The 56,828-nt window shown below is 68.9% G+C and carries 52 protein-coding genes, 2 tRNA genes and 4 pseudogenes; 28 read left to right on the top strand and 30 right to left on the bottom strand.

The window, feature by feature from the left end:
- Positions 1-78: 78 nt before the first annotated feature.
- Complete coding sequence (locus AB0958_RS28420; RefSeq protein WP_366893323.1) at positions 79-378, bottom strand: antibiotic biosynthesis monooxygenase; 300 nt, start codon at positions 376-378, stop codon at positions 79-81.
- A gap of 145 nt (positions 379-523) precedes the next feature.
- Complete coding sequence (locus AB0958_RS28415; RefSeq protein WP_366893322.1) at positions 524-907, bottom strand: ester cyclase; 384 nt, start codon at positions 905-907, stop codon at positions 524-526.
- A 168-nt stretch (positions 908-1,075) separates the two neighbouring features.
- Between AB0958_RS28415 and AB0958_RS28410 the strand changes: the two are divergent.
- The 3 genes and pseudogenes from AB0958_RS28410 to AB0958_RS28400 form a co-directional block, all read left to right on the top strand.
- Positions 1,076-1,663, top strand: a pseudogene (locus AB0958_RS28410) (site-specific integrase); the annotation flags it as partial.
- A 981-nt stretch (positions 1,664-2,644) separates the two neighbouring features.
- Complete coding sequence (locus tag AB0958_RS28405) at positions 2,645-3,043, top strand: hypothetical protein (protein ID WP_366893321.1); 399 nt, start codon at positions 2,645-2,647, stop codon at positions 3,041-3,043.
- A gap of 191 nt (positions 3,044-3,234) precedes the next feature.
- On the top strand, positions 3,235-5,910 hold the full coding sequence (locus AB0958_RS28400; RefSeq protein ID WP_366893319.1) for a glycosyl hydrolase: 2,676 nt from the start codon (positions 3,235-3,237) through the stop codon (positions 5,908-5,910).
- A 72-nt stretch (positions 5,911-5,982) separates the two neighbouring features.
- Here the strand turns inward: AB0958_RS28400 and AB0958_RS28395 are convergent, their stop codons facing one another.
- A complete protein-coding gene (locus AB0958_RS28395; RefSeq protein WP_366893318.1) occupies positions 5,983-6,198 on the bottom strand; it encodes a hypothetical protein in 216 nt (71 codons plus the stop codon).
- A gap of 718 nt (positions 6,199-6,916) precedes the next feature.
- Between AB0958_RS28395 and AB0958_RS28390 the strand changes: the two genes are divergently transcribed.
- The 3 genes and pseudogenes from AB0958_RS28390 to AB0958_RS28380 form a co-directional block, all read left to right on the top strand.
- The gene (locus tag AB0958_RS28390) at positions 6,917-7,237 is read left to right on the top strand and encodes a hypothetical protein (protein ID WP_358973911.1); all 321 of its coding nucleotides are present in this window, start codon (positions 6,917-6,919) and stop codon (positions 7,235-7,237) included.
- A 326-nt stretch (positions 7,238-7,563) separates the two neighbouring features.
- Positions 7,564-7,758 carry a hypothetical protein gene (locus AB0958_RS28385; protein ID WP_366893317.1) on the top strand — a complete coding sequence of 65 codons (195 nt, stop codon included), beginning with the start codon at positions 7,564-7,566 and terminating at the stop codon, positions 7,756-7,758.
- Positions 7,730-8,259, top strand: a pseudogene (locus AB0958_RS28380) (tyrosine-type recombinase/integrase); the annotation flags it as partial. The gene AB0958_RS28385 and the pseudogene AB0958_RS28380, both read left to right, overlap by 29 nt.
- Before the next feature lie 68 nt (positions 8,260-8,327).
- Here AB0958_RS28380 and AB0958_RS28375 read toward each other — a convergent pair.
- A tRNA-OTHER gene (locus AB0958_RS28375) sits at positions 8,328-8,405 on the bottom strand.
- A 269-nt stretch (positions 8,406-8,674) separates the two neighbouring features.
- On the opposite strand from AB0958_RS28375, the gene AB0958_RS28370 reads away from it, so the two are divergent.
- A complete protein-coding gene (locus AB0958_RS28370) occupies positions 8,675-9,961 on the top strand; it encodes a helix-turn-helix domain-containing protein (protein WP_366893316.1) in 1,287 nt (428 codons plus the stop codon).
- A gap of 65 nt (positions 9,962-10,026) precedes the next feature.
- Positions 10,027-10,164: pseudogene (locus AB0958_RS28365) on the top strand (IS630 family transposase); the annotation flags it as partial.
- Positions 10,165-10,310: 146 nt separating this feature from the next.
- Here the strand turns inward: AB0958_RS28365 and AB0958_RS28360 are convergent.
- Positions 10,311-10,883, bottom strand: coding sequence for an AI-2E family transporter (locus AB0958_RS28360; protein ID WP_366893315.1), 573 nt, complete (start codon positions 10,881-10,883; stop codon positions 10,311-10,313).
- 467 nt (positions 10,884-11,350) lie between these two features.
- On the bottom strand, positions 11,351-11,902 hold the full coding sequence (locus AB0958_RS28355; RefSeq protein WP_366893314.1) for a DUF308 domain-containing protein: 552 nt from the start codon (positions 11,900-11,902) through the stop codon (positions 11,351-11,353).
- Between the two features lie 266 nt (positions 11,903-12,168).
- Between AB0958_RS28355 and AB0958_RS28350 the strand changes: the two genes are divergently transcribed.
- The 7 genes from AB0958_RS28350 (at position 12,169) to AB0958_RS28320 (ending at position 19,485) form a co-directional block, all read left to right on the top strand.
- The gene (locus tag AB0958_RS28350) at positions 12,169-12,669 is read left to right on the top strand and encodes a hypothetical protein (protein WP_360248466.1); all 501 of its coding nucleotides are present in this window, start codon (positions 12,169-12,171) and stop codon (positions 12,667-12,669) included.
- A 301-nt stretch (positions 12,670-12,970) separates the two neighbouring features.
- On the top strand, positions 12,971-14,164 hold the full coding sequence (locus AB0958_RS28345) for a helix-turn-helix domain-containing protein (RefSeq protein ID WP_366893313.1): 1,194 nt from the start codon (positions 12,971-12,973) through the stop codon (positions 14,162-14,164).
- A 265-nt stretch (positions 14,165-14,429) separates the two neighbouring features.
- Positions 14,430-15,275 (top strand): alpha/beta fold hydrolase, encoded by an 846-nt coding sequence (locus tag AB0958_RS28340; RefSeq protein WP_360248470.1) that lies wholly within the window; start codon positions 14,430-14,432, stop codon positions 15,273-15,275.
- 108 nt (positions 15,276-15,383) lie between these two features.
- On the top strand, positions 15,384-17,117 hold the full coding sequence (locus AB0958_RS28335; protein ID WP_366893312.1) for a thiamine pyrophosphate-dependent enzyme: 1,734 nt from the start codon (positions 15,384-15,386) through the stop codon (positions 17,115-17,117).
- A 32-nt stretch (positions 17,118-17,149) separates the two neighbouring features.
- Positions 17,150-18,211 carry a hypothetical protein gene (locus AB0958_RS28330; protein WP_366893311.1) on the top strand — a complete coding sequence of 354 codons (1,062 nt, stop codon included), beginning with the start codon at positions 17,150-17,152 and terminating at the stop codon, positions 18,209-18,211.
- A gap of 576 nt (positions 18,212-18,787) precedes the next feature.
- Complete coding sequence (locus tag AB0958_RS28325; protein ID WP_366893310.1) at positions 18,788-19,060, top strand: hypothetical protein; 273 nt, start codon at positions 18,788-18,790, stop codon at positions 19,058-19,060.
- Positions 19,057-19,485 (top strand): type II toxin-antitoxin system VapC family toxin, encoded by a 429-nt coding sequence (locus AB0958_RS28320; RefSeq protein ID WP_366893309.1) that lies wholly within the window; start codon positions 19,057-19,059, stop codon positions 19,483-19,485. Before AB0958_RS28325 ends, AB0958_RS28320 begins: the two co-directional genes overlap by 4 nt.
- A 334-nt stretch (positions 19,486-19,819) precedes the next feature.
- Here AB0958_RS28320 and AB0958_RS28315 read toward each other — a convergent pair whose 3' ends face one another.
- Complete coding sequence (locus AB0958_RS28315) at positions 19,820-23,995, bottom strand: hypothetical protein (protein WP_366893308.1); 4,176 nt, start codon at positions 23,993-23,995, stop codon at positions 19,820-19,822.
- Between the two features lie 529 nt (positions 23,996-24,524).
- Here AB0958_RS28315 and AB0958_RS28310 point away from each other — a divergent pair.
- The 4 genes from AB0958_RS28310 (at position 24,525) to AB0958_RS28295 (ending at position 32,848) form a co-directional block, all read left to right on the top strand.
- Positions 24,525-31,322 (top strand): HYD1 signature containing ADP-ribosyltransferase family protein, encoded by a 6,798-nt coding sequence (locus AB0958_RS28310; protein ID WP_366893307.1) that lies wholly within the window; start codon positions 24,525-24,527, stop codon positions 31,320-31,322.
- Positions 31,323-31,327: 5 nt separating this feature from the next.
- A complete protein-coding gene (locus AB0958_RS28305; RefSeq protein ID WP_366893306.1) occupies positions 31,328-31,597 on the top strand; it encodes a hypothetical protein in 270 nt (89 codons plus the stop codon).
- Positions 31,598-32,120: 523 nt separating this feature from the next.
- On the top strand, positions 32,121-32,516 hold the full coding sequence (locus AB0958_RS28300; protein ID WP_366893305.1) for a hypothetical protein: 396 nt from the start codon (positions 32,121-32,123) through the stop codon (positions 32,514-32,516).
- 83 nt (positions 32,517-32,599) lie between these two features.
- Positions 32,600-32,848 (top strand): hypothetical protein, encoded by a 249-nt coding sequence (locus AB0958_RS28295; protein WP_366893329.1) that lies wholly within the window; start codon positions 32,600-32,602, stop codon positions 32,846-32,848.
- Here AB0958_RS28295 and AB0958_RS28290 read toward each other — a convergent pair.
- From AB0958_RS28290 to AB0958_RS28280, 3 genes and pseudogenes are all read right to left on the bottom strand, one after another.
- Positions 32,820-32,969, bottom strand: a pseudogene (locus tag AB0958_RS28290) (GNAT family N-acetyltransferase); the annotation flags it as partial. The gene AB0958_RS28295 and the pseudogene AB0958_RS28290 overlap by 29 nt on opposite strands.
- 80 nt (positions 32,970-33,049) lie before the next feature.
- Positions 33,050-33,580 (bottom strand): GNAT family N-acetyltransferase, encoded by a 531-nt coding sequence (locus AB0958_RS28285; RefSeq protein ID WP_366893304.1) that lies wholly within the window; start codon positions 33,578-33,580, stop codon positions 33,050-33,052.
- Positions 33,565-34,821 carry a helix-turn-helix transcriptional regulator gene (locus AB0958_RS28280; protein ID WP_366893303.1) on the bottom strand — a complete coding sequence of 419 codons (1,257 nt, stop codon included), beginning with the start codon at positions 34,819-34,821 and terminating at the stop codon, positions 33,565-33,567. Before AB0958_RS28280 ends, AB0958_RS28285 begins: the two co-directional genes overlap by 16 nt.
- Before the next feature lie 253 nt (positions 34,822-35,074).
- Between AB0958_RS28280 and AB0958_RS28275 the strand changes: the two genes are divergently transcribed.
- The 6 genes from AB0958_RS28275 to AB0958_RS28250 all read left to right on the top strand — a co-directional run bounded on the left by AB0958_RS28275 (position 35,075) and on the right by AB0958_RS28250 (position 38,790).
- Positions 35,075-35,506, top strand: coding sequence for an ATP-binding protein (locus tag AB0958_RS28275; protein ID WP_366893302.1), 432 nt, complete (start codon positions 35,075-35,077; stop codon positions 35,504-35,506).
- Positions 35,507-35,529: 23 nt separating this feature from the next.
- Positions 35,530-35,862, top strand: coding sequence for a hypothetical protein (locus tag AB0958_RS28270; RefSeq protein ID WP_366893301.1), 333 nt, complete (start codon positions 35,530-35,532; stop codon positions 35,860-35,862).
- A 117-nt stretch (positions 35,863-35,979) separates the two neighbouring features.
- Complete coding sequence (gene tgmA, locus AB0958_RS28265) at positions 35,980-36,282, top strand: putative ATP-grasp-modified RiPP (protein WP_366893300.1); 303 nt, start codon at positions 35,980-35,982, stop codon at positions 36,280-36,282.
- Between the two features lie 5 nt (positions 36,283-36,287).
- Complete coding sequence (gene tgmB / locus AB0958_RS28260) at positions 36,288-37,253, top strand: ATP-grasp ribosomal peptide maturase (protein WP_366893299.1); 966 nt, start codon at positions 36,288-36,290, stop codon at positions 37,251-37,253.
- A complete protein-coding gene (tgmC, locus tag AB0958_RS28255) occupies positions 37,243-38,430 on the top strand; it encodes an ATP-grasp peptide maturase system methyltransferase (RefSeq protein ID WP_366893298.1) in 1,188 nt (395 codons plus the stop codon). Before tgmB ends, tgmC begins: the two co-directional genes overlap by 11 nt.
- Before the next feature lie 33 nt (positions 38,431-38,463).
- The gene (locus AB0958_RS28250; protein WP_366893297.1) at positions 38,464-38,790 is read left to right on the top strand and encodes a DUF6087 family protein; all 327 of its coding nucleotides are present in this window, start codon (positions 38,464-38,466) and stop codon (positions 38,788-38,790) included.
- Here the strand turns inward: AB0958_RS28250 and AB0958_RS28245 are convergent, their stop codons facing one another.
- The 5 genes from AB0958_RS28245 to AB0958_RS28225 form a co-directional block, all read right to left on the bottom strand.
- Entirely contained in the window at positions 38,791-40,470 is a 1,680-nt protein-coding gene (locus AB0958_RS28245; RefSeq protein ID WP_366893295.1) for a mobilization protein, read from the bottom strand.
- Positions 40,470-41,111, bottom strand: a complete 642-nt coding sequence (locus tag AB0958_RS28240) for a MobC family plasmid mobilization relaxosome protein (RefSeq protein WP_366893327.1) — start codon at positions 41,109-41,111, stop codon at positions 40,470-40,472. Before AB0958_RS28240 ends, AB0958_RS28245 begins: the two co-directional genes overlap by 1 nt.
- A gap of 132 nt (positions 41,112-41,243) precedes the next feature.
- A complete protein-coding gene (locus AB0958_RS28235; RefSeq protein WP_366893294.1) occupies positions 41,244-42,158 on the bottom strand; it encodes a DUF2637 domain-containing protein in 915 nt (304 codons plus the stop codon).
- A 205-nt stretch (positions 42,159-42,363) separates the two neighbouring features.
- On the bottom strand, positions 42,364-43,644 hold the full coding sequence (locus AB0958_RS28230; RefSeq protein ID WP_366893293.1) for a DUF3631 domain-containing protein: 1,281 nt from the start codon (positions 43,642-43,644) through the stop codon (positions 42,364-42,366).
- Positions 43,645-43,876: 232 nt separating this feature from the next.
- On the bottom strand, positions 43,877-44,116 hold the full coding sequence (locus AB0958_RS28225) for a hypothetical protein (protein WP_366893292.1): 240 nt from the start codon (positions 44,114-44,116) through the stop codon (positions 43,877-43,879).
- 111 nt (positions 44,117-44,227) lie between these two features.
- Between AB0958_RS28225 and AB0958_RS28220 the strand changes: the two genes are divergently transcribed.
- Positions 44,228-44,893 (top strand): helix-turn-helix transcriptional regulator, encoded by a 666-nt coding sequence (locus AB0958_RS28220; RefSeq protein WP_366893325.1) that lies wholly within the window; start codon positions 44,228-44,230, stop codon positions 44,891-44,893.
- Positions 44,890-46,563, top strand: a complete 1,674-nt coding sequence (locus tag AB0958_RS28215) for a site-specific integrase (protein ID WP_366893291.1) — start codon at positions 44,890-44,892, stop codon at positions 46,561-46,563. The genes AB0958_RS28220 and AB0958_RS28215 overlap by 4 nt, the downstream gene beginning before the upstream one ends.
- A 47-nt stretch (positions 46,564-46,610) precedes the next feature.
- Here the strand turns inward: AB0958_RS28215 and AB0958_RS28210 are convergent.
- Positions 46,611-46,711, bottom strand: a tRNA-OTHER gene (locus AB0958_RS28210).
- A 371-nt stretch (positions 46,712-47,082) separates the two neighbouring features.
- Here AB0958_RS28210 and AB0958_RS28205 point away from each other — a divergent pair.
- Positions 47,083-47,223, top strand: a complete 141-nt coding sequence (locus AB0958_RS28205) for a hypothetical protein (protein ID WP_366893290.1) — start codon at positions 47,083-47,085, stop codon at positions 47,221-47,223.
- A gap of 492 nt (positions 47,224-47,715) precedes the next feature.
- On the opposite strand, the gene AB0958_RS28200 is transcribed toward AB0958_RS28205, so the two are convergent.
- The 14 genes from AB0958_RS28200 to AB0958_RS28135 all read right to left on the bottom strand — a co-directional run bounded on the left by AB0958_RS28200 (position 47,716) and on the right by AB0958_RS28135 (position 56,316).
- Complete coding sequence (locus tag AB0958_RS28200; RefSeq protein ID WP_366893289.1) at positions 47,716-48,060, bottom strand: hypothetical protein; 345 nt, start codon at positions 48,058-48,060, stop codon at positions 47,716-47,718.
- The gene (locus tag AB0958_RS28195; protein ID WP_366893288.1) at positions 48,047-48,541 is read right to left on the bottom strand and encodes a hypothetical protein; all 495 of its coding nucleotides are present in this window, start codon (positions 48,539-48,541) and stop codon (positions 48,047-48,049) included. The genes AB0958_RS28200 and AB0958_RS28195 overlap by 14 nt, the downstream gene beginning before the upstream one ends.
- 74 nt (positions 48,542-48,615) lie before the next feature.
- Complete coding sequence (locus AB0958_RS28190; RefSeq protein WP_366893287.1) at positions 48,616-49,347, bottom strand: hypothetical protein; 732 nt, start codon at positions 49,345-49,347, stop codon at positions 48,616-48,618.
- 44 nt (positions 49,348-49,391) lie between these two features.
- A complete protein-coding gene (locus AB0958_RS28185; protein ID WP_366893286.1) occupies positions 49,392-50,384 on the bottom strand; it encodes an N-6 DNA methylase in 993 nt (330 codons plus the stop codon).
- Positions 50,385-50,389: 5 nt separating this feature from the next.
- Positions 50,390-51,037 carry a hypothetical protein gene (locus AB0958_RS28180; protein WP_366893285.1) on the bottom strand — a complete coding sequence of 216 codons (648 nt, stop codon included), beginning with the start codon at positions 51,035-51,037 and terminating at the stop codon, positions 50,390-50,392.
- Positions 51,038-51,139: 102 nt separating this feature from the next.
- Positions 51,140-51,538 (bottom strand): hypothetical protein, encoded by a 399-nt coding sequence (locus AB0958_RS28175; protein WP_366893283.1) that lies wholly within the window; start codon positions 51,536-51,538, stop codon positions 51,140-51,142.
- Positions 51,538-51,909, bottom strand: coding sequence for a hypothetical protein (locus AB0958_RS28170; RefSeq protein WP_366893281.1), 372 nt, complete (start codon positions 51,907-51,909; stop codon positions 51,538-51,540). The genes AB0958_RS28175 and AB0958_RS28170 overlap by 1 nt, the downstream gene beginning before the upstream one ends.
- Before the next feature lie 83 nt (positions 51,910-51,992).
- A complete protein-coding gene (locus AB0958_RS28165; RefSeq protein ID WP_366893280.1) occupies positions 51,993-52,529 on the bottom strand; it encodes a hypothetical protein in 537 nt (178 codons plus the stop codon).
- A 12-nt stretch (positions 52,530-52,541) separates the two neighbouring features.
- Positions 52,542-53,279, bottom strand: coding sequence for a hypothetical protein (locus tag AB0958_RS28160; RefSeq protein WP_366893279.1), 738 nt, complete (start codon positions 53,277-53,279; stop codon positions 52,542-52,544).
- A gap of 29 nt (positions 53,280-53,308) precedes the next feature.
- Positions 53,309-54,082: a hypothetical protein gene (locus AB0958_RS28155; protein ID WP_366893278.1), complete on the bottom strand. Its 774-nt coding sequence runs from the start codon at positions 54,080-54,082 to the stop codon at positions 53,309-53,311.
- Positions 54,083-54,116: 34 nt separating this feature from the next.
- Complete coding sequence (locus AB0958_RS28150) at positions 54,117-54,800, bottom strand: hypothetical protein (protein WP_366893277.1); 684 nt, start codon at positions 54,798-54,800, stop codon at positions 54,117-54,119.
- 93 nt (positions 54,801-54,893) lie between these two features.
- Entirely contained in the window at positions 54,894-55,577 is a 684-nt protein-coding gene (locus AB0958_RS28145; protein ID WP_366893276.1) for a hypothetical protein, read from the bottom strand.
- A gap of 62 nt (positions 55,578-55,639) precedes the next feature.
- Entirely contained in the window at positions 55,640-55,948 is a 309-nt protein-coding gene (locus tag AB0958_RS28140) for a hypothetical protein (RefSeq protein WP_366893275.1), read from the bottom strand.
- A gap of 98 nt (positions 55,949-56,046) precedes the next feature.
- Positions 56,047-56,316 (bottom strand): hypothetical protein, encoded by a 270-nt coding sequence (locus AB0958_RS28135; RefSeq protein ID WP_366893274.1) that lies wholly within the window; start codon positions 56,314-56,316, stop codon positions 56,047-56,049.
- Positions 56,317-56,828: the final 512 nt, after the last annotated feature.

Below are 56,828 nucleotides of genomic sequence, written 5' to 3'. Positions count from 1 at the left end.
GGTCCGGCACCGACCGCTGCTGTTCGTGCTGTTGGTGTCAGCCGCTGGTGTCAGAGACCAATGCAGTCTTGACGACGTCTACAGTCCCAGCCCGCCCAGGACGGACACCTCCTGCCTGGTGAACTCTCCCGTCAGCATCGGCATCGCCTTGCCGATGGCAGCTGTTGCCTCAGGCAGCTCTAGCGAAGCATCGTGGTGTTCCTTGCTCTCCCAGACCTCGGTCACCCAGATCGTCACGTCATCGTCGTCGGACACGCTGACAACGTAGAGGTGGCATCCCGCCTCACGGAGACCGTCCACACCACTCAGCAAAATGGAGACGACTTCGTCGCGGGAACCGGTGCGGGTTTTCATCGAGGCGATGTAGCCGTAAGTCATGGTGACTCCCTCTCCCTGGGATGAACCGTTGTGCCTGGGCCAGGACCCTTCCATCGGTGGCCTGGAGAAACAAGGACGGGAGGTCACGGCCGAGCGCCCACACAGCCCGTCGCCACTACGCACACCGAGATCATCTCGCAAGTGATCAACCTGGGGTCACGCTGCTACCCGCCGGGCGGTTGAGCGTGGACATGCCCCACAGTTCGGCGATGCGACCGTCGAGCACCCGGAAGATCTCCATCATCGAGGGCAGAGGCTGGTCATCGACGCCTGCGCCGCCCAAGACACCGTGCAAGGACGTGCGAACCGCCACCTTGTCCGCATCCACGACCATGTCCTCGACGATGACCTGGATGTCGGGGAACGTGGCGTGAAGCTCGCTCCACGCCTTGACGACGCTGTCGACGCCGACAGTGCCCAGCGGATGGCTCACGAAGTCGGCGGAGAAGATCGTCTCTGCCGCAGCGAGGTCGCGAGCGTTGAACGCCTCGTACATGCGCTGAGCAACGGCCCTTGCGTCGTGCGTCATATCACTTCCCAGCCGTCGGCGACCTCAGCAGTCAACCACGCACTCGACTCACCCAAGCCGCCGGCACTCAAGACGTCGTCCCCCCTCGGCACCCGCCCCGGCTCCCATCCCGTACGCCGTCGACCCACAGACCGTGGAGCGGGCGCGGTCCAAGGGCGTCAAGGTGGAGCTGCCGCACGTCGTGATCCGCTGTAGGCGGCGTTCGTGCTTGCGGTGGCCATGGGACTGCGGCGCGGCGAGCTGGTGGGGCTGCGCTGGTCGGATATGGACCTGGACAACCGAGTGCTGCACGTGCGTCAGCAGACGCAGCGGCGCAGGGGATCGCTGTACGACGACGACCCCAAGAGCCGCCGCAGGCGCGTGATTCCGATGCCCGCACTGTGTATCGCGCCGCTGCGCCGGCACCGCTTGCGCCTGCGTGAGACCTTCACGCGCACGGGCGTCGAGTGGTCGGAGAGCGGCTACGTCTTTGCCACACGGAACGGCCGGCCGGTCGAGCCGCGCAACGTCTACCGGTCGTTCACGCGAGTGGCCGCTGACGCCGGTCTGCGCGTGGTCCGGCTGCACGATGCACGGCACGGCACCGCCACGCTGCTGACGGCGGCCGGCGTTGTCCCACGGGTCATCATGGAGATCCTGGGACATAGCCGGATCAGCATCACGATGGACGTGTATACGCACGTCGTGCACAACACCCAGCGGGAGGCGATCAGCCACATGGACCGGCTGCTCAAACGCCGACGGCCTGCCGCCTGACAGACTGTCGCCGAGCCGTCGCACAGGTGGGGGGCGGGATGCTCATAGGTATGGTGCTACTGCTGGTGCTGGCCCTGAGTTGGGCTGTGCTCGGGGTGCACGCGTTGCTGCTCGGACGGATGCCTGGCCGACGGCTTCCCCGGCTGGTGCGACAACCCCGGCTGTGGGGTACCGGGGCCCTGCTCATGCTGGTGAGCTGGAGTGTCCGCTCCCCGTCGCTTCTCGCGGTCGGCGTCGGGTTCGTCGCTTTGGGACACGTTAGGAAGCCCGGGCGCTGATCGGCCTACTGCGACGTAGAGGCGACTGCCGTCAAAGCCTGCCGTCAAAACGGCCCGAACCATGATCGGTCCGGGCCGTTTTGCCTGGTGCCCCCGGCAGGATTCGAACCTGCGACACCCGCTTCAGGAGAGAGCCTATTGATCACCCTGTCTGCTCTGGATTTTCCCCAGCTTCACCGTTCCTGCTGGTCAGTGCGTTGGAGTCTTCCGGCTTCTTCCGGTCCTTCCCTGTCTTTACTCGGCCTTCCCCGCCGCCGTTCCCATGACGTTCCCATGAGAGGCCGCGAAAGTCCCCGGGGACAGGGGGCCGGGAGTCGCCCGAGGCTGGCCGCAGGGTTGGAAGCGGTGAGCACCGCAGACCCTTTGGGGACGACAAGGCCCCGCCCACGCCGTCCTCCTTGCCGGTCCCTCGGCCGGACTCGCCTGGGGCGCCGACGGCCATGTACCGCTGCTGGTGTCCGGTGCCGCCGCCCTCGTCCTCGCCGCCGCCTTCCCCGTCCCGGGCCGCTCCTGGCGGTCCACCCGGTGACCGAGCCGGCGTAACGTTAATTGACGTGCCCTTGACCGTTTCCGATAACTCCCCTGAAAAGGCGCCAAGTTAGGCTCGCGAGGCAACTCGTGTCCCGGCGGCACCGGGACCGCATGTGGCCGGAACAGCCCAAGACGCGCCCACCTTCGGGGAGGTGGGGATGGCAATGCGCACGTGGACGCACGGGGCACGGTCGCCGTCACCTACTACGACCTGCGCCACCTGACCGCCGGGAACACCACCACCTTGCCCACCGCAGCCTGGCTGCTGACCTTCCCGCGCGGCGCCGAGGACCACCCCACCGAGCGCCGTGTCTCCCGCGTCTTCGACTGGCTTCAGGCCCCTTACGCGCGCGGCCACTTCCTCGGCGACTACGAGGGTCTCACCACCGACGGCCCGTTCGCCGTACGACCGCTGTTCGTCGAGAGCGAGGACAACGCGCCGCAGAACTCGACCGACGCCTACAGCGGCCTGTTCCCCACCGGCACGTTCCCCGGCCCCTTCGCGGCGGCCGTGGCCACGCACCGCGCGACGGCCATCCAGGCAGTTCGGCCGCACCGGACTCTCCGGTGATCCGGGCTGCCGAAGTCTTCCGTCCGCAGACCCAAACAGTTGCGACAAGAGGGAAGTTCGTGTTCATCCGAGCCACAAGGTAAACACCCTGCCATTTTTTCCTGTGAGCCCTTTGTGTGACTGTTGTGGTCACGCCAAGATCCCCTCTGCGTCGGGACACCCCCATATGCCCGTCGCAGGGAGGAGAGGGCATGACGCCCCAACGGCTTCGTCGGCGGTTCATCACCTGTACCGTCGTAGCCGCCGCGTTCGGACTGGTCAGCACCCAGTCGTTCGCCGCATCGGCCGGCACCAGACCCCGGCCGTGGAACGCGCGCCATCAGGCCGCGATAGGCCACCAGCACATCAGGGCGGTGCACGCCGGCCACGGCATGGCCGCCTTCACCGCATCCGAAGGCGATGACGGCGGTTCCGACGAAGCGGAGAACTCAGCAGAGTCCACAGCCCAGTTCACCGAGGCGCGTACCGCGCCCGGCGTGGTCGCGCCCGGCGCCTACGGCGCGGCCTGGCAGCAGCTCCAGTCGATGAAGCACGCGAGCGGCAGCTGGGACCACGTCACCAAGAAGGCGTACAACTCCGACGATCCCCGCTACCGCGATGTGAACTCCAACTCCAGCGGCGGCGCGGGCGACGTCACCGGCCGGATCACCGGGATCGCGGCCGACGACCAGGGCTATGTGTACGCGGGCGGCGCGAACGGCGGGGTCTTCCGGTCCACGACCGGCGGCGGACACTGGAAGCCGATCGCCGACAAGTTGCCGTCCCTGTCGACGGGCACTCTGGCCCTGGACGGACAGAAGCGGCTCTGGTACGCGACGGGCGAGTCCAACACCGGGGCCACGTCCTTCGTGGGCACGGGCGTGTACGTCCTGAAGGATCCGCGGCACGGGCAGTTCCAGCCCGGCGACCGCGTCGGCGGCGCCGAACTGGAGAGCACCGTCATCCACGCGCTCCGCTTCGCCGGCACCAAGGTGTGGGCGGCGACCAGCACCGGCGTGTGGTCGCACTCCACGACCACCCTGTCCGGCCCGTGGAAGCAGGAGTTCGCCCCCAACCCGGACTATCTGCCGGGTGGTTCGAAGGCGGACGACCCGAGCGCGCCGTACAAGAACATCACCAACGACATCGCCGTCGACCCCAAGGACCCGAGCAAGGTCCTCCTCGCGGTCGGCTGGCGCGGCGGCGACACCTACAACGGGCTGTACGCCAAGCAGAACGACGGCAGTTGGAAGCCGGTCAGCGGCCTCGGCGACCTGCCGACGAGCAGCGACGACGTCGGCAACATGACGTTCGCCGCGGCAGCGGACGGCTCGCGCCTGTACGCCATCGACCAGTCTCCGGCGCAGATGGCCGCCAACCCGGACAGCGGGCTCAAGGGCGTGTACGTCTCCAGGAACGGCTCTCCGTTCGGGCCGTGGACGCAGATCGCGGACTACACCACGCTGAAGGCGTCCGGATCCGCCCTCCAGGGCGCGGGCTACATGCCCGGCGTCCAGTCCTGGTACAACCAGTTCCTCCAGGTCGACCCGGCCAACGCCGACCACCTCTACCTCGGCCTGGAAGAGGTCTTCGAGACCAAGAACGGCGGCCAGAGCTGGATCACGCCCGGCCCGTACTGGAACTTCCCCTTCCCGTGCTGGAGCATCGACCCGTCGCAGCAGACCGGTGACTGCTCACCCACCACCCACTCGGACCAGCACGCGGTCGCCGTCGGCAGCTACAAGGGCAAGACCTGGGTCTACGTCGGCAACGACGGTGGCATCTACCGGCGCCCGCTGCGCGGCGCCGTCGACTCCGGCGGCCACGCCAAGGACTGGCAGTCCCTGAACGACGGCACCCTCGACACCCTGCAGTACTACTCCGTGGGCGTCGGCAAGGACCTCACCTACGGCGGAGTCTCGGTGACCGGCGGTCTGCAGGACAACGGCCAGTCGATCCTGCGTGGCCGGGACAAGGTCATGGGCTCCGACTTCGGCGGCGACGGCGGCGACACCATCACCGACCCCGCCAACGGCTGCAACACCGCAGAGGAGTACGTCTACCTCGACATCTGGGTCACCCAGAACTGCGGTGTCAACGACGGTTCCTGGTCCACGGACCCGTCGAAGGCCACCGAGTACGAGGTCGCCCCGCCGGACAAGGACCTGGGCGGTGCGGGCGCCCGCTTCATCGCCCCGATCACCGCCGACGCCAAGAACAGCAACACCTGGATCGCCGGCGGCCGGCACGTCTGGGTGCAGACCAAGGGCTTCGCGATCCGCTCCGGCAAGGAGTGGACCAGCGCCTACGACCTCGGTGACGGCCACGTGGCCACCGCCGTGGCGTCCTCGGGCGGCACGGTGTACGTCGGCTGGTGCGGGCCCTGCAACAACCAGGGCTTCACCCGGGGCATCGCGGTCGGCAAGGCCGACGGCACCGGCTGGCGCCAGCTGAACCTCCCGGTCGACGGCACCATCCCGAACCGCTACATCTCCGGCTTCGAGGTGGACCCGGCCGACGCCCAGCACGTGTTCGTCGCCGTCAACGGCTTCTCCCGCAAGTGGACCGAGGGCCCGGGTGCCGGCGTCGGCCACGTCTTCGAGTCGAGGAACGGTGGCGCCGACTGGACGGACATCTCGGCGAACCTGCCCGATGTTCCCGCCAACACGGTCAAGCTCCTGCCGAACGGCGGCCTCGCCCTCGGCACCGACCTGGCGACCTTCTACCGGCCCGCCGGAACCACCCAGTGGCAGGTCCTGGGCCACCACCTGCCCACCACGGCCGTGATGCAGCTGCGCCTCGGCCCGGACCGCAAGCTGTACGCCGCCACCCACGGACGCGGCATCTGGTCCTTCGACGTACGGCGCCTCAAGGGCCGTAAGAACTGACCAAGACCGACTCCGGCATACGACGGCCGGTGCGCACCCAGCCCGGGGCGCACCGGCCGCCGCGTGTCCGGCTCACTGCACCGGATACGCCGCCACACTCAGCCGGAGCGTGAAAAGGGGCGCGCCCTGCGGACCCCAGGTGACGGTCACCGAGCCGGTGCGCGCGGCCCGCACCGTGACCCGGGTGACGCCCTGCCTGTCGGTCGCGGCCGAGGTCACCAGGGCCAGCATCGGGTTGCTGCTGCGTGCCTGCGGCCAGCCACCCTGGGCCCGGGGCTTGAGGACCACGGTCACCGTCGTACCCGATCGCACACACAGGGTGTGGACGGAGGGATCCCCGGGGCCGTGGGCGATGGTTGCGGAGCCCGCGACACATCCTGCGGACGCGGAGGACGTCCCGTGAGGGCTTGGGGCTCGCGTCGACTTCGATGCCTGCGGTTTCGGCGTTGCCGACACTGTCGCGGAGGGCGAGCTGGGGGTGCTCGGCGTGCTGGAGCCGCTCACCGAGGGCTCGGTCGTGGGTGGGGTGGCGGAAGGGCGCGGCGGGGCTGAGTCCGCCTCTGAGTCGCCGCCGCTGCCTCCGCAGGCGGTCAGGAGACAGGAGAGGGCGACCAGGACGGCCGCGAGTGAGGGCCGGGTCCGTCGGCCCCGTCTGCTGTCCTCCGTGGTCATGACCACTCCTTCGCGCCATTGGGACGTCGCTACGACGTCCGGGGCCGTACTTCGGTTCCGGTTCCGGTTCCGGGTCCGGCTGGCGGCGGCCTGTCGGCCGACCCCGACGGCAGGATCCGCCCGGTCGCAGCTGCCGGCGGTCTGCTGGTCGACTTCGCCATGCCGGTCATCAACGGCTCCTCGTCGAAGCGCTTGTACAGCGGCATCGCGATCGGGGGGCCTGCCAGTTCATCTACGAGACCGCTCGCCGCGCGGATTGGGCCGCCCGGGGGTACGGACGCACTCCTCGCGGTGATGTGGGGTAGGCGGTGTGAAACCTGATGGGAGGAGCATCATGACCACCTACGTGATCACTGTGCCCGGCACCTTTACCGCAGGCGTCGACGAGGCGGCACGGCAGCGGCTGGGGCGGGCGCTGCGGCCCGCGGATCCGCACGGCACCAGGATGGGCAGCGCCGAGGACCTGGACGTGCTCGCCGTCAACGACGACAACACCTTCGCCCTCCGGCTCACCGTGGAGGCGGACAGCAATGCCGACGCGGAGCGCGAGGCGCGGCGGCTTGCGGAGACCGCGCTGCGGGACGCCGGGCTCGACGCGGACCGCGTGCCGCTCGGCCCCGCAGTGATCACCGGCATCGACTCCGAGATCGCCTGACCGGTCGGAGACTGTCCGACCCGCCGCGCGCTCCCGCGGTCGACGGCGAAGCGTGCCCACGGCCGCCGCCGTGGGCCGATCGGGGTGTGGTCAGGCGTCATCGATGTCGTCGGTGATCCAATCCTGGGGAAGGCCGGGCAAGGTGGTTCCCGGCCGGCCGCCGCGGTGGGCCGGCCCGAGACCGACCGGGTGATCGTCCCCTGCGACTACCCGCGGGCCGCCTGCGAAGCGGACCGCTGGGGCGCCGGCACCTGGGCCCCCGCGTCGCCTTCGCCGCCGAGTCACACATCGTGCGCGAACCGATCAGCCAAGCGGCAGCAGTCGACATGACCGCCGCTCTTGGGCAACCGCACCAGTTCACCGGCGTGGGCGGCGCCAGAGGCCTGCTCATCGACGCCCTCGGCGGCGCGGTCAACGACCGGCCCGCCGTCGCCACCGCCTTCCCGGGGTTGCGTCGTGCAGTTGCACTCGCCATGGCCTGGGTCGCCGCCGGGCGAGATGGTCGATGTCTGCTGGTCTGACCTCGACGCTCGACAACCGCGTCCTCCACGTAAGTCAGCAGACCCAGCTCTGCCGTGGCGTCCTGTGCGACGACGATCCGAAGAGCCGCCGTCGCCGCGCCGTCTGGCTGCCCGCCCGCCCTCTGTATCGCACCCCCTCGCTGGCACCGGCTGCGGCAGGCAGCTGCCGCACCAAGGCAGGGGAGAGGTGGCGCGAGTCCGACTACGTCTTCACCACCCGCACCGGCCGCCCGATCGAGCCGAGGAACGTCTACCGGTCCTTCACCCGCATCGCCCAGTCCGCCGGCCTCCGCGTCATCCGGCTGCACGAACGCCCGGCACGGCACCGCCGCCCCACTCGCAGCGGCTGGAGTCGCACTCCGCGTCGTGATGGAGATCCTCGGGCACTCCCAGATCAGCATCACCATGGACGTGTACACGCACGTCGTCCAGGACACGCAGCGCGAAGCCATGAGCCACATGGACCGGCTACTCAGGAAACGGCGCCCCGGTCGCGGCTGACCGCCCTCGTTGATGTCAAAAGTAGATGTCAAAGGCCCCGGACCATGATCGGTCCGGGGCCTTTTGGCTGGTGCCCCCGGCAGGATTCGAACCTGCGACACCCGCTTTAGGAGTTTTCCCTGGGCGGGGCTGTGACCTGCGGAGACTTCGACTTTGAGGTGTCTGACGTGGGGAACACTCCTCCGTAGTTCTCACGTGTTCACGGCGCGTCCCGGCCTCATGTGTGCTGAGTCCGTGCCGACGGGCCCTTCCCCGACAAGTGCTTGGCGGCCAGGTCGTCGGCAGGGGAGTCGATGGCATCGTGAACCACGAACTGGTTGGGGAGTCGTTCGAGGATGTCAGGGGCTCGGCGGGTCCCGGAGTGCTCAGGTATCGAGGGCCCGGACGGGCGAACGGATGTGGAAGGATCGGGTCCGTGAATGTGCTTCCCCCGTCCGGTGCGGGTGCGGGTGCGGGTGCGGGTGCGGGTGCGGGTGCGGGTGCGGGTGCGGGTGCGGGTGCGGGTGCGGGTGCGGGTGCGGGTGCGGCAGGCGGTGGTGAACTGCGGCGTGTTCTGGAGCGCTTCGACGTCGGCGTCGTGGTGCGCCGGATGGAGGCCGGGTTCGGCCGGTTGCCTGCCTACACCCGGTTCGAGTGGCCGGTGGACCGGACGGCCGTGGTGCGCTGGAACGTCGACCTCATACTGCGCTGGATGGTCAACGGGATCGCGCCGGACAGTTACCTCCGTTCCGAACTGCACGAGTTCCTGCGCGCCCGAGCTGTCGCCGGCCAGCCGATCGAGGACAGCATCCTGGTCTACCGCCGTGGTGCGCGGATGTTCTGGGAAGCACTGCTCGACCTGGCGGGTGACGAGGACCGGGCGGTGCTCGTCGCGGAGTGGGACACGGTCTGGGGCTGTCTGGAGGACTACCTCGACCTGGTGGTGGACGTGTTCGCGCGGGCCTACGCCGACCAGCAGGACGCGCCGTCCACGGCCGGAGACCGGCGCGCCCGAGCCTTGTTCGACCGGTTGTGCGCGCGGCTGCCGGTCACGATCGAGGACCGGGACCGGGCCGCCCGGCTCGGGTTCGATCTGACGGAACCGTACCGTCCGTTCGCCGCCCGGCTGGCCGGGGCCACGGTCGCCTCGCACGCCGCTCTCGCGTCGCGGCTGCGCACGGCAGGGGCGCTCGCGTTCACCGAGGGGGTCCGGGTGACCGGGCTGACACCGTCCGGGTTCGGCTGGGAGCCGTTTCTCGAAGACCCGCGGCTGATCCTGGCCCAGGACCCGCCACTCGCCCGCGACCGGCTCGGCCCGGCGGTCGACGGCCTGCGCGCGTTGCTCGCGATCGCGGCCCGGTCCGGACGCCGGGGCCGGGTACGCGCCGACGACTACCTGCCCGAACTGCTGCTGGCCGACTCCCCGGAAGCCTCCGACCGGATCGTCCGGCGGGTCTTCGGTCCGCTGGAGCGGGCCGAAGCCGTGGATCTGGCGGACACTCTGCGGTGCCTCGCCGTCCACGGCTTCGACAGCACTGCGGCAGCGGCCGCGCTGCCGGTGCACCGCAACACGCTGCTGTACCGGATGGGCCGGATCGAGAAGCTGACCGGACTGTCGCTCAAGGACCAGCGGGACCGCACCCTCGTGCTGCTCGCCGTCACCTGGGAGGCCGTCGCCCCGGACATACAGTCGGCTTCGGAGCGGCCGGACGCCTTCGACTAGTGCTCTGACCGGTGATCGTGGCGGTTGGCTGGTCGGTGAAGTCCGATCCGACGGCTGGAGGCATGGTGGCGGAGCCTGTCCGTGTGCGCAGACCTACCGATCAGCAAGGGCGGAAACTGCAGCAGATCGTGCGTCGGGGCAGCACCGACTCGGTGCGCTACCGGCGCGCGATGATGCTGCTGGCCTCGGCCGGCGGGAACCGGGCTCACATCCCGGAAGGAACTGTCCAATTCTCGACAGGCCCCAACCAAGATCAGACGTTGAACGTGACACACCCCCCTTCGTGGCCGGGACCATCCACCTGAGCAAGATCGCGCCAGCCCGTCGATCAGGGTGTTGATTCAGCACTTCATGACCCTGGGCCGGGGGTTTCGAGCGTCGTCGTGAGGCTGTCCTGCCGACGGGTTCGCAGCGCCGGGACAGTGATGGTCTTGATGGCAGCGGCGATGGGGATCGCCATCAACGCGCCGATGAGTCCAAGTAGCGTTCCGCCGATGAGCGCCGCGAGCAGCACGGCGAGGGCCGACATCTGCACCGCGTTGCGCAACACCCTCGGTGCGATGAGGTAGTTCTCCAGCTGCTGGTAGACGACGAAGAACAGTGCGACGACGATGGTGTTCGGCCACAGGTCGGTGGTGGCCAGGGCGGCGACGATGCAGACCACGGCGCCAAGTGTCGCGCCGATCATCGGGAGCAGGTCGGTCAGTGCGACGAAGACCGCCAGCGGAACCGCGAACGGCACTTGTAGGGCAGTCAGAGCGACGAACGTGGCGACTCCGGCGATCGCCGAGATGGCGAAATTCCCGATCATGTATGAGCCGACCTTGTCGGCGACGACGGCAACGGCGTCGTCGGCCTTGCGGCGGTGCCGCTGCGGGAAGGCGGCGACCAGCCCCTTCCGTATCCGGGGCAGGTCGAGCAACGTCTGGGCTCCTCTCGTGAGACCCATCTGACCCCCTGTCACCCATCCCCGCATCTCGGGGGAACCTCATGGCGAGGAACAGCCCGATGACTGCCTTGATCAGTACCGAACGTACGCTGTACAGCGTCATGGCGGCCACGGCAACCGCCGCGACGCCCCCTGCCGCTGCGACTGCCCAGCCGAACACGGTCAGCCGTGACACCGGCGCCCGGCCGGTCCTTTGATCGCCGTCGGCGGGTGCCTCGGATATTCGTCGCCCGTCTGGCTGCATGCGAACCCCTCTCGGCCCACGTCGAAACCCCACGGCCCGAACGGCGGGGTATCGGATACCTTGCCCGGTTCGTGCCCGGGGGCCGGCCGCTGATCAGTGCGGGTTCCGAGTCGCAGAACCCGCCGTGGCGCTCCCGGTTCAGGACCGCGACCGAAGCCGGAGGCCGCGCGGAGGACTGACCCCGCGGAGGATGGAGTCAGGCCGGTCGGGCGATGCCCCGGATCCGGCGTGCCAGGCCGAGCTGCATGGCGCCGAGCATGATCAGCCACAGCCCGGCCAGGAAGGACAGCGTCAGCAGCGACAACCCCGGCCAGACCAGCAGCGTCAGGCCGGCCAGGACACCGAGCAGCCCGATGAAGACGTCCCATGCTCGTCCGGGCAGGCCGGGATGGTCGACCGCCGCGAACACGGCGGTGAAACCGTCCACGATCCAGTAGACGCCGAGCAGCAGCCCCAGCGCGAGCACCGTGATCAGAACGTGCCGGATCGCGTACAGCCCGAGCAGCAGGCTCACCACGCCGAGGACCGCGGTGAGGGTGCGGGCGGTACCGGTCTCCCCCAGGCTCGCCGATCCCACCAGCCGGAAGACCCCGGTGGCGATCAGCTGAGCACCGAGGACCACCGCGAGTACGACGAGGGTCGGACCGGGCCACGCCACGGATATGACGCCGATGACGATCGAGACCAGCCCGTAGAGCAGATGCCAGGTCCAGGAACCGCCCAGGCGGGCGACGGGGCTTTTGTTCATGCCGCGAAGCTATCGGCGCTCCCGTTGGGCGAACTCCCAAAACGCAGCCGGGCCTTCGTGCCCTCGCACAGGGCGGGAGAGTGTTCAATGGAGCGGACAGAACGCGCATGCGGAGGGGATCCCGTGCCGGTGTCCGTCACGCGCCGGACACCGGCCGCGGTCCCGGCGCGGCCCCCGCGGGAAGTGGCCGCCGGGGTGCTGCCCGAGCGTCGCGGAAGCTGTCCCGAAAGACCTGTTCCAGTTGCCTACGCGGGGAGTGCGAGGACATGGCCGGTCCCGTTGACTGGGAAAGCTTCGCCGTGATGACCGGAGGCGCCAGCGGTGCCCTCACCGGCCTGTTGTTCGTCGCGGTGTCCCTCAACGCCAACCGGATCGCCAGACACCCGGTGCTGCGCGCGATCGCGGCGCAGACCCTCGTGCTGTTCCTTGCGCCGCTGGTCATGGCGACGATTCTGCTGGTGCCCCGCCAAGCCGACTGGGCCCTGGGCGCCGAACTCATGACCGCCGGGCTGGCCGGGGGTCTGAGCCTGCTGGCCATCGGGCGGCGCAGGCGCGCTCCGGTCACCGCCGACAAGCGACTGACCGGCCTCTTCGACCGCCGTGACACCAGCATCGTCGTCATGCTGCTGTTCGTGGCCGGCGGAGCCGTCCTGGCGTCCGGCAGGCCCGCCGGGCTCTACCTGCTGCTGCCCGCCTCGCTCGTGGCGTTCGTCAGCGGGGTGCTGAGCGCATGGAACTTCCTGCTCCCGCCGCCGGACATGCTGTAGCGGTCTCGCGCCGACGGCCCGTGCCCGACGCGTGCCGACAGCACCGGCGCCGACGGTGACCACGGCAGCGGCCAACCCTGTCCACCGGTCGTCGTCGGCCAACCCTGTCCACCGGTCGTCGTCGGCCACCCCGACGCACCGGCCGCACCGGACATCCCCGTGCGGCGGCCGCCACCGGCCGCCCATGCGTCGGCTGCCCCCGGCTGCCCGTGCGTGGGCTGCCCCGGCTGCCATGCGTGGGCTGCCTCCCCCATGCACCGGCGAGAACCAGTCCGCACCGAGCATCTGGAAGGTGACATCCATGTACGCCACGCCCCGGGCCGGTGTCGGACTGGCGGCGTCCGGCCAGCTGCGCGGCGTACTACACGACCTGGACAGCGAGGCGCTGGCACGGCAGTTGGCCCGCGATCTGAGCGACACCCCGGCCGGACGAATACCTGGCCATGGCTCCCGGGCGGGAGCCATGGAGGACATCATCCGCCGCAGCCTGGAACTGGTCAGGAACTGGCTGCTGAGCGGACAGGAGCCCGGCGGGGACGTGCTGTCGGACCTGTACGAGGCGGCGCGCGAGGCGGCGCGGCACGGCCTCGCCGCCGAGGACGCGATCCGTGCCTGCTGCGGCGCGGCGCGGGCGGTGCGGAGCAGCGTCACGGAGGCCGGCCTGCCCGAGGGCGGTGCCTGGCCGCCGCCTCACCTGGAGGTGCCGTGGGCGTTCCTCGACATCGCCCTGACGACCGTCACGCGGGCGTTCGCCGACCAGCGGGACCTGCCGTCCGCCGACGGCGACTCCCGGGCGGCGACGCTGTTCGCCCGGATCTGCGCCCGGTCGGCGACGACCATCGAGGACCTCGACCGGGCGGAGCGGCTGGGCTTCGAACTCACCGGCCCCCACTGCCCGTTCGTCGCCGCGATCGACGGCGGCTCGGCCGCCGCGCACGCCGGCCTGGCGGCGCGTCTGCGGTCCGCTGGCGCACTCGCCTGCACACAGGGGCACCGCGTCGCCGGGCTGACCGGTCCGGGCTTCGACTGGGCGGGCTTCCTCGCCGACAGCGCGCTGATCCTCGCCGCCGAGTCGGCCACCGGCGCCGCCGGGCTCGCGGAAGCGGTCGGCAACCTGCACGACCTGGTCACCCTGGCGGGCCGGGCCGGACGCCGGGGACGGATCCGCGCGGACGACTTCCTGACGGAGCTCATGCTCGCGAACTCCCCCCGGCTGGCCGAGGACATCGTGCGGCGGGTCCTCGACCGGCTGGACGCCGAGGACCCCTCCGGGACGTTGTCGCAGACGCTGCGGTGCCTGGCCGCGCACGGCTTCAACCGGACCGCGGCAGCGGCAGCGCTCCCGGCCCACCGCAACACCCTGCTCTACCGCATCAACCGGATCGAGAAGCTGACCGGCCTCGACCTCGACCGTCACGCACACCGGGAACTGGCCCGGCTGGCCGTCGTCTGGAGAGACACGACAGGCGGCGACACCCTGGCCCGGCCCGAGTGAGAGTCGGCGGGGGCCGCCGGGTGCACCGACGGGGCCTGGTCTCGGAACAGACTCCGGTCGGCCGGTGTCGGACGAGGACGCGCCCCGGCACCGCTCGCGGTCGGCATCTTCGACTCCGCTGCCGTCAGGGGTTGTTGCCGTGCACAACAGCCGGTCGAATCCTTGGCACCGTGCACAGTGCGCGCGGTGCCACGCTGACGGCGGCAGGACAGAACCGGCCGGGCGTCCGCCCTGACGGCTGCCGTAGCGACGGAGGGATGCGGACATGGCTTCTGCACCGAACACGATCGTCCTGATCCACGGTCTGTGGATGACACCGCTCGCCTGGGAGCATTGGGCGGCCCGGTACGAGGAGCGGGGCTTCACCGTCCTCACGCCCGGATACCCCGGGATCGAGCCGGGGGAGGCCGGGGTGGCGGCGCTCCGCGAGGACGCCTCGGCGATCGCCGAGGTCGGGGTGCGCGAGGTGCTGGATCATCTCACCGCCGTCATCGGGAAACTCGACTCCCCGCCGATCATCATGGGGCACTCGTTCGGCGGGACGTTCGCCCAGCTCCTGGTGGGCGCCGGGCTCGGGGCGGCCGGAGTGTCGATCGACGGCGCCGCGGTCAAGGGCGTGAACGCGATGCCGTTCTCGGAGCTCCGCTCGGTCCTGCCGGTCCTGAAGAACCCGGCGAACGCGCACCGGGCCGTCCCCCTGACGGCCGAGCAGTTCCACTACGCCTTCACCAACACCCTGGACGAGGACGCCTCCCGGCGGGCCTACGACCGTTACGCCGTGCCGACGCCGGCCCGCATCCTCTTCCAGGGCGGCCTCGCTGCCGTCACCCCGCACGCGGCCACGACATTCGACTTCGCCGACGGTGACCGGGCGCCGCTGCTGTTCGTCTCCGGCGGCAGCGACCACATCCTGCCCCCGGTCGTCCAGCGGCAGAACTACGAGAAGAACGCGAAGCACTCGACGGCGGTCACCGCCCACACCGTCTTCGACGGCCGCGACCACTTCACCTGCGGCGAGCCCGGCTGGGAGGCCGTCGCCGACTTCGCCCTCGACTGGGCACTGAGCCCGCGCGCCGGAGTCCTCGACGCCACGCCCGGCGAGACCCGCTGACCGGACCCGCATCCGGGTCGGGGTCCGAACCCGAACCCGAACCCGAACCCGAACCCCACGAGAACGGCTGACACCGGCTGAGACCGGCTGAGAACGGAGACACCCGCCATGTCGAAAACGGTGGCCGACGGCCTGTGGGAGATGCTGGTCAGCGCGGGCGTACGGCGCTGCTACGGCATAGTCGGCGACGCACTGAACCCGGTGGTCGACGCGATGCGCCGCAACGGCCAGGTCGACTTCGTGCACGTGCGCAACGAGGAGTTCGGCGTCTTCGCCGCGGTCGCGGAGGCGAAACTGACGGGGCATCCGGTGGCCGTGTGCGGCACGGCGGGACCTGGGGTGGCACACCTGATCAACGGCATGCTGGACGCCCTCAAGGAGAAGGTGCCCGTCATCGTCCTGGCCGGCGACACCGAGACCGGCCTGATGGACAGCGAGACCGTCGAGGAGCTGAACCCGTACCGGTTCTTCGCGTCCGCGGCGGTGTACGTGGGCCGACTGGTCAACCCCGGCCAGCTCCGCACCGTCGTGACCTCCGCGGTGACGGCCGCGGTGACACGGGGCGGCCCCGCGGTCGTCGCACTGCCCGGTGACGTCGCGGCGGCGCACGCGCCGAAGGACCGCTACGAGATCCGGCTGCCCCGACCGGTACGCGCGCCGGCCGGAGCGGAGGACCTCGCCGCCATGGCCGAGCTGATCAACGAGGCGGGCACGGTGGCGGTCTTCGGCGGCCAGGGCTGCGCCGGGGCGCACGCGGAGGTGACGGCGCTGGCCGGAAAGCTGGGCGCACCGGTCGGCTACTCCCTCAAGGGCAAGCAGTTCCTCGAACACGACAACGCGAACGCGGTCGGGATGACCGGTCTCCTCGGCTACGGCGGCTGCCATCACGCGCTCCAGCACGCGGACGTGCTGCTGATGCTCGGCACCGACTTCCCGTTCAGCAGCTTCCTGCCGCGCGGCGGGACCAGGATCATCCAGGTCGACCACGACCCGGAACGGCTCGGCCGGCGCGTACCGGTGGACCTGGCCGTCACCGGCGACGTACAGGCCACCGTGGCCGCGCTGCTGCCACTGGTCGAGCCGAAGTCCGACGGCGGGTTCCTCGCCCGCTGTGTGGAGGAGACCGAGCGGTTCCACCGCAGGATGCGGCACTACGCGGAGAAGGGACCGCGGATCAGGCCGATCAGGCCGGAGTACCTCGCCACGGTCCTCAGCGACCTCGCCGCCGACGACGCGCTGTTCTTCGCCGACACCGGCACCCCCGTCATCTGGGCGGCCCGGCACATCAGGTACGGGCCGAAGCGGCGGCTGTTCGGATCGTTCTCGTGGGCGTCGATGGCCACCGCCTCGCCCGGCGCCTTCGGGGCACAACTGGCCTTCCCCGGACGGCAGACGATCGCCCTGTGCGGCGACGGCGGGTTCACCATGCTCGCACTCGGCGACCTGCTCACGGAGGTACAGCGCCGACTGCCCGTCGTCCACATCGTGCTGAACAACAGCGGCCTGGACTTCGTCAAGATCGAGCAACAGGAAGCTGGTTTCGTCCCGTTCGGGACCGACTTCGCCAACCCGGACTTCGCCGCCGTCGCCGAGGCCATGGGTGCCAGGGGCATCCGCATCGAAGACCCCGGTGACGTGGCGGACGGCCTCGCGTCCGCGTTGGCCCACACCGGCGGCCCGGTCGTCGTCGACATCCTCGTCGACCCCTACGCCCTCGCCGTCCCCGCCCACGTCCCCGCCGGCACAGCCGCCGGATTCACACTCAGCGCGGCACGGCAGATCCTCGCCGGCCGCCTCGACGACGTCATCGACACCGCCACGCACAACGCCAGGATCGTCTGAACGGCCGCACCGCCGACGGAGGAAGACGCACCATGACAGACACCCACGACTCCCCGCCGGACGTACCGGACGCACGAGACGCACCGGACGCGACGCCCGGCGGCTGGCGCGAGATCCATCACGGCGGCTCACCGGAGGCCGAAGAGGCCCACTTCCGCGACCTGGCGGACGTCATCGTCGGCGTCCAGCGGACGAACAAACAAAAGTCCGGCTCACAGGTCTCCCGCCGCACGTTCCACGCCAAGATCGTCGTCGGAGTGGACAACGCCGAACTCGCCTTCCGGACCGATCTGCCCTCCGACCTCCGGGCCGGAGACTTCAACGCCGGAGCCCGGCTGCCGGCCGTCGTCCGGCTCTCCAACGCCAGCGGCACCGTCCGGCCCGACGGCAGCCCCGACCTCCGCGGCGCGGCACTGAAGCTGACCCTCCCCGGTGGCGGCGAACACGACCTCCTCATGACCAGCTACCCGGTCTCCCACGCCCGCGACGCCACCCAGTTCGTGGAGATCGCCAGGATCGGCGCCGGTCCCAAACTCCTGGTCCTGCCGCGGATGCTGGCCAAGTTGGGCCCTTCGGAGACCGCCCGCGTTCTCCGCAATCTCAAGCAGGCCAACCGTCCGTCGCCCGGCCTGGCCCTGGAGTCCTACTGGAGTCGCGGAGCGATCCTGTGGGGCGACACAGGCCCCGTCAGGTTCCGCCTCAGCCCACTCGGCCCACTCGACGGTCCCGCCCAGACGCCCGCCCCGATACCGGACGCGGCCGACGGTCTCCAGACCGACTTCGCCGCCCGGCTGAGCGACGCGTCGGTCCGGTTCGCCCTGCACATCCAGAAGTACGTCAGCGAGAGGCTGACACCGATCGAGGACGGGGCAGTCGAATGGAAGGAAAGCGACTCGCCCTGGCTCGCCGTGGCCACCCTGACGATTCCCGCCCAGGACACCCTCGACGCGCAGGGCCGGGCCACCCGCGACCACGTCGACACCCTCGCATTCAACCCCTGGCACTCCCCACCGGAGTTCCGCCCCCTCGGCAACCTCAACCGCGCCCGCCGCACGGTCTACGCGGCCAGCGCCAGGGAGTGGCACGCCCGGTAGCGGACGCGCCGAGTCCCGACCCGCCCTCCTCCACACGCTGGTCGACGGCATGGGGCGGCCCGGATCACCCATGGGGGGCCGGCCCGGCCGGACGGGCAGCTGCGACTCGGCCGCCGGTACGAGGAGAGGGCCGGGCCGCCGCCGAAGAACCGGAAGCAGCCCCGGGTCCTTCCGTCCGTCGGACGGAAGGGCCCCTGACCACGTGTTTCTCTGTGCCCCCGGCAGGATTCGAACCTGCGACACCCGCTTTAGGAGTTTTCCTTGGGCGAGGCTGTGACCTGCGTAAATGTAGCTTCCAGTGCACCTGAGCTGCGAAATCACTCCTCCACGGTTTTCGCGTGTTCCCAGCCATTCCCGGCCTCATGTGTGCCGAATCCGTTCCGGCCGGCCACTTGGTTGGGGGCGGTACCTGTTGACGAGGACGACCAGGCGGACGCCGTAAGAACTGCCGCTGTCGCTCGGCGGCCAGGCTGACGGATGCCCCGCTCTCGTCCCAAAGATGTGAGCGGGCAGGCGGAAACCCGTAGCCTGGGACCAGCAGCAGTACGCAGCCCGATGCATGCGGAGGGGATGCCGATGACCACAGCCTCGAGCGGTGTGCCTCACCCGCCGCGCCCGTCGTCGCATCCGCTGCGGACCATCCGTGACATCCGGGAGTCCCTGCCTGAGGACCAGCGTCGGCACTTCGACGCAGAGCTCACCGACACGGAGATCGAGGCTCTGCCCGAGATGCTGCACCGCTGGGTGACGCTGAGCAACGACGGCTTCGAGGAATTCCTGCTCTCCCGGCCCTTCGAGGGTCTGGAGTTCGGCGCCCGTTCCTACGATGCTCAGACGGACGCCGAGTGATCTACCTGTTCGACACCAATGTCGTTGCCGAGCTCACGACCCGGGCGAAGCCCGACCCGCGGGTCCTGGCCTGGTTCCGGTCCACGGCCCGCCCCAACCGCTTCTTGAGCGTGATCACCGTGGCCGAGATCGAGGCAGGCGTTGCCGCCGCACCGGATCCCGTAAGGCAAGCCCGCTACGCACAAGCCCTCGCTGCGGTACGACACGAATTCCGTGACCGCATCGCACCTATCGGCGAACCGGAAGCGGCCGCCTACCTCACCATCCACAAGACGCTCAAGGCCGCTGGCACCAGCATCGACCCACCGGACGCCCTGATCGCCGCCACTGCCCTGGCCAACGGCTGGACGGTGGCCACACGCAACATCAAGCACATGGCCCGAACCGGGGCTCGGGTGGTCAATCCGTGGGAGCAGCAACTGTAGGGGGCCGCAGCGTCGGTGCCGTACGTGTGCTGCAACCGCAGAGGCCCTCCCGTCCGTCGGACGGAAGGGCCTCTGACCAGGTGTTTCTCTGTGCCCCCGGCAGGATTCGAACCTGCGACACCCGCTTTAGGAGTGGGATTGGATCCGTGCCGGGTGGTGCTTGTCTCTGCCGCGGACTGCTGTTTGTGCAGGCCAGTGGCGCCCAGCACGTTGGCCAAGCTGAATTGTGGCGGTCGGTGCTGGGCCGTCCGCTCACGCAGCGCTCACGCAGGAGAGCGGCCCGGGCCGGGTGCACCGCACGAATCGTGCGGTGCACCCGGCCGCTGTCGTCGCGCTATGCGTCCGGGCCCAGCGAGGTCAGGTCGAAGGCGTTGCTGATCGCGCTGTAGCCGTCCGCGGTCAGGTTGACGTGGTCGCCGGAGTCGAAGTCTGCCGGAGCCGCATCGGTGCCCAGCTTCACTGCCTGTGGGTCAGCCGTGCTCGCTGTGTTGGTGACCCTCACGACCGCCTCTGCGTCCACATGGGCCACCTTGGGCGAAGTGAAGTCGTCTTGGTCGGTGATCCAGGTGTTGGTGTCGAGGCGGTTCAGGTCGACGGCCGCCGTGCAGGCGCTGTAGCCGTCGCACGGCGTCAACGTGGTGAAGATGACCTTGATGCCCCACCCCTTGAGCTGGTCCTTCAACAGTCCGAGTGCGCTGTCGATGTCGACGTCGTCGTGTCCGGCGACGATGTCCTCCAGACCCTGCGTCACGATGACGGTCTTGAGGCCCGGGACGGACAGGACGTCCCGGTCCAGACGGGTCACTGCGGCGCGGCCACCCGCGCCCGCGCCTTGGTCGGTGCCGAGGTAGTTGTTCTCGATGCCGGAGTTCACCACGCCGTAGACCGGTATGCCGTCGGTGTTGGTGCGCAGGCGGGAGGAGAGGTCGTTGCTGAAACGCAGGGTCTGATAACCGGCAGTGGTGCCTGTGGTGCGGGTGTTGATGAGGCCGTCGCCGAGCACGGAAACCGTCGCCCGGTGATCTGTGTTGGTGACGTCCACCCCGGTCAGGATGTCGGAGAAGCGGCCCGAGACCGAGCCCGTGGCAGTGAATGCCGTACTTGCCGGGTCGGTGGTGTGGTCGCCGCTGCCGACAGGGCTGACGTAGCCCAGAGTGTCCGGCGAGGCCCAAGGGTGCATGACGAGGTAGTCCACCTTGTTCACCAGATGGACGCTGGTCGTCAGGGAGGTGCCCTGGGCGACCGTCATCGGAATCGGGTCGCTGTAGAGCTCGCCCCCTTCCGGGATCACCACGGATTTGGCTCCGCCGAACGTGACGTCGACCGGTGTGGATGTGGTCGCCGCGCCGCTGCTGTATCGGGCGACGGTCACGTGGTCGAGGGTGAGCGGGTCGGTGCCCAGCGCGTTGGACAGCCGCAGCCGTACGTTGTCGCCGCCGGCGCTGGTCTGGGTGATGATCCGGAAGGTCTGGTTGCCGAACGTGCCCATGGATGTGAACCGGAACCGCTCCTCGGTGGGGGCGCTCCAGGTGCCGGTCCAGCTTTCGCCGTTCGAGGCCGTGGTGGTGTCGCGCACGGACATGCCGATGATGTGCATCCCTGGCACGTACTTGCGGGCTGCGTCGGCGAGGTCGGGCAGGTTCACCGAACTGACGGTGGCGCCGGCCTTCAACGGGACGGCGAACGCGTAGATGTTGGTGTCGCGGGTCTGCTGGGCGGTGGGGGTGTTGCGGTGGAGAAGGGTGACGGCAGCCAGGGTGTCCGAGCCGTATACCCAGTCGGGCATGGTCAGGTAGTAGGGCTGTGAAGAGCCGTCGCCGTAGTTGATGGTGCCGGTCGGGGTGGTGCAGTCCTCGTAGGTGCCGTTGCCGAGGCTGCAGTTGGTGGCGGAAGTGTTGGTGTCGTCGGGGACCACGGGGTTGGTGGTGTCGCCGTCCTGGTGCTGGGAGCCGACGGACCCGTAGGTGGAGAAGCCGAGGAAGACCAGGGCCTGGCCGCTGGTGCCGTTCATCTGGATGGTCTGGTTGGCGGCCATGACGTTGTCGCCGGTGCCGGCGCCGAAGTTGGGCAGGGTGAAGGTGGCGCCGTCCACGGTGATCTTGCCGCCCGGCTGCCAGCCCGCCGCCTTGAGGTCCTGCAGGGAGAGGGTGGCGCCGACTCCGTCGGCGTCGGCGGTGGTGGGGTTGCTGTCGGCGGTGGTGGCGGTGTTGTTGAAGGCCGCCTGCAGGCTGGTGAACGTGTGCGACCACGTGTGGCCCAGCGCGGTGAACTCGTACTGCTGCTGCGAGGAGACATTGCCGGCCGAGTCGACTGCGTAGACGTAGAGAGTGTGGGTGCCGGGTGCCACCGGGGTCACGGTGATCGTGGCGGTGTTGTTGTCGGCTTTCTTGGTCTGTGAGGCGGGGGTGTTGGACGTGGGTGGCGCGGCGTCCAGGCCGTAGAGGAACTTGGCCGCGTTGTTGCCGTTGGTACCGGGGTTCACGGAGAGGGTGAAACTGCCCGGGGTGCCGGCGGCGGTGATGCCGGGCGCGTCCTCCGGGTAGAGGCTGTCGGCGGACTTGACGGTGGGCTGGGCGGGGCTGTGCAGGTCGACGGTGAAGTGGCAGGTGGCGGAGGTGGCGGAGGTGTCCTCGCCGTCGGACGAGGTGACCTTCCAGCTGACCACGCTGCCGTCGGCGAGGCCGCTCATGAACGTCGAGGGAAGCTGCTTGGGTGCGTTGGCGCCGCTGGCGACTGTGGCGCTGGTTGTCGTGGTGGCCGTACCGCTTCCGACCCAGTACGAGTAGGTGGCCGCGAGAGCGTCCTTGTCGGTGTCGCCGATGGTGGCGTTGAGGGTGGGCGGGGTGGTGGCCAGGGTTTTGCCGACGATGGGGTAGTCGCCGGTGGTGCCGCAGCCCAGCGAGGTGGAGCCGACCTTGGTGGCCAGGTTGCCGGGCTTGTTGGGCACGTGGTTGTAGGTGATGGCCATCGAGGGGTTGTTGTCGAAGCGTTTGAAGTAGTTGCCGTCGCCACTGCCGTTGTGGCTGTTGAGGAGAGCGAACGTCCAGCTCTTCCAGGGAACGGTGACACCGCTTCTGATCGTCTTGGTCACGTCGAAGCCGGCAGAGGGCTCGCTGGAGCAGGCCGGTCCGAAGCTCTTGGTGTCTTCCTTCGTGGTCCGTGACGTGTTGCTGTTCCAGGTGGTCGACGAGTTGATCGCGTCGGACCAGTACAGGGAGACGTCTGAAGAGAAGCTGCAGCTTGCGGAGTAGTTCTCTTTGACGTTTACCGTGGCAGTGAGCACGTGTGAGCGGTCGACGATGGAGGGCACGGCGACCTGGAAGTAGGAGATCTCGTCACCGATGCAGCCGGACCAGCTGTTGTAGCCGACGCCGGGGTCCCCGTACTGGATGGAGTCGTAGTTCTTCGCCGTGGGACAGCCCTGCTGGGTCTCGACGTAGTGCTGTCTTGCGCCGGTGGCGTCGTGCGGGTTCCAGGACGGGTCGATGAAGACCGGGAACCTGGTGTGCGCGCCGGTGAGCAGCTTGGCATCGGGGACCAGGGACAGCGTTCTGCCGCGCAGGCGACCCTGGACGCGGGCGACATGGGCCTTGGGTGCGGGACCGGCCTCGGGGGGCGTGTGGGCCGCGCCGATGCCGCTGGAGTCCCACATCGCCGGCTGCGGGGCGCTGAAGAGCACCCTGCCGTCCGGGGTGGTCGCTGCGAGGTTGCCGTGGCCGTCGTCGGTGACGGCGACGCCCTTGGTCTGGGTGGTCAGGGCGAGTTGGGCGAGCGCGGGGTTGGCGGCGGCCTGCGCGTTCTTGACGACGAGGATCTGTGACCAGCCGCCCTGTGTATCGGCGGTGACCTGCAGGTCCACGTCGGGCAGCACGTCCGGGTAGGTAAGGCTCGCGCCCGAGGCGTGCGGGGTGGGCAGTGCGTGCGGCCAGGACAGGGCGAGGGACGCCTTGCCCTTGGCCATTGTGGCGAGGGGGCTGGTGCCGCCGCCGGAGAAGGCGAGCGGTTCGGCCGCGGCCTTCGGGCTCCAGGTACCGTCCGCGTTGCGTGTCAGGGTGGCGTCGACAGGGACCCAGCGACGAGCGTTACGGACCCGTACCGGCAGCAGGCTGGAGTCGTAGGTGACGGTGCCCGACGGGTTCGCCGTCGTGGTCGCCGTCTCGGTGGTCAGGGCGTCCACCCGGACTGGCTTGCCGGTTGTCGCGGCCTGCTTCTGGGCGCCGGCCAGCGCCGACTCCTCGGCTGTCGTCAGCCCGTCTTCGTCATCGGCCGGGCGCAGGGAGCCGGTGGGCTTCGGCGGCGTCGTGTCGTTCGTCGGTGCCGGAGTCAGGTCCGGCTGGCTGGTGTCGACATCTGAGACGGAGCCCGGTGCGGAGTCGGCCGTGGCCGGCTGAGCTGCGAGCGGTGTCAGGCAGAGCGCGCTGACCGTGGCAAGGACCAGAAACCGGCCCGGTATTCGCGGTTTCTTTCTGAGTGGACCGCCGGAGGAAAGTCGGCGGAAACGGTCGGACATCTGCCCCCCAATTTGAGTCCGAGTGAAAAGCGCCTGTGGGCGCGAGGGAGGCTACCCGCATTCACGGCAGAGCCACAACAGCCCGAGGGGGGAAGTCGCCCCGAAAGAGACCTCGCCAGATGTGTAGATGAAGTGTGCAACTTTGCCGTCTGGTGACCTTATTAAACCCGTTGTCGAGTAATGACTACCGTTCGTAGCGAAGTTGGTGCATTTGACCTCTAATTTTGGTCGAACACGGGTCGATGTATGACTAATTCAATACCTTCTGAACATGTGAAGGGCCTGTGAGTGGCGTTCTGAATCTGATCAAATATCTCCTCGGTAGCCGTGCTGGAATGGGGGGTCCACAGTGCGTCGAAGTTCGCGTTGGCGGATGTACAGAAAGACCATGCGGATACGCAGGGCACCCGCTTTATGGACTGTCGCGGTCAGTGTTCTCGGTCTGCTCGTCGGGTTTCTCTCGCCGGCGGATGCCCTTGCGGCCGGACAGCACGCGGATTACCTCGTAAAGGCGAAGAAAGAGCCCTCGGTGTCCGTGTCACCGGTCAAGGGCAAAGCCGTGAAGGTCCCGCACATGGCGCGCTGGAGCGCTGCCCAGGCACACAAGACCTGGCCCACCAAGGGCACGGCCGATGTGACGGTTCCCGCACGTGGAGCCGCCGCCAAGCGGGCTGATGACATCCCGGTGACGGTTGCGGCGGCGAAGGGAGCGCGCCGGGCAGGTGCAGGCGTTCACGTGCACGTGTCGCTGCCGGGACAGACGGCCGCGCAGAAGCTCGGCGTCCGCGGCGTCGTTCTCTCCGTGCAGCCGGACAGCGCCACTTCTGGCGGCACCGCCCAAGTCGGCCTGGACTATTCGGCGTTCAAGGACGCTTATGGCGGCGACTGGGCCGGCCGGCTCCGCCTCGTCCAGCTGCCGGCCTGCGCGTTGACCACCCCGCAGGATGCCGCGTGCCGTAAGCAGACCCCGCTGACCTCTACCAACGACACGAAGACCCAGACGGTCTCGGCCGACATCCCGCTCTCTGCCACCACCACGGCTCAGCCGATGGTGCTCGCGGCGGAGGCGGCAGCCTCGGGCGGTGGCGGCAGCTACGGGGCCACCGACCTCGCCCCGTCGGGCCAGTGGACGGCGGGTGGTTCGACCGGTGCCTTCAGTTACTCGTACCCCATTTCTGTGCCCGACGTCCCTGGCAGCCTGGCCCCGAGCGTGTCCCTGGACTACAGCTCGCAGAGCGTGGACGGGCGTACCTCCTCGACCAACGCCCAGTCCTCCTGGATCGGCGACGGCTGGGACTACTCGCCCGGCTTCGTCGAACGCAGCTACGCCTCCTGCTCCGACGACACGGCGAACGGCACCCCCAAGACCTCCGACGAGTGCTGGTCCGATGACGTCGACTCGCTCACCCTGTCGCTGAACGGCTCGTCGAACACACTCGTCCACGATGACAAGTCGGGCACCTGGCACCCGCAGGGCGACAGCGGCGAGAAGATCGAGGTCAAGACCGACACGGTCAACGGCGACAACGACAACGAGTACTTCGTCGTCACCACCGCCGACGGCACGCAGTACTACTTCGGCCGGAACCGGTTGCCCGGCTGGGCGACCGGAAACGCGACCACCAACTCGGTGTTCACCACGCCCGTCTACGGCAATGACACTGGCGAGCCGTGCCACGCCGCCACCTTCGCCAATTCCTGGTGCCAGCAGGGTTACCGCTGGAACCTGGACTACACCGTCGACCCGCACGGCAACGCCATCAGCTACTGGTACACGCCCGAGACCGGCTACTACGGCCGGGACAACTCCACCACGCCGACCACCTACGCCCGCAGCGGCTACCTCTCCAAGATCCAGTACGGGCAGCTGGACGGCAAGGTCTACGACACCACCGCCCCGGCCGCAGCCCAGGTCTTCTTCGACACCTCCGAGCGCTGCCTCGCCGACTCCAGCTTCGACTGCGCCACGTCGAAGATGACCACGGCCAACGCCACGCACTGGCCGGACGTCCCCGTCGACCAGACCTGCGCATCCACGGGCACCTGCAACAACCACGGCCCGGCCTTCTTCACCACCAAGCGGCTGACGGGCATCCGCACCCAGTCCCTGGTCGGCACCGGATACCAGAACGTCGACGCCTGGACCCTCACCCAGACCTTCCCGCCGACCGGCGACACCACCACCCCGTCACTGTGGCTGAGCCAGATCGTGCACACCGGCAAGGACGGCGGAAGCCTCGATCTGCCGCCGGTGCAGTTCGCCGGCCAGGCACTCGCCAACCGGGTGGACGGCCTCGACGGCTACCAGCCCATCACCCGCTACCGGATGACCACGGTCACCACCGAGTCCGGCGAAGCGATCACCGTCAACTACACCGGACCCCAGTGCCACCGCACAGGCACCCCGGTGCTCCCCTCCAGCCAGGACAGCAACACCTACCGCTGCTATCCGCAGTACTGGACCCCGCCTGGTCAGACGTCCCCGCAGCTGGACTGGTTCAACAAGTTCCTCGTCAACTCCGTGACGACGCAGGACCCCACCGCCCACGGGCTCCCCGTCCAGACCTCCTACACCTACGTCGGCGACCCGGCCTGGCACTACAACGACGACCCGCTGACCCCGGTCAAGTACCGGACCTGGAACCAGTGGCGCGGCTACGGCACGGTCGAGACCCGCACCGGCACGTCTCCCGAGAAGATCACGCTCTCCCGCGAGACGTACTTCCGCGGCATGGACGGCGACAAGACCTCCACCGGCACGCGCAGCGTCACCCTCAACGACACCGCCAAGGACGACCCGCAGAAGGACTCCGACTGGCTGGCCGGTCAGACCTTCGAGGCGCAGTCCTACAACGGCGACGGCGGCGCACTGCTCTCGGACGGCGTCACCGACCCCTGGAGCTCGGCGGCGACGGCCACCCAGACCCGGACCAAGGCGGGCCTGGACCCGCTCGTCGCGCGCCGTACCAACATCCAGCGGGCCCGCACCGTCACCACCAAGGCGGACGGCACCAAGCGCACCACCGAGATCGACTACACGATCGACGCGGCCAGCGGCCTGCCCCAGAGCGTCGACGACCTGGGCGACGTCACGACATCCACCGACGACAAGTGCACCCGCACCTGGTACGACACGGACGCCTCCGGCAACCAGCTGCCCGTACCGCGCCGGGTCCAGGAGGTCGCCGTCTCCTGCTCGGCCACCCCGAAGTACCCGCAGGACCTGCTCAGCGACGACCTCACCTTCTTCGACGGCTCCACCAGCAACACCGCAGCCCCCACCAAGGGCGATGTCACGATGATCCAGAAGGCCGACTCGGTGGCGGCCGACGGCACCCCGCACTACATCACGGCGCTGAAGAACACCTACGACTCCTACGGCCGTGAACTGACCGAGACGGACGCCGACGGCCGCGTCACGACCACGGCCTACACCCCCGCGACCGGTGCCTCTCCGACCTCCATCACAGTCACCCAGCCGAAGGTCACCGGCCAGACCGCCGGCTTCGCCACCACGACCACGCTGGACCCGGCCCGCGGCCTGGACCTGAAGACCACTGACGCGGCCGGCTACTCCACCACCAGCACCTACGACCCGCTCGGCCGCCTGACCCAGGTGTGGAGCCCGGGTTTCCCCACCGACAACAACCCCAACATCAAGTACAGCTACAACCTCTCACCGTCGGTGCCGTCCACGGTCACCACCCAGACCCTCGACGACGACAACGCCTACCGCACCTCCATCTCCATCTACGACGCGATGCTGCGCCCGCGTGAGACGCAGACGGCGACCGTCGACGGCGGCCGTACGATCACCGACACCGTCTACGACTCGCACGGCTGGGCGGTCAGTTCCTCCGACGCGTACTACAACAGCGGCGCCCCGACCGGCACGCTGGTCGACGCGCCCGACACCAAGACCCCGTCGCAGACCGCCACGGTCTACGACGGAGCGGGCCGGGTCACGGCCTCGATCGCCTACCACTTCGCCTCGGAGACCTGGCGGACCACCACCGCCTACCCCGGCTCCGACCGCGTCGACGTCACCCCGTCGGCCGGCGCCGTACCCTTCGGCGCCACCCCCACCACCACGTACACGGACGCCCGCGACCAGCTGGTCAAGCTGCTGCGCTACCACGGCCCCACAGCCACCGGCGCCGCCGACACCGTCACCTACTCCTACGACGGGGCCGGCCACCAGACCGGCCAGGACGACGGCCAGAGCCACACCTGGTCCAGCACTTACGACCTCCTCGGCCGTCGCACCTCCCAGACCGACCCCGACACCGGCTCCTCCAGCTCCACGTACGACAACGCCGGCCAGCTGCTGACCACGACCGACAACGGCGGCAAGACCATCAGCTACACGTACGACGAGATGGGCCGCAAGAAGGCCGAGTTCGACACCACGGGCGGCGCCGCGCAGTCGACGTCGAACGAACTGGCCGCGTGGACGTACGACACGCTGAAGAAGGGCAAGCCCACCGCGTCCATCCGCTACGTGGGCGGCACCGGCGGCTCCGCCTACACCGACAAGGTCCTCGGCTACGACAGCCACGGCTGGGTACAGGCGACACAGCTCACGGTCCCCGCCGCCGAAGGCGCCCTGGCCGGCGACTACATCCACCAGAACACGTACAACCTCACGGGAACGCTGAAGAACTACACCGACCAGGACCCGACGGCCGTCAAGCTGCCGCAGGAGACCGTCTCCTACAACTACGACGCCTACGGCCGCCCCACTTCCGTCGGCGGGACCACGAACAGCTGGGACTACGTCGACAAGCTCAGTTACACGGAGTTCGACGAGCCGTACCAGTTCACCTATGGCACCACCGGCAACTTCGCCCAGCAGACCCTGAACTACGACGACCAGACCCACCGCCTGACCGACTCCACCACCGTCACCAAGTCGGGCACCGCGATCGCCGACAAGACCAGCTACACCTACCAGCCCTCCGGCAACGTCACGAAGATCACCGACAAACTGGAGACCGGCTCTACCGACACCCAGTGCTTCGACTACGACTGGGCACAGCGTCTGCAAGACGCGTGGACGGCCACCGACGACTGCTCGGCCACCCCCGCATCCGGCGCGTCGACGACCGTGGGCGGCCCGTCGCCGTACTGGCAGTCCTGGACGTACGACGCCACAGGCGCCCGCTCCTCCCAGGTCGACCACGACACGACAGGCGACACGTCCCACGACGCGACGTCCTCCTACAACCCGTTCACGGCAGGCAAGGGCCCGGCCCACGCGGTCCAGACGGTGGAAACGGTCGTCCCGGGCGACGCGACTGCGAACACCACCAACGCCTACACCTACGACGAGAACGGCAACGTCCACACGCGCAGCACCCGCGCGGGTACCGACACCCTCACTTACGACGACGAGGGACACCTCTCCGAACTGGCCTCGACGGGCTCGGCCGGCGACACGAAGTACCTCTACGACGCCGACGGCACCCTGCTGATCCGCCACAGCCCCGACGGCACCACCCTGTACACCGGCGACGAGGAGATCACTCTCAAGACCGGCGCCACGACCGCGGACGGCGTGCGCTACATCTCCATCGCTGGCCAGACCGTGGCCACCCACTCCTCTGACGGTAAGTTCACTTACCTGGTCCCGGACCATCAGGGCACCGGCACACTGGAGATCGACTCCCAGACGCAGCAGGTGGTCCGCCGCCAGTACAAGCCCTTCGGCGAGTCACGCGACCAGGGCGGAACGTGGATCGGCCAAAAGGGCTACGTCGGCGGCACCCAGGACGACAACACGGGCCTGACCAACCTCGGCGCCCGCGAGTACGACCCCACCATCGGCCGCTTCCTCAGCCCCGACCCGGTACTGGACACCGGCTCCCCGCAGACCTGGAACGCCTACGACTACGCCGGCGACTCCCCGGTCACCGAGTCCGACCCCTCCGGTCTGTGCATGGCCGACCTGTGCGGCATCGGCTACCCGATCGGCGGCACCGGTACCAGCAAGAGCAACCCGACCCGGTACGTCACGACCGGCCCGGTCGACCCGATGGGCACGAACACCGCCGTCTGCCACCACGGCCGCTGCTCCGACGGTCACAGTTTCGGCGCCGACGGCGGCAACATCAGCAAGAAGACGTACGACCCGCAGGCCGAGGAACGCGCCCTGCAGCGGGCCAAGTCCACCGCGAACGCAGCCGCCGCCGCAGCAAAGAAGCAGGCGTCCGGCTTCAAGCACCAATTGCTCAGCCTGGTTGCGGATGTCCTTGGCCTGACGGACGCCTACAACTGCTTCACCAAGGGCGACGTGATGGGCTGCGTCAACACGGCCCTGACAGCGGTCCCCTGGGGCAAGGTCTTCAAGGCCATCAAGGTCGGCGTCGAAGCCTTCAAGATATGGCGGGCCCTGGACCGCGCCTATACGGCGGTCAAGGACGCGGAGGAGGCCGCGAAACTCGCCGACGACGCGGTCCGCGCGGAACACGCATTGGCGGAGACCCGTGCGGCGGAGGATGCGGGAACCGACGCGGCGTCCTGCTCGGTCCACAGCTTCCTCCCCAGCACCGGCGTCCGCCTGGCCGACGGCACATCAAAACCGATCAGCAAGGTGAAAGCCGGCGACACGGTCCTGGCCACCGACCCACAGACCGGCGTCACGGCCCCGGAGCAGGTCCAGCAGGTCATCGTCACGAAGACCGACAAGGACTTCACGACCCTGACCCTGGACACGGCCCCGACCCGAGGGCCCCCACGCGGGAAGCAGGCTGACACACCGTCTGCGAAGCAGACCCTCACCACCACCTGGCACCACCCCTTCTGGGACGCCACCCACCACCGCTGGACCGACGCTCACGACCTGACCCCGGGCACCAAGCTCCGCGCTACAGACGGCACGACCATCGTGGTGGCCAAGGTCCACAATTTCCACCAGCACGGGACGACTTACGACCTCACGGTCGGTACGCTGCATACGTACTATGTGTTGGCAGGGGCCACGCCGGTCCTCGTCCATAACTGTCCTTCAGGTGGCGATGACGCCCCTGAAGAGATGATTCGGATGCGGCACTACACGAATGCGCGGGGCAAGGCGGGTATTGTCCAGAGTAAGGTCATCAGAGCGAGTGACCAAAATAAGGTCTTCCTCGTTCCGGCCAAGGGGAAGCCGATGAGTCCCCGTGATGCCGAGTCCACGCTGGGAATTGGGCGCGGCAGAGGAAATCATGTCCTCGAATTTGATGTTCCGGCCGGCCGGGTCCGATCGAGATTTAATTCGACAATGGGCATCACTGAATGGGTTGCAGATGGCGACCTTCCGGTCGAAAATATTCGAGTGAAAAGGTGACAGGCGTGACTCAGGGTATCCCGGTGGACTTGGCAGGATTCACTGATTTGTTCCGGGATCTGGAGGAGTACGTGGTGTCTCTGGATCGGGTGCTGTCACGTATCGGGGCAGGGGCGGACCCCCGCGTGCTTCTTGACTATGTGGTGGAGTACGAGATCCCTGCGAGACTGGCCCGCGCTCGGGAATTCGTGGGTAACTCCCTGGAGGAGGCCATTGGAGCGGAGGCTCTGGAGGAAATCGCTGAACAGGTCGAGGGATATAGAGACCAGGAGTGACGCGATGCCCGCCTGAGGTTTCTCAGAGCGGGCACCGAGCTCCGCACCATAAACGGCGCGATGGTCGTCATCCGCCACGTGCGGAACTTCCATCAGCACGGCACCACGTACGACCTCACCGTCGGCACCCTGCACACGTACTATGTGCTCGCAGGCGCCGCACCGGTCCTGGTTCACAATTGCGGTCCCGGCGGCCCGGAGTTTGGCCAGCCATGCACCTGTAGTTCCGATCAGAGCTTTGCGAGGTTCGGAACCAGTAAGGAAAGCGCCGGGCGACTCTCCACTCAAGCGCAAAAAGCGGAAGAGAACCCTAAGTCGTTCGGGCACGGACTTTCGGCGCGAGCGGTTGACGGTCCGGTTGAAGGTGCATCCGTAGCAACGAAAGGGCAAATAGAGGCGGCAGGGTTCTCGTTGATCTTCACCCCCACTCGGAATCTCCCTATGCGTCACACGCTGATACTTCCGAAACCGGTGGACTCGGCAGTCCAAATAGGTTTCAATACCGTGTTTGGGCGGAGATAAGATGAGCGAGAGCTCGGCAGGGAAGCTTGGTCACCTTCAGGTTCTAGTCATCTTCGATTGGCGCGATGGGCCAATCGAAGGGGTCGCGAGGCGCAGGGATGGAAACGCCTGCTGGTACTTCAAGCTGTTCGCGGAGAGGCTGGATGCTGAGACTCTCAACGACCGGCTCTTCGCTCTCTGGGCGATTCCGGATCCGGATGGTTCAATCCTGATTGAAGAGTTCGGGCAGAATGATCGAGGCGGCCATGTTTGGCCAGTATCCGGCGGACTCGGCTCAGTCAAGGTGCAGAGCATCGTCGATGGTCTCCTGTCTTCCAGGCCGGGATCGCCGAATCTGATCATTTGGACTCCGGATTTTGTTGAGGTATTCGGCGCATGGAATGTGGCGCTGGGCTGAGCAGTAGCTGCGAAATATGAGAGGCCCCACCGGGTTTGATTCCGGTGGGGCCTCTCGTGTGTTGGGGCACCTGACGGCAGTAGTTGACGGCAACGTCAGCCGTCCCCTGGGGCAAGATCTTCAAAGCCATCAAGGTTGGCGTCGAAGCCTTCAAGGTCTGGCGCGCCCTGGACCGCGCCTACACCGTGGTCAAGGACGCAGAAGAAGCCGCCGAGGACGCCGTCAAGGTCGAACACATGGTCGTGGAAGCGGAGAAGGCGGAGGGAGCGGGGGCCGAAGCAGCCAGCTGCGCAACGCACAGCTCCGGTCCATACGCTCGCCGAACGCGGTGACCGCGTAGTTCGGCAGGCGGAGGAGGGGGGCGCGTACGTCGGCGTACACGTCGAGGAGGTCGCCGCGGACGGTGCCGAGGGTGGTGAAGGTGCGGAGTTCGATGGCGGGCGCCGTGGTCATGCGGCCATCCTCCAGGCGGCGGTGTGCTTGGACTTGCGCCAATAGTTGGGGCCACCCGACGCGTCTCCCGGGGTTCTGCGTCAAGCTCGGAGCTGCTTGACCATGACGGCGTACACCGGTGAGTCTGCGAACGGTTGCTGTTCGCCGGCCTTGGCGTACCCCCATGACTCGTAGAGCGCCTGCACCTTGGGGTGGGTCACGTCGACCAGGAGTACGGCGAGGTCTTCCGGTCGCTCCTTCAGGAGCGCTTCGTGGAGTCGTTCAGAGATTCCCTGCTTGCGCCAGTGGGGGCGCACCATGACCTCGGACACGGCGTAGGTGGAGGAGTAGCCGTTGTTCGGCCGGTATCCGGTGGAGCGCCACCATTCGCGGCCGGGCGCGAGCGGAGCGCCGTAGGCGAAGCCGGTCGGTTGTTCTCCGTCGTAGGCGACGACACAGGAGAAGCCGTCCATGCCGGACCAGTGGTCGGCGAACCAGGCGAAGCGTTGGTGGAAGGGGTCGTCCATCTGGTCGGCGTAGGCGTCGGCGTGTACGTCGATGAGCATCTGACGGAAGCCTTCGGGGAGGTTTCCATGCTGGAAGTGACGCAGGTCGGTCACGCTCGACTCCATTCGGTGCGCATGCGGTCTGCCCAGTCTCGTGCGTAGGCGGTGGAGGGAGCCCGGACGAACAGGCCCCGGTGGAAGTCGCCGATGAGCGTGCGCATGCGGCCGGGCAGGGGATCGCCGTCCATGATCGTGAAGACGTCGGACGCGGTGACCGTGGCCTGCTCTGCGTCGCCTTGGTGGAGCTGAGCGAGGGCGAGCTGCGCGGTGGCGAGGGCCTTGTTGCGCCGGAAAGCTGCCGGGATCTTGGCCAGGGCGCGGTGGGCCATGGCCTCGGCGTGGGCGGGGCGTCCGCTGTTGAACTGCACGATGGCGGCAAGATGGTCGAGTTCGGCCTGGCCGTAGAAGGCCGTCCAGCGCGGGCGTTCGCGCTCCGCCGTCTTGGTGTAGGTGTCCTGGGCAGATCCCAGGGACCGCAGGCCAGCCCGTCCGTCCCCGAGGGCCGCGTATGCGAGGGCGGCGCGGACCCGGCCCAGTGAGTCGAAGAAGGGGTCCCGGCGAGCTGCGTAGGAGGCTTGTGCCGCTTGTGCCGCCGCGAGTGCTTCGGGCCAGTTGTGCCGCTGGTAGGCGAGCATGGAGAGGTTGACCCATACCCGCATCTCGGTGGGGCCGTCTTGGGAGAGGCCAGCGTAGGTCGCGGATTCGTTGAGGTACTTCTGGGCCTGGTCGAGGTTGCGGGCGTCGATGCAGGACCAGGCCGCGACGGTGGTGTACTCGGCAGCCAGTGCGTACAGGGCGCGGCGGACGCGTTCGCTGGCGTTGCGCTGTTGCAGTTCCAGGACGTCGTCACGGCCCGCGGCGGCCGCCTGTTCCAGTTCGGAGTGGCCGCCTTGGCGGTCGTCGGCTTCGACGAGTGCGTTCATTCCGGCGGCGGCGCGTGCTACGTCCGACATGCCGACGGCGCGGCGTTGGGCTACCAAGGGGACGGCTGCGGCTGCGGTCCCGGTGGCCGAGGTGATGAAGGTGCGACGCCGCACGGGATCCTCCTCCTGCGGGGGGTGCATGGTGCGTGGTGCGCTGAACCCTAAGTCCTCGACCGGACAGCCGAACACCCGCTCCAGAGCAGCGCATGTGCGTCCGATGGGCCGGCGCGAGGTTCCGTTCAGCAGGTTGCGGACCGTCCGGTCGGAGACGTCGCCGGGCCGGCCGATGATCTCCGCGAGTGCGGCGTTCATCCGACCTGCTAATTCCTCCTGCGTGAGACCGAGTTCGTCCATCCGGCTCTTGAGGATGGCGTTCGCTGCCATGTCACCGACGGTAGACCGATGGCATCGAGCGAACCAGCCCTCAGATCACGGGACCGTAAAGTCTTCCGGTTCGGAGTGACCGGCGAGGTAGCGACCTTTCCTGTTCCCGTCCCCTTCCAGGTCGTTGACTGGTCATCGCCCGTCGGGAGGTTCCGATTCCCCCTTCCTCTCGGCGGCATGGAGGAGAGCCCGTTCCGTCGTCACCCCGTCGGCTGGGCGGGCGTCCCACCCTCGGAGGGATGTTCTCGTGACCATGACCGCAGCCCGACCTACTGCGACCGGCGCGCCCGGATACACCGAGACGATGCCGTGCGAGCCGGAATCCGCTCGCCGGGCCCGCCGGCTCGTCTCCGCTGCTCTGAATACCTGGGGCATAGGTGAGTTGGCTGGGGACGGAGTCCAGGTCGTCGCCGAACTGGTCAACAACGCGGTCCGTCATACGCGGTGCCGTGTCGTCCGGGTCCGGGTCACGCGGCCGGCCGAGCGCGTGGTGCGCATCGGTGTCGCCGACAGTTGCCGGGACACTCCCGAGCCGGGCAACCCCGATGATGACTCGGAGGGAGGGCGCGGCCTGCTCCTGGTCGAAGCCCTCAGCTGGAGATGGGGTTACGACCGTAAGCGGTGGGGCAAGGTCGTGTGGGCCGAGCTGGAAGTGCCGGGCACGGAAGCACCGGTCGCATGTTGAGGCCCCGCATTTCGTTACGGCTGATGCGGGCCGACGAGCTGGTGAACGATCCGAGTCCGGACGCCTGCGTGGAAGTCACCCTCGGTCCCCTCCAGCTGGCAGACGCTTGCGATTCGTCGATGTTCGCCGAGCCGCTGCGCATCACACCTGCCGATCTCCTCCGGTTGCACATGGAGTCCGACCTGGCGCTCGGGGAGATCCGCGCCGAGGTCGTTCGAGCGGACATCGCATGGCAGCGGCATCTCGGCCGCTGGTACGCCGAGGGCCGAGCCGCCGTCGAGGCCAGGGAGCCGGAAGTAGTCCTGCTCGCGCGTGTGCTTGAGGGCCTTCGACGGCAAGTTCTCGCGCCGGTCTGATCCTGCTTGACGCCGACCGGCGCTCACCGCTCCCGCTGGGCACATGAAAGCCGCAGGTGGCCGGCGGGCAAGCAAGACAGTCATCACACAGGTACTTCCACCACCGAAAGGAAGATTGTGTTCAACCACATGGATCGCTTTCCCACGGGCAGCCCGCTGCCGCAGGGACACCTGACCGCCGTCCCATGGGGCCTGCGCCGGATCGCCCCGTACCCGCCCGTCGAGGACTCCGGTTACGCGACGGTGAAGTTGGACCCGGCGACGCAGACCGCCCTGTACTTCGACGCCTCCGGGGCACCCACCATGTCCCCCGGCCACGGCACATCTTCCGGTACGAACCCCAAGACCGGCACCACCGGCCAGGGGGACCGCAACAGCGACTCCCCGGACAGCGACACGGGCAACGACACCGACCAGTGACTGTGGTGACGAACGACGAGCGTCCGGTCCTGGTCGTCACCAACCTTGACGACCCGACCGCGGACTTCGTGATTGCCGAGCTGCACGACCGGGGTGTCCCGGTCGTGCGGTTCGACTCCGGTGACTTCCCGGCCACCCTGTCGTGCTCGGCCGCCATCGGCGGCGACACTGACGGCTGGCGGGGAAGCGTGCAGACCCCGAGCCGACATGCCGAACTGGGCACCGTGCGCGCCCTGTACTACCGGCGCCCCTCCGGGTTCACCTTCCCTCACCTCGACAGGCAGGACGAGAGGTTCACCGTGGCCCAGGCCCGCTACGGGCTCGGCGGCATCCTGACCTCCCTGCCCGGCTGCCTCTACGTCAACCACCCCAACCGCATCGGCGACGCCGAGTACAAGCCCGCCGGCCTCGCGGCAGCAGCGGCGGCAGGCTTCAAGGTGCCGCCCACGGTCATCACCAACGTCCCGGACGACGCACGGGCCTTCATCAAGGAGTACGGCCCGGCGATCTTCAAGCCGATCTCGGTTCCGCTCTACCTGGTCGACGGCCACGCCCAGACCGTCCCGGTGACCGAAGTGAGTGCCGACGAGATCGATAACTCCGTGACCGGCACCATGCACCTCTTCCAGAAGCGCGTGGACAAGGTCGCCGACATCCGGGTCACGGTGATCGGCGAGCAGATCTTCGCCGTGCAGATCGACTCCGGTCTCCTCGACTGGCGGACTGACTACAGCACTCACACGTACACGCCGCTTGCGGCCCCGCCCGCGGTGGAGCAGTCGATGCACGCCTACCTGAAGCACTTCGGGCTCGTCTTCGGGGCGTTCGACTTCGCCCTGACCGACTCGGGTGAGTGGATCTTCATCGAGTGCAATCCTTCCGGGCAGTGGGCATGGATGGAGCCGCCCACCGGTCTACCCATGACCGCCGCACTCGCCGACCTCCTGGAAGGAGGTGTCCATGGCCAGTGAGCCCGATATCGAGACGGCCGCTGCCGATCTACGGCTTCGGCTCGCCCGCCAGCTGGAGGAGGACGGCCGGCTGCGGTCGCCACAGTGGCGAGCCGCCGTTGAAGCGGTGCCTCGCCACGTGTTCGTCCCTCGCTTCTACCGGGAGAGCGACGCGTCCGGCGTCACCACTTGGGAGCCCGTGACGCCGGAGACTGTCGACCAGGACGAGTGGCTCCGGCTCGTCTACACCGACGAGACATGGATGACCCAGTTCGACGGCCACGACATCGACTGGACTGACCCGAAGCCGATCAGCAACGCGGCCCCGACCTCGTCATCGACCCTGCCCAGCCTCGTCGTCCGGATGCTCGAAGACCTGGACGTGCACGACGGCATGAACGTGCTGGAGATCGGCACGGGCACTGGTTACTCGACGGCCCTGCTGTGCCACCGGCTCGACAGTGGCAGCGTGACCTCGATCGAGACGGACGAGGGCGTGGCCCGACGCGCCCGTGAGGCTCTCGCCAGTGCCGGCTACAGCCCTCACCTGCTGGTGGGGGACGGCCGCGTCGGCCACCCGGACGGAGCGCCTTACGACCGGCTGATCGCCACCTGCGGCTTCCGTAACATCCCGCCCGCCTGGCTGGAACAGGTACGGCCGGGCGGCGTCATCCTCACCACCCTGCGCGGCTGGATGCGCTCCCTCGGCCTGGTCAAACTCATCGCCGCCGGGGACAGCGCGAGCGGCTGGTTCAGCGAGGACGACCCGAGCTTCATGATCGCCCGCCAGCAGGATGCCCCGGAGAGCCTTGGCATGGTCCCGGGATCCGACGACGGAACGAAGCGGAAGGCCGCGTACGGACCGGAGGCACTCACCGACTCAGGGCCGGCGTTCATGGCACAACTCGCCGCACCGGACGCCCGATTCTTCTCCATGGCGGTCGACGGCAGCCCGCTCAGCACGTTCGTACTGGACAGCGTCACCGATTCCTTCGCCGTACTCACCGCTACCGACAGCGGCTGGGAGGTCCGGCAGGGCGGCCCCCGACGTCTCTGGGACGTGATCGAGTCGGCCATCGCCACCTGGGAGGAGTACGGCGCGCCGAGCACCGCCGCGTTCGGAGTGACCGTCTCCCGCGACGGACAGGTCGTCTGGCTCGGAAACCCGAGCGGTCCGCAGTGGCGGCTACCCTCCTGACACAGCCACCACCGCCGACGCGAGGAATGCAGGATGGACGACGAGCCGCTGAAGGACTGGGCGGAACGCCGTGACTCGAAGATCGGCCGACTCCGCGCCGCACCTGTCGTCTCCGGCGATGGCCCCAAGACATCCCATCTGAACCCGGATGCACCCCGAGCCATCGAGCGCTGGAACGGACACACGTGGGAGCCGTACGGCTTCGTCGCCAACCTGGCGGAGGCCAAGGCCCTCCTGCATCCCGAGGTCAATGAGCCGACGCTGACCGGGCCGGTGCCGAAGCCGCTCGGCTCCGGCACCGGCAAGCACCGCAAACCCCAGTCACCCACTTCGGACGGTGGGGGCCCAGCACAGAGGTGATCAGCGCCGCCGAGCCCGAGACTGCTCCGGTCGCGGAGCCGTGGAAGGCACTGCGATGTGATGCGCACGGGTTACTGCCTGCGTGCGTGGGCCTGGTACGTGTCTGTCGGCGAGACGGTGGATGCGCCAGGTCAGTGCTCGTGCGGGGCTGTGGGCGTCGTCCAGGGTGCGCTGGGTGAGCGCCTGGGCGAGGACGGTGGACGCGTTGTGGCCAGCCGCCTCCGCCTCGGCGAGGGCGGTGGTGAGGGCGTCGAAGGCGGGGTCTTCGATGATCTGATCCACGTGCTCGGGTACTACCTGGCGTAGTTGTCGGATGTGCCGATCCACGACCTGCCGAGGCGGCCGACGACTTGCGAGGGCGGCCAGGGGCTCGACCGAGGCTTGGTCGTAGGCGGCCTGGAGGTGGTGCAGGGTTTCTTGGGCGGCGGCGACTTGCTGGTCGTGGTGGCGCAGCTCGTGCCAACGGGCGGCGGCGATCACGACGAGGATCGCGGCGTCCAGGAACATCGCCAGGATGGCGCCGTCCTTGGGGGCGGGCTCGCGGACCATCGCCCGCACGGCGCCGCGCAGCGCGCGAGTGTGGTGGTGTTCAGCCCCGATGCGGGAGCGCGTGGCGCGTTCGAACGCCGTTGCTGCTTCCCGTAGTTGGGTTCTCAGGGTCTGGGGCGTGAGGAGGGGGAGGGCGTCGAGGGCTTCGCCGAAGGCGGCGAGGTGGGCCTGGGAGGCTTGATCGTCGTCCTGGTCGAGGCGGTGGGGGATGCGTTCGGTGGCGGCGGTGGCCTGGTACCAGGGGTTGGGCCTGCGCCGGCCCGGCTGGTCGGCGGGCTGCCGGTCGATGGCCTCCAGGCGCTGTCGGATCTTGGGGAAGGACAGGTCCGGGGCGAGTTCGGACCCGGAGAACCAGACGGGCTCCTTGCCGGCAGTGGTGGTGTCTTCGGCCGCGACCTTGTAGCCGCGTACATCGCCGGAGGGGAAGTACACGACTTCCACGAGCACGCCGTTGAGGTGGCTGAGCAGGTGGACGAACTCCTCCATGCTGGAGGCGGCTGCCACGGCGGTGCGCACGGTGGCGCGCAGCCGTTCGCGGGCTGGCTTCTCCTGGCCAGCGCGGAGGGCCTTCTCCTGCTCGGCACGGGTGGGCCGCTTGGCGGCGGTGCGGTCCCCGCGTACGACCTTGTGAAGGCCGTATTCCTTCTCGATGGCGGCTAGTTCACGGTCGGCGGTGATGTAGTCGTTCCAGTGCCGCGCAGTGCGCAGATCCGCCCGGACCTTGGTGGCGGCGATGTGGATGTGGTCCGGTGCGTGGCGGACTGCGACCCAGCGGCAGCCGTCCGGGTCGTCGTCGGGCGCGATGCCGGTGGCGGCGACGACGCGGCGGGCGATGTCGGCCCACTCCTCGTCGCTGAGGATGCGGTCGGTCTCGGCGGCCCGGACCGAGCAGTGCCATATGTGCTTCTCGGGTGCACGGCCCAGCCGCCGGGCCTGCTTGACGTGCAGGTCGAGGTCGGCCACCAGGAGCCTCTTCGTGGCGTCGAAGTCGTCGGCGCGACCGGGGTCGGGGGCGAAGCCGTCCCAGGAGGCGACCAGGTGCGGGTCGGTGTGGTCCTTGGCCTTCTTCGTGTCGAACAGGTACCGGATCAGACCGGCGGTGTCCTTGCCGCCGCCGATCTTCGCGATCATCAGGCCGCCTTCTTGGCGACGGCCTGGTTCGCGGCTGCCGCGATGTCGCCGACGGTGGCGCCGACCGCCGTCAGGGTCTGCTCGAGCTGGGCCAGGAGAGCATTATCCCCAGGGTGTGGATGGCCGCCGGAGTTGAGCTTCTTGGCGATCTGGTTGATGTTGTGGCCGATCTTGGCGACCTCGCTGCGGAGGGCGGTCAGCTCGTCGATGTAGTCGTCGAGTTCGGTGCGCTGGCCGGGCAGGGCGAGATCACCGTGGACGTGCGCCATGACGACGGCGCCGATGTAGTGGGCGCCAGCGATGTTCAGCGAGCGAGCTTCGCGGAGGATGCCGGCCTTCTCGCCGACGCTGTAGCGCACATCGACGCGTTCTTTGCGTTGCACGGCTTCGCGCTGGCGGCGGCGGGCGACGCGGTGCAGCGCGGCGGCGTCGGCGGCACGCGGCAGCTGGCCGGCGACGGTGCCTGCGGGCTGTTTCCCCTCGGGCGCCCCCTGGTGCCCGAGCCCCTCCGCCACCCCCGGGGCGGAGGGATCCCCGTTGAGCCGCCCCTTGGACGGTCCAGCGGGATACCTTGCTGCGCGGCTGAGGTGGTCGGTCATCTCCTGCTGAGGGGTGGGGAGTTCGCGGTGCGGGTCGCGCATGGGGTGGTTCTCCATGGGGTGCTGGTGCCGGGTGCTTTGCTGTGCGCGGCTCCTGTGCCCCCCGCGCTTGTCCGCACGGGGGCAGGGGGTGGGCCGGAGGGGTGGGGCGCCGATCGGCGCGGTCGCCGAGGATCAGACGGTGCCGACGGGGGTTGTGTCGAGTTGCCTCTGCCGTTGGGAGGCGGCTTCGTCGAGTTCGGACTGAAGGACGTCCTTCAGCCTGTCCGCCTCCTTCCTGCCGATGGTCAAGTCCTTGCTGCGAAACGCGTCTTCGATGTGGCGGCGCGAGGCACGACCCTTGCGCCCCAGTGGCGCGGTGCGCGCAATGGCGAGCCGTTCGGCGGAGATCTCGCTGGTCTCGTGGCCTTGCGATTCGACGGAGGGGTGAGGGGCGTCGGTCATTTCGGCGGTGGCCGAAGTCGTGTCGACTGAATCCCACGCCACGATGGCGTGTCGGTGAGCCACGTCGGCAGCGGTCGGCTCCGGTGCTTCGAGAGCGGAGCCACTGTGGGCAGGGGTCTCGGTGCCGTTGGTGCCGTTGGTGCCGTTGTGGCTGTGGCCGGAGGGGTTGTGGCTCTCTGTGGCGTGTGGCTCCTGGGGGCGGGGCCTGGGATGGCGTTGGATGACGATGTAGAGGTGGACGGCGCCGGCGAGAGCAAGTGGGGCGATGGCGGACAGAGCGCCGACGGTGAGGTCGTCGAGGCTGAGCCCGCCTCCTGGGCGGGTCTGCTGGTTGAGGCGGACGGCGTGCAGGGCGTTGGCCCAGATGCTCGTCACGGTTGCGGCGCCGACGAGTATCCATACGTAGACGCGGGACCGTGTTGAGGCGGTGCGAAGCATCACCAGGGCGGCGACGCCAATGGCGATGAACCCGTCGATCACGAGAGGGAATGCGTACGTGAGAAGCCAGCGAATGTGGATGGCGACGGCCATCTGCCGCAGGGCGTCGTAGGAGAGGGCGAAGGCGAACACCGCGAGCAGGGCGATGCCCAGGCGTATCGCTGCGGCGCCCGATACGGCGGCGATTTTGATGCTGGGGGAGGTCAAGCGGGGCACTCCACGTGCGGTTGGGCGGCGGTTATCGGCGCGGGGCAGGGGTGGCCGCCCTGAGGCGCGGTGACTCGTACCACTCGTTGCGTGCCTGGTCAGAGCAGGTACGAGTGGTCTGGTGATGCCGAGTCGACTCGTTGCGGGCTTGTCACTCGTCCCCGCGCTGACCTGCGCGGGGACGAGTGCGACGAGTCGGCGCGGGTCAGGCTGCGGTTCCGGGTAGCGGCTCAGCGGCTGGATGGGCGGGCCCGGGCGCAGGCTTCGGCTCGGGGCAGTAGCGGGCCCAGGTGTCGAGGAATTGGTTGCGGGCGAAGCCCTTGGCCTGGGTGCCGTCGAGGAAGCGGCGATTGGCCGAGTTGATCCCGTAGGGCTTCAGCAGCAGTTGCAGGCCGCGCGGGGTCAGCCCGCCTGCGCCGTATTCCGCCCACGGCGCTTCCTTGTCCGCGTTGAGGGCCTCCAGCAGGCGCTTCGTACCCAGTACCGCCGGGTCGTTCTCGGCGGCGAAGGCCCGGCGGATACCGACCAGGAGGCGGGTGCGCAGGCCGCCTTCCTCGTCCTGCCCCGCCTCGTAGTCGGTCACGACGCGGCAGGAGGTGCGTGCGAGTGCGGGCCATTCGCCGCCGGCGAGGTCGGCGATGACCACCAGGGGTTCCCAGGTGTCGGCCGCGCGGTCCTCGACCGGCATCGCCGGCTCCATCTCCAGCGCCTGCTTGTACAGCGGCTTCAGCCAGGCGGAGAGCCGGTCGCGGATCGAGTGCAGGGCGGGCGTGTCCCGGGTGGTGCGGAAGGCGGCGACCTTCTCGCCCGCCGCGCGGCGCCGCATCCGGATGACCACCGACCGGTCCATCACCGTGTCGGGCAGGTCACCGATCCCGGCAAGCGCCGCCATGGCGAACGTGGGGAACGCCGTGGGCTTGTGCTCGGGCCCGGTCACCCGCAGCGTGGGCCGGTTGCGCTGGTGCCCGGCGTTGATCAGGCCGCGCACCTCCTCGTTCTTCTCCGCCGTCCTGACAGTGCTGAAGAGGGCGTCGGCCTCGTCGACCAGCAGCGTGGGCGGGTCCTCGTCGTCGATCGAGCGGAAGATAGCCGCCGGGCTGGCGTTGACCGTGATCAGCGGGTTGCGCACGGTCTCGGTCACGATGTCCAGCAGGCGTGACTTGCCGCACCGCTTCTCCGGAGCCACGATCGCCAACCGTGGCGCGTGCTGCCACGCGCGCTGCAGGTGCGTCGCCGCGATCCACAGCGTGACCGCGGTGAGGGCCTCCTCGCTCGGCATCACCACGTACCGCTTGATCTGCGCCCGCAGGTCGGCCAGGACCTGCGCGCCGTCGGAGGCGGGCGGCGTGGTCGGCGCCTCAACTGGGCTTGCGGGTACGTCGGGTGAAGGCAGCTCAGTGCCGTCGACCGACTGGCCGGGGACGGCGACCGGCGGCCATGAAGGCGTGTTGGGGGCGGAATAGGGCTCGGCTCCCGCATGTTCCACAGGGCAGCTCCTCGTCTGGCGGTGGCGGGCTTGCGCGCCCTTGCCGCCGGGTTGGTACTTCACGGGCCGTACGGGGTTGCTGGGGCCTCCGGCGTTGCGTCGCCGGGGGCCCGTCCGTTCTCGCGGGCGCCAGGCCATCGCGAGGGAACACGGACCGTACGTCCACACCGGGCAACAGTCCAGCTTTTCTGTGTCAGCTCAGCGCAGAACGATTTGCTACGCTGCCGCCCCTTCACGCCGCCAGCCCGAGCAGGTCCAGCAGATCCGCGGTCACGACCCGGTAGGCGTTGCCGAGCCGCAGCACCTTGCACGGATAAGCGCCCCGCTTCGCCAACTCGTAGCCCTTGCTCCGCCCGAGTCCCAGAGCCCGATTACTCGTATCCAGGTCAATGGCCACGGGAAGGGCCAGCAGCTCCTCCCGGCTCATCCCCTTCGAGCCCTTCGGATGTCCGGTCGTCGCATCTTCGCGCATGCAGAGCGCCCCTTTCGGTACAGCCCTCGGCGAACGCGGTCATCACGTCCGGCTCCAGGCGTCTACCAATCAGGATGCGCAAGCTACTGTGTCTTCATGACACAACCTGATGTGGATGCTGATGAGGACGACGTTCCGGAGTGGGCGGACCGGATCAAGGCCAACGTGGCCGGCGAAGTCCGCCGGAGAAGGAAGGAGATGGGATGGAGCGCACAGGACCTGGCCGAACAGTGCGAGCGGCTCGGGCATCCCATCCCGCGCAACGTGATCGCCAACATGGAGTCCGGACGCCGGGCCACCCTCCCGCTGGTGGACGTGATGGTCCTGGCCGCCGCCCTGGAGACGTACCCGGTCTGCCTGATCTTCCCGGTCGGCTACGTCGAGCAGACCCAGGAACTCCCCTTTCAGGACCTCATCCCCACCTGGGACGCTCTGCGGCGCTTCACCGGCGAGCAGGAGGTGCCCATGTGCGACGCGGGCCTGGTCCCCGACTTCGAGCTTCACGCCAGCCTCGTGCGCACTGCCCTGGCCGCGCTCGACGAGGAAGAACGGGCACGGTTCGCGGCCAAGACGGCCACCAGCCGCGCCCAGCAGGAAGAGGCCGAGCGACGGCGGGCCAAGTACGCCGACCAGGCCATCTCCGCCAAGCACAAACTCCGTTACCTTCGCCGCGACCTCCGCGAGGAGGGGGCCATCCCGCCCCACCTGCCACCTGCACTGGGCGACGTAGACCCGCCAGAACCCGATACCGACACCACCCCGGAGGAACGCCTTTGAAGGGCTCCACTCACCGCCGCTGCTACTGCCGCGACCCCCACACCGGCAAGCCGCTCGGCAAGAAATGCCCCAAGCTCTCCAGTCGCAAGCACGGCTCGTACTCCATACGCCAGGAACTCCCGCCCCGCGAAGACGGCACCCGTCGCTCCTTCAGCCGCGCCGGCTACGACTCCCTCAAGGCCGCCCAGGCTGACCTCGACCACGTGCGCGCGCTCGTCGGCCTCGCGGACGCCGACGATGCCGAGCGCCTGGCCCAGATAGCCGAGTTGCTGGAGAAGGTGGCCGACGAGAAGGCCCCGCTGCCGAACATCGAGGCGACCCGCAGGCGCCTCAGCCACGGCCTGGACTTGACGAGCAGGCTCACGGTCGGCGAGTGGCTGGATATGTGGCTGGCGGGCAAGAAGGGGCGACAGAGCGCCATCAGTCGCGACGAGAGCAACATCAGGGTGCACCTCAAACCGCGGATCGGGCACTACCGGCTCGACCGCCTCCGGGTCGCCCATCTGTCGGAGATGTTCGAGGACATCGCCGAGGCCAACGTCGAGATCGCCGAAGGCAACGCGGCCCGCCGCAAGGCGTTCGAGGACCTTGCCCAGATCCCCTGGAAGGGCCGTGAGCACCGCGCCCACCGCAAGGTGATGAAGGCGGCCATCGCGGAGATGGAGCCCTACCGCCGCATCGTGGGGCCGGCCACGCGCCAGCGCGTCCGCTCCACCCTGCGGGCTGCGCTTAACGCCGCGATCGCTCAGCAGCTCATCACCTTCAACCCGGCTGCCCACGTCGAGTTGGATGCGGGCAAGCGGCCCAAGGCTCTCGTGTGGACCGAGGAGCGCATTCTCCACTGGAAGCGCACCGGCGAGAAGCCGTCGTCGGTGATGGTCTGGACGCCGGAGCACACCGGGCTCTTCCTGGACCACGTTGCGGAGGACCGCCTGTACGCCCTGTTCCACCTGATCGCTTTCCGTGGACTGCGGCGCGGCGAGGCATGCGGGCAGAGGTGGACCGACACCAACCTGGACGCCGGTCTCATCACCGTCGCCAAGCAACTCGTCGTGGACGGCTGGGAGGTGTACGAGGACGACCCCAAGACCGACGCCGGCGCACGGACCATCGCGCTCGACTCCGACACGGTCCAGGCCATCAAGCGGCACCGCGCCCAGCAGGACAAGGATCGTAAGGAGTGGGAGAACGCCTGGGTGGAGACCGGACGCGTCTTCACCAAGGAGAACGGCGAGTTGCTCCACCCCGCCAACGTCACACGGCAGTTCATCGAGCTGTACGAGGAGATCGGCCTCCCACCAGTTCGGCTCCACGACCTCCGCCACGGTGCCGCGACCCTCGCCCACGCGGCCGGGGCCGACCTGAAGGACATCCAGGAGATGCTCGGCCACTCCTCGATCACCATCACGGCCGACACGTACACGAGCCTGCTCCCGGAAGCGGACCTGGCGATCGCGGAGGCCGCAGCCCGGCTCGTACCGCGCGCCCGCGCCACCTCCGAGAACACCGCTCCGGAGGCGGCACCCGAGCCGGATGGCGAGGAGAAGCTCGGTCCGGAGGCCGTGCCGGATGATGCTGATCCATTGGGAGATATTTCGGAGATCAACTCTCCGTCCGCTCACGCACCGCTCACGCAAACGGCCCCGGACGACGAGTCCGAGGCCGAATAGAACCCCTCCCTAGGGGATAAACCCCAGGTCAGAGCGGTAATGCGTCGTGCCCCCGGCAGGATTCGAACCTGCGACACCCGCTTTAGGAGAAAGACAAGATCGCGTTCGGGGGTGGCGGGGCGGGAGCGGCGTGACCAGGCGCGATGGCGGTGAGGTGTCTCCACCGACCTCGGAATGGCCTCTGACCTGCGCGGATGGTCTCCCGGCGAGTCCCAGACGGTCCCTGTCGGTCCTCCGTCGTACCAAGCACTACGTCCCCGCACTGTCCCCACCAGGACCTCGTGTCCCCGTTCTGTCCCCACTCCGTCCTCATCAAGGCCGAATGGCGTGACTGGCCGACCGGAGTCGAACAACGGGTCAGGTGGGGCCCGGCTTCACGATTCCGTGAGCACCGCTCGGCCTTCGCGGCACGGTCGACCTCGGCGCCGGTGAGCGGGGTTGCGCCGCTAACCCCTCCGTCCTCGATCGTCGGCCTTGGCCCCGATGACGGGCGCCGTGTCGATGTGATGGAGGAAGTACATGAAGGCCGAACGCACCGCGATTGCCGCGCTGGGCGCTGTGGTTGCCGGGATCATCGCTGTGTCGCACCCCTCGCTCATCCCGGCGATGACGCTGGCCGTCGCCGTGTGGGTGGCGTTCGCTCTGTATCTCAAGTTTTGAACCAGTTCTGCCAGAAGTGCGCTGCGACAGTTGGAGGAGAGAAGTGAACCCTGACCGCCCTACCTCACCTTTTCAGGCAGAGACGCCTACGACGGCTTGGGAGGACGGCGACGCGCCTTCGGCCCTCAGTGACCCTCTGCCGGTCTGGGAGGACGATGACGTGCCTTCGGCACTCGGCGACTCTTTGCCGGTTTGCGAGGACGTCGACGTGCCATCTGCTTTCAGTGGCCCTCGTTCAGTTCCAGTCGGGTGGCGGGACTGGGAGGACGTGCCGCGCGCGATCGAGGCAGAGGGTCTGTGAGTAACGGCCGAAGGGCGGCCCGGACTCCTGTCCGGGCCGCCCTCGCGGTCACGTGTCTTCTTGGGCGAGGCGTGTCGTGAGCCGTCCAACGTGTCTGTTTCGGGTGACCTCACGGTCGTTCGAATCCGGCCATTCTTGTCAGCGCCTCCGATGTTCTGTGCGGCCAGCGAGGACCGGTGCCGTAGCCGACGTCAGGTGTCCGTTCGGTTCCTGAGGCCCAGCCGGTTGCTCCAGGTGCGGCGCCGAGGCGTCGATGCATAGGCGAGCTGGGTGCGGAGCTCGGTCACCTCGTCCAGGAGCAAGTCGACGATGACGCGCGCTTCGGCGATGAAGTGCGCGTCCGCCTCGGCGCCGGCCAGTGCTCCGGCGTCTCCCTCATGGGCGACGTCGACGGAGGCGATGCGGTCGTCGCCGCTGTTGGCGATGAGGAAGCTGGTGACCTCCTCGTCGAGGTCGATCCTGATGACTCCCCAGGGACCGGGAACGGTCTTGTCGCGCAGTGCTGCGATGGCGGCGAGTTCGTCAGGAGTGAGCACCGGTGGCCTCCTCGGCGGGTTCGGTGGGTGCGACGTAGCCTCGGCAGCCGCAGTACTCGTAGCAGCGAGAGTCCTCCGGGGCGGTCGGAGGGACGCTCTGGTGGATGCCGCGGGCGTGGCCGCAGCCTGCGCGGGCGCAGTGGGGGTGGTGCTGGTTGTCGTGGCGATAGGCTGACAGGCCGACCCGGTGGATTGTCTGGCCGGTGCCGCGGGTGGGCTCGGTGTCGGCGAAGCAGCCGGCCCAGCCGCAGTCGTGGTTGAAGTGGAATGTGCCGGCGAACGCGAGGGCGCCGCAGCGTCCGCAGCGGTATTGCGGGCAGCCGTGCTCGTCGGGCGGGATGGGCTCGCCGGTGCAGCAGTCGATCTTCAGAGATTCGCGGTAGGCGGCATGGCGGCTGGCCCGGGCGTCGCGTTCTGCCTCGCGGGCGGACCTGCGGTCCAGGGCGGCCTGCTTCTCACCGAAGAAGTCGAGTTGTGTCATGGCAATGCTCGGATTAGTTGATGGGTTGTGGATGCGGGGCGATACGCGGGTCGCCCCGCACCCCGCGGCGTTGATCAGCTGGTGGTGGGCTTCTCGGTCGGCTGCGACTTCTTCTTCGCCTCGGCTGCGTTGGTGGTCTTCGCCGTGGAGCGCTTTGACCCGCTGGCCTCCGGTTGTTTCTTGGGCTCGGTCTTCTTGGCGGTGGACTGGGCCTTTTGGGCCGTACGGCGTGGGTTCCTTGCCGGGGTCTTTGTGGTGGCCTTGTCCGGCTCGGGCCGGTCCGTGGTCTGCGAGGGCGCGCTGTTTGTCGTCACCTCGGCGGCTGCCGGGGGTTCCGGCGCTGCTGCGATACGGCGCGAGGACTTCTTCGGAAAGGCGCGGAGAGCTGGGCGCTTGCCGCCGAAGGACGGCAGGAGCCGGGTACGGATGTTGCGCGCGGTGGTCGCGGCGGGCGGGTTGTTCGTGAAGCAGACGCCGACGTTGTAACGGACCCCCGGGGTCAGGTGCTTGAGGCTCTCGGCGTACGTCTCGGCGTCCCCGTCGTTGTCGAACTCACGGATCGGGACGTCGAGCGCCCACGTCTGGACGGCCGCGCCGCGCCAGATGTGCTTGATGCCGATGCGGCGGCCGTCGGGGTGGATGAGATACGCGGACAGGTCGGGGTGAGGCTTGTCGTCGGCGTCCACGGTCCAGCCGTCGCCGAGGCTCGCCACGGTCGTGATGACGAACTCGTCGAAGTCGGCGGGAAAGACGCGCTGCTTCTTGGTGGCCTCGTCGTCAGTTGCGGTGGGCTTGGTCGGGCTCACGAAGCATCCCTCCTGGTTGTGCGGGTGTGGTGCGGGGGCGACGTTCACGCCGCCGCTCCCTCGAGGAGCTGGTTGAAGGCGTGGAGCATCCGGCCGGCTCTGTGCTCGAACAGGGCTTGCTCCACGACCGCGTTGCGGTGCTTGATGACCGCCTCGCGCTCGGCCAGTGCCGTTGAGAGGTCGGCGTCGTCGGTGGCGAGGGAGTCAGCGCGCCAGATGACGGTCCGGGGGCCGAGGTCCCAGATGATCGCGTTGACGGCGGCACAGGCGGTGGCCAGCGGGTCGATGTCGTTGCCGAACCAGGTGTAATCGTGCGGGTTGAGGCCACGGTCGCGCAGCGTCTGGGCGACGGAGCGGAACATGCCGCCGCTGCCGAGGGCCGGGTCGCGGATGGTGGGGCCGTGGTCGTCGTCGCCGACGAGAATCTCGGCCATGAGATCGGTGACAGAGGGTGGCGTGTGGTACTCGCCGCGCCACTTCTTGTCGCTCTTGTGGCGTAGGCCCGTAAGCAGGGGGCTCAGGACGTCGGCCTCCGACCGCCCGTAGGGGTCGCCGCTGGCAGTGAGGTCGAACAGCCCGTTGTAGATCGCCGTATGGATGACGGCCTGGACGGCACGCAGCTGGTACTCGTCCGGGTCCTCCTCCACCCAGTCGTGCAGGGGACGCGCGACCTCGATGAGGTCGGGGCGGGCCATCCACTGGGACCCCCAGATCTCGCGCAGGAGCGGCGGGAGCTGGGCCGGTTCGAGGGTGAGGAGCCAGTCGCTGACGAGCGGCTCCCGGAAGAAGGACAACGAGGCGATGGTGCCGAGTGGGACATCCATGCGGTTGCCGCCGTAGTGGCTGAACCAGGCGGCGATGACGTTCTCGGCGACCTCTCTGGCCAGTCGGTTGGGGTCGCCCGGGAAAGCGATGCGCTTACGGCGCCAAGCGAGGGCGGAGGGTGGCTTCGACGGATTGGAGGCTTCCTCCTCGCGCTGCTTGGCGCGCTCTTCGAGCTTCTGCTCCACCTCGCCGAACAGATCGAACTGGACCACGGCGCTCACTTCCCCGCCGGATCGGTCGTTGCGCCCGGCGACGCGAACGGGTGCGGTGGGGCACCGGCGGGTGCCGGAACTGGGCCCGCCTGGAGGATCGACGTGGCGCGGTCGGCGCGTTGGATGTAGTAGCCGTGATCCTCGTGGAGGCGGCGCATGCGTTCCTCGTGTTGGGCGATGAGGCCGCCGTAGCGGTGCAGGGAGTCAGGCGCGCAGTGGTGTTCGTGGGCGCGGCGCAACTCCGGGGTCCAGGGCTGGGCGAGCCAGTGTCGGGCCAGGGCGGAGACGATCTCGGAGGTCCGGCGGGCCGTGCCTTTCGGGACGCGTACCGGGGCGCTGACGATGAGGCGGTACGGGCGGAGGCGTAGGGCTCTGGCGTCGAGGGCGGTGCGGGTGAAGGGCTCGGCGCCGGCGAGTGTGATGCCGAAGATGACCGGGGCCTCGGCCATGCGGAAGCCGAGCGGGCCGGTGCCGTAGGCGACCTGGAGGATCTCCTGCAGGGGGTCCTGGTCGGCTTCGGGGTGGTGGTCGGGGTCCCAGCCGAGGGTGAAGGCGCCGATGCCGGTGACGCGGTACACGGCTTGGCCGGTGTCGAAGTCGGCGAACTCGGTCACTTCGAGGGCCGGGCCGCTGCCGACGGTGAAGGTCAGCACAAGAGTGCTCTCTCTCGTGATGCTCGTGATGGAGGCATGGGTGGGGTAGGGGGCCGACCGATGGCGTGGGCTCGGCCCCCTGGTTGGTCTGGGTGGGGCGGGTTATCCGCCGTGTTCGGCGCGCCAGCCGTTGACGTACGACCCGACCTCTTCGGCGAGGGGTTCGAGGGACATGTCGCCGGGCGGGTTGCCCTCGGCCGTCGTGGTGTCGTAGACGACCTTCGCTGTGCCGAAGGTGTTGTCGATGTGCACGGCCTTCCAGCCGCCGATCTTGGTTCGGTCGCTGTGCCAGGGGAGCGACTCGCGGCCGGTGACGGCGACGTACTGCTCACCGTCGGTCGTGAGCTGGACGGTGATGTTCAGCTCGTTGCCGCACCAGTCCACGCCCACGTCCGTGCAGTGCTGTTCGAGGGCCTCGATGACGTCGGCGTACAGGGCACGAGCCTTTTCCTCGTCGGCGAGGCGGAGGAGGCGTACGGCGCTGAGGTAGTGGAGGGCCATCACCTGCCCTCCGTGGTCTGGTCCATGTCGGGGATGTGGTCGCCGCAGACGAGGGAGAGGGGTTCGCCGTCGTGCGGGAGGTCCAGCTCGACGTCCTGAGGCTTGCGGCAGAGCAGGCAGGCCAGGGAGACGGTGCGAACCATGCGCAGGGGGCGGACGGGAGTGCCGGCCGGGAGGTGGAGCGGCTCGGTGTGACCGGGGAGGGCCAAGGTGAGGAGGGTGAGTTCGGGGGAGATGACGGTCTTCTTGACGCTGACCACCGTGAGAGGGGTATGCGCCGCGTCAGGGAAGGCGAACACGTCGCCGGGGCGCAGTTCGTGCGCGTGCACGGGTCTGGTGAAGTCGAGGGTGACCACGGCGTGGTTGCTCATGCTCAGGGATCTCTTTCCGTTGTGGCTGAGGGGCGGTCGGCCGCTCGGTGGCGTCTCGCACACGGCACCGGGCGGAGTTCGGGCTACTCGTCGATCTCGCGCCGGGGGCCGTTGACCGGGGCGCGGTCGAGTTCCGTGGAGATGTGCCGGGGAACGCGGGGCACCTGCGTGTCGTGGAGGGCGAGTTCGCCGCTCGCGAAGTCGATGAGCACGGTGCCGTCCGGGTCGATGCGGGTGACGCGGCCGTAGAGGGGCTGTTCGGGGTGCCGGACCCACTCGTGTTCGGTGAGGGGCGGCAGGTGCTGCGGGCACTGGCCGGGGTCACGGAGCGAGAGGTGGGAGGCCGACGGGTGCCAGCAGGGCTGTCCGTCGGGCCGCCGCTGCTCGCAGCCGCGGGAGATGTGGCCGTAGCCGTCGCAGCGGATCAGGACCTGGCCCGGCCAGGGCTCACTGGCGCGCACGATGGCAAAGGTGACGGAGCCGTGCGGGCCCTGGTCGTGGTGGGCGACGTACTCGATGGTCAGGCCGATGGTCGTCGGCCAGGTCTTCAGCACGTTCGCCGCGATGGTCTGGGCGTGGGTGGCGGGAACGGATGGCCCCGACGGGCGCTCGCGAGTCATGTGCATGTCACCTCACTTGCTGTCGGCGCCGATGTCGGTGCCGGTCTGGGGGAGCAGGAGGAACGCCGTGTGCTCGTCCGGGGCGCCGAAGCGCGCCAGGTGTCGTGCACGCAGGTGCGGAAGGGGGTGGATCTGCCGGGCGAGCGCCGTGATCCGTCGCTCGGTGCTCGCCGGCCACAAGGGGCACTCGTCGGTGGCGCGGATCAGCCGGATGGCGCCGCCCTCGCTCATGGGGATGTCCGCGCAGATGACGTCGAGTACGCGGCACGTGTCACCGGTGAACTCGACCGTGATCATTTGGGCGTGGGGATGGTGTGTGTGGGCGAGCTCGGCGATCCCCGCGATCCGGTCGGCCGGCGGGAGGTCGAGCGTCCGGCGTCGGTCCGGTCCTGGGGCCGGGCGTACGGCGCTCCAGGTAGCCGAGTGGAGTCCGGCGAGCGCGTCGCTCAGGTCGTCGGCGAGCTCCTCCAGGTCCAGGGTGGTGGTGTCGGCGTCCCTGCGGACATTGAGGACCAGTTCCTCCGTCCCGCCCCGGTGCGTGGTCCACAGGCCGTGCAGTTCGATGGTCCGGTCGTGGGGGGAGTGGTCGAAGGTGAGGTGGGTCGCCTCCGGGTACGCCTCGACGATGCGCGCGGTGACGTGGTCGAGGACCGCGACCTCGTACTGGGCCTGGGCCGCGTTGAAGGCGTCGATGGCGAGATTGCGGTGGCGTAGGGCTGTGGCGGCCCGGTTCGCTGCGGTGTCGGTCATGAGGGCTGTGTCCTTCCGGGGCGCTGAGGTCAGCGGTGGACGGTTACGGCGGAGGGGTGCTCGCGGTACGGGAAGACCAGCTGCCACAGCTGTCCCTCGTGCGCGGAGGCGACGGCCATGCACGGGCTCAGGTGGCGGCTGCGTAGGTGCGGCAACGCGTAGAGGTGGGCGAGGAGGCGGGCCAGTTCGTGGGAGATGCCGTGCGGCCAGAGGTTGTCGTCGGACTCCGGCGAGCAGCGGGGGCACGAGATGTCGACGGTCTCGCCGCCCGCGAGCGTGATCTGCTCGAAGCCGACGGCGACGCCCCGGTGGCCTGCCTCGAAGCGGCAGACCAGCGATTCGGCGTCGGGCACGTGGCGACGCACGATCGCAGCGACGGCGGCGGCGCAGTCAACGGGCGGGAGGGTGAGCCAACGGCGTTCGCGGTGCTCGTGGACGGGGTGCGGTTCGAGGAGACCCCAGCGGTAGAGGAAGGCACCGCTCAGGACGCGTTCGAGGTCGCTGAGGAGTTCGTCGACGTCCAGCGGTCCGTCGCGCCAGCTCTGCTTCGGGTCGTTCTGGGCGTCGTAGAGGAGGCGGTGGTTGTCGATCGCGGAGCCCTGGGCACTCCAGATGCCGTGCAGGCGGACGTGGCCGTCGGCATCGACGCTGACCTCCAGGTGCTCGGCATCCGGGTGGGCCAGGCGTACGCGGGCGGCGATGTCGTCGTGGATGGCGAGAAAGAGGGTCTCGCCGGCCTGGAGGTAGGCGGTCGCAAGGTCCTTCAGGGGGATCTGAGTCGGGCGAAGTTCCCGTTCCTGCATGGGTGTTGGCTCCTGAGAAAGTCGGTTGGGATGGTCAGTGCGCGCGGCGCACGACGATGGCGGTCGCGTTGTCCGGGCCGTTGATGCCAGCCGTGCCGGCGAGAAGTTCGGCAGCTTCGTCCGGGTCGTCACGGAGGAGCGCGGCGGTGATGGTCCGCTCGTCGACGCCTTGGCTGACGCCGTCGGTGCACAGCAGGACCGCGGTGGTGCCGTGCACGGGCAGGGACGTGGTCACGAACTCGTGGCGGGCGACGGTGCGTGTCACCTTCCGGTCGTAGAGCGGCAACGGGCCGCGCTGAGCGGTGTGACGGCGGATGCGCTCGCCGAGCGAGTGGTCGTATGTGGCGCGCTGGAGCTGTCCCTCGGAGGTGAGGACGTAGGCGCGGCACAGCCCCGCCCAGGCGAGCCGGACACGGCTGTGGGCGGGATCGAACAGAGCGGTGACGATCGACGCGTCCGCGGCAATGCCGCTGGCGGCGAGCTGGTCACGCGCGTTGATACAGCCGGTCTCGGGCGTGGCGCCGAGCGCGGCGCCGGCCGTCTCCTCCGCGGCCAGACTGGCCGCGTCGGCCGCGGCCGTGGTGTCACCGATTCCGTCGGTGACGGCGACGGCGATACGACCGGTGGCCTGGTCGACCGCGACGGCGAAGGCGTCCGCCTGAACCTCGCGGCGGCCTTGCCGCTGGGCGCCGCCAACGCGCCAGGGTGTTCGGGACATGACTGGACTGACTCCTTTGCATATGGGGGAGTGCAGGGGCCCGCCCGGGGCCGGGCTGCTCGCATCGGCCCGCGGCCCCGGGCGGAGCAGTCGCTACGGCACAGGAACCGGAGCGAGGTGAACGGCCGGAGCGATGAACTCCGGGCAGGAGCCGAAGCGTTCGTGCAGCGTGTGTTCCTTCTCCCACTGGCCGCAGCGGGCACAGGTGGGCTGGGTGTGGCCCGGGGCGGGGCGTGCGACGTAGGCGCCGTTCAGGTCGCCCTCGGTGAAGGCGACGACCCCGGTGGCCTCCTCAAGGCTCACCGCGCCCCGTCCGCGTGCGGCGGCCTCGCGCAGGGTGCGGCGCAGGAGGGCTCCAGACCAGTCGAAGCCAGGGCTGATGCCGTCCTGCGGGTCCTCGTAGGTGACGCGGTACGCGGGGAAGGCCGCCTCGGCCGGGTCGGTGAGGGGACGGGCCCAGAACTGGACGGGGCGATCGTCGGCGCGCTGCTCGGGCTGCGGCGCGACGGCGGAGACGATGCGCATGATCAGGCCGCCGTCGTCGGCGAGGCCGGCCTTGCGGGCCGCGTACGCGCACAGTTCCTTGAAGCCGGAGACCCCGTGCGCGGCGAGCCACCGGTCGGGCGTCAGTTCACCGCCGAAGTTCTCCCGGAAGTCGGCGCGGTCGCGGCGCTGGACGGCGGCGATGACGCCGACCGCGCGGTCGATCACGTCCGGGGCGATGCCGTACCTGGCGGCTTCGGCGTGCAGTAAGCGCTCGCGGGTGGGCTGGTCCACTTCGCTCTCTCCTTCGTGGATGCCGGGCTCCGGTGCTCCCGGGCCGCAGGCTGGTGGGGGCGTTACGGATGGGCCGGGGGCCGCTGGCCGAAGTGCTCGGCCGCGGTGCCGTGCAGGACGTCCAGCCGGGCCGACAGGCGTTTGCCGAGCGTGCGGCCGTGCATGTCGATGCCGCTCTCGTGGCTGACTGACTCCAGGTGCCACCGGCGGTGGCCGTCGTCGAGCGTGAAGTCGTACAACTCGCCGGGGCGTAGGCCGCGCAGCGTCAGGGCGCGCACGGGCCTGCCGTCCGGGTCGGCATGGACGGTGGGCGGGCCCTGGAGGCGGGCGGCAGCCACTATCGCGGCGATGTCGGACAGGGGGATGCTCATCGGTTTCCTCGCACTTTGGTCGGGGCCTGCAGATCTATGACTGACGGCAGTTGTCTGTCACCACACATGTCAAACGCGTGTGAAATTGCCCTTCCTGTTCAGAGGTCGCCATACAGGTCCGGCCGGCCGGTCGTCTCGCGCAGGGCGCAGACGAGGAGTCGGCCGGCGCCCTCGACGCCGAGGGCGTCGGTGACGAACCGCAGCGGGGTCACCGGGCGGCCGATCGCGTCGCCGTAGGCGCGGGCCAGGGCTTCGCCGATCACGCGCGCCTGCTCTTTGGCCTGTTCGAACTGCTCGGGTGTGACGCCGTGAGTGGCGAGTCTGGCGGTGAGTGTCTGCTGTTCGTCGGGGGTGAGGTGTCGGAACATGATCAAGCCCTTCGGGATGCATGGGAATTGATTGATAATGTTGATAACATTTTATCAATCTTGATCAATTGTCGTCAAGTTTCATTTATCCAGGCGGCCTGTCACCTCGGGGGCGACCGCGTCTGAGCGCCTCGCGCGCCGCCTGGCGAGGCCCCTCGAGGGCTCCCTGGGCTTCGAGTTCCGCGGCGCGGGCGCGCCGCGCCTGGTCTTCCCGGAACCAGCGGCGGTCCCGGCTGCGGGCGCGCTCGTCCTTCTCGCGCTTCTCCCGAGCCGTAGCGGCGTCGCGAAGGGCGCGCGGACTCGTGCCACAGCCGCGGCAGTTAGCGGCAGGGGAATCCGGATGCGCCGCACAGCCGTCAGCCCCGCGGCGGTCGTCACCGTCCACCGGGGGCAGGGGGTCTCTCTGGTGGTTCTCTGTGATGTTCCCCCCTGATCTTGGACAGCTCGATACTGGGACGGTTGGTCCCGGAGGAAGTAGTCCAGATCGTGAGCGGCAACAGTGGTAAGCGGTA

Source organism: Streptomyces sp. NPDC006655, from assembly GCF_040703965.1.
In the GTDB taxonomy this organism is placed as follows: domain Bacteria; phylum Actinomycetota; class Actinomycetes; order Streptomycetales; family Streptomycetaceae; genus Streptomyces.
The sequence above is the reverse complement of the archived record's forward strand: the minus strand, read 5'-3'. Positions and strand labels throughout refer to the sequence as shown.

What these genes read in the sequence shown, in the direction of transcription:
- AB0958_RS28420 (WP_366893323.1), bottom strand. Translation starts at nt 378, where the DNA reads ATGACTTACGGCTACATCGCCTCGATGAAAACCCGCACCGGTTCCCGC.
- AB0958_RS28415 (WP_366893322.1), bottom strand. Translation starts at nt 907, where the DNA reads ATGACGCACGACGCAAGGGCCGTTGCTCAGCGCATGTACGAGGCGTTC.
- AB0958_RS28400 (WP_366893319.1), top strand. Translation starts at nt 3,235, where the DNA reads ATGACGCCCCAACGGCTTCGTCGGCGGTTCATCACCTGTACCGTCGTA.
- AB0958_RS28390 (WP_358973911.1), top strand. Translation starts at nt 6,917, where the DNA reads ATGACCACCTACGTGATCACTGTGCCCGGCACCTTTACCGCAGGCGTC.
- AB0958_RS28385 (WP_366893317.1), top strand. Translation starts at nt 7,564, where the DNA reads ATGACCGCCGCTCTTGGGCAACCGCACCAGTTCACCGGCGTGGGCGGC.
- AB0958_RS28355 (WP_366893314.1), bottom strand. Translation starts at nt 11,902, where the DNA reads ATGAACAAAAGCCCCGTCGCCCGCCTGGGCGGTTCCTGGACCTGGCAT.
- AB0958_RS28350 (WP_360248466.1), top strand. Translation starts at nt 12,169, where the DNA reads ATGGCCGGTCCCGTTGACTGGGAAAGCTTCGCCGTGATGACCGGAGGC.
- AB0958_RS28345 (WP_366893313.1), top strand. Translation starts at nt 12,971, where the DNA reads ATGTACGCCACGCCCCGGGCCGGTGTCGGACTGGCGGCGTCCGGCCAG.
- AB0958_RS28340 (WP_360248470.1), top strand. Translation starts at nt 14,430, where the DNA reads ATGGCTTCTGCACCGAACACGATCGTCCTGATCCACGGTCTGTGGATG.
- AB0958_RS28335 (WP_366893312.1), top strand. Translation starts at nt 15,384, where the DNA reads ATGTCGAAAACGGTGGCCGACGGCCTGTGGGAGATGCTGGTCAGCGCG.
- AB0958_RS28330 (WP_366893311.1), top strand. Translation starts at nt 17,150, where the DNA reads ATGACAGACACCCACGACTCCCCGCCGGACGTACCGGACGCACGAGAC.
- AB0958_RS28325 (WP_366893310.1), top strand. Translation starts at nt 18,788, where the DNA reads ATGACCACAGCCTCGAGCGGTGTGCCTCACCCGCCGCGCCCGTCGTCG.
- AB0958_RS28315 (WP_366893308.1), bottom strand. Translation starts at nt 23,995, where the DNA reads ATGTCCGACCGTTTCCGCCGACTTTCCTCCGGCGGTCCACTCAGAAAG.
- AB0958_RS28300 (WP_366893305.1), top strand. Translation starts at nt 32,121, where the DNA reads ATGAGCGAGAGCTCGGCAGGGAAGCTTGGTCACCTTCAGGTTCTAGTC.
- AB0958_RS28285 (WP_366893304.1), bottom strand. Translation starts at nt 33,580, where the DNA reads ATGGAGTCGAGCGTGACCGACCTGCGTCACTTCCAGCATGGAAACCTC.
- AB0958_RS28280 (WP_366893303.1), bottom strand. Translation starts at nt 34,821, where the DNA reads ATGGCAGCGAACGCCATCCTCAAGAGCCGGATGGACGAACTCGGTCTC.
- AB0958_RS28275 (WP_366893302.1), top strand. Translation starts at nt 35,075, where the DNA reads ATGACCGCAGCCCGACCTACTGCGACCGGCGCGCCCGGATACACCGAG.
- AB0958_RS28270 (WP_366893301.1), top strand. Translation starts at nt 35,530, where the DNA reads ATGCGGGCCGACGAGCTGGTGAACGATCCGAGTCCGGACGCCTGCGTG.
- tgmC (WP_366893298.1), top strand. Translation starts at nt 37,243, where the DNA reads ATGGCCAGTGAGCCCGATATCGAGACGGCCGCTGCCGATCTACGGCTT.
- AB0958_RS28250 (WP_366893297.1), top strand. Translation starts at nt 38,464, where the DNA reads ATGGACGACGAGCCGCTGAAGGACTGGGCGGAACGCCGTGACTCGAAG.
- AB0958_RS28245 (WP_366893295.1), bottom strand. Translation starts at nt 40,470, where the DNA reads ATGATCGCGAAGATCGGCGGCGGCAAGGACACCGCCGGTCTGATCCGG.
- AB0958_RS28240 (WP_366893327.1), bottom strand. Translation starts at nt 41,111, where the DNA reads ATGCGCGACCCGCACCGCGAACTCCCCACCCCTCAGCAGGAGATGACC.
- AB0958_RS28225 (WP_366893292.1), bottom strand. Translation starts at nt 44,116, where the DNA reads ATGCGCGAAGATGCGACGACCGGACATCCGAAGGGCTCGAAGGGGATG.
- AB0958_RS28205 (WP_366893290.1), top strand. Translation starts at nt 47,083, where the DNA reads ATGAAGGCCGAACGCACCGCGATTGCCGCGCTGGGCGCTGTGGTTGCC.
- AB0958_RS28195 (WP_366893288.1), bottom strand. Translation starts at nt 48,541, where the DNA reads ATGACACAACTCGACTTCTTCGGTGAGAAGCAGGCCGCCCTGGACCGC.
- AB0958_RS28175 (WP_366893283.1), bottom strand. Translation starts at nt 51,538, where the DNA reads ATGGCCCTCCACTACCTCAGCGCCGTACGCCTCCTCCGCCTCGCCGAC.
- AB0958_RS28170 (WP_366893281.1), bottom strand. Translation starts at nt 51,909, where the DNA reads ATGAGCAACCACGCCGTGGTCACCCTCGACTTCACCAGACCCGTGCAC.
- AB0958_RS28165 (WP_366893280.1), bottom strand. Translation starts at nt 52,529, where the DNA reads ATGACTCGCGAGCGCCCGTCGGGGCCATCCGTTCCCGCCACCCACGCC.
- AB0958_RS28160 (WP_366893279.1), bottom strand. Translation starts at nt 53,279, where the DNA reads ATGACCGACACCGCAGCGAACCGGGCCGCCACAGCCCTACGCCACCGC.
- AB0958_RS28155 (WP_366893278.1), bottom strand. Translation starts at nt 54,082, where the DNA reads ATGCAGGAACGGGAACTTCGCCCGACTCAGATCCCCCTGAAGGACCTT.
- AB0958_RS28150 (WP_366893277.1), bottom strand. Translation starts at nt 54,800, where the DNA reads ATGTCCCGAACACCCTGGCGCGTTGGCGGCGCCCAGCGGCAAGGCCGC.
- AB0958_RS28140 (WP_366893275.1), bottom strand. Translation starts at nt 55,948, where the DNA reads ATGAGCATCCCCCTGTCCGACATCGCCGCGATAGTGGCTGCCGCCCGC.
- AB0958_RS28135 (WP_366893274.1), bottom strand. Translation starts at nt 56,316, where the DNA reads ATGTTCCGACACCTCACCCCCGACGAACAGCAGACACTCACCGCCAGA.